This is a genomic window from Ruegeria sp. CJ3, assembly GCF_056536725.1.
The window spans coordinates 223629-278706 of the sequence record NZ_JBQFQE010000006.1 but is presented as its reverse complement, the minus strand read 5'-3'; the positions used below and the strand labels follow the sequence as shown (position 1 = coordinate 278706).

58 protein-coding genes (2 of these 58 only partly in view) are annotated in these 55078 nt (G+C 60.8%); 34 read left to right on the top strand and 24 right to left on the bottom strand.

What is annotated here, in order from left to right:
* The 4 genes in view from ACR0J1_RS13380 to nagA are tightly spaced (at most 13 nt apart) and all read left to right on the top strand, a layout consistent with a single transcriptional unit that may run on beyond the window.
* Window positions 1–834: the 3' portion of a glucosamine kinase nucleotide-binding domain-containing protein gene (locus ACR0J1_RS13380; protein ID WP_480733304.1), read on the top strand. Its footprint begins 54 nt before the window's first position; the window shows 834 of its 888 coding nt (coding positions 55–888); the start codon falls outside the window, past its left edge; its stop codon occupies window positions 832–834.
* Window positions 821–1576, top strand: a complete 756-nt coding sequence (locus tag ACR0J1_RS13375; RefSeq protein WP_480733303.1) for a GntR family transcriptional regulator — start codon at window positions 821–823, stop codon at window positions 1574–1576. Before ACR0J1_RS13380 ends, ACR0J1_RS13375 begins: the two co-directional genes overlap by 14 nt.
* A gap of 13 nt (window positions 1577–1589) precedes the next feature.
* Window positions 1590–2618 carry an SIS domain-containing protein gene (locus ACR0J1_RS13370; RefSeq protein WP_480733302.1) on the top strand — a complete coding sequence of 343 codons (1029 nt, stop codon included), beginning with the start codon at window positions 1590–1592 and terminating at the stop codon, window positions 2616–2618.
* Window positions 2615–3754 (top strand): N-acetylglucosamine-6-phosphate deacetylase, encoded by a 1140-nt coding sequence (gene nagA, locus ACR0J1_RS13365; RefSeq protein WP_480733301.1) that lies wholly within the window; start codon window positions 2615–2617, stop codon window positions 3752–3754. The genes ACR0J1_RS13370 and nagA overlap by 4 nt, the downstream gene beginning before the upstream one ends.
* Here the strand turns inward: nagA and ACR0J1_RS13360 are convergent.
* Window positions 3733–4035 carry a DUF6476 family protein gene (locus tag ACR0J1_RS13360; protein WP_480733300.1) on the bottom strand — a complete coding sequence of 101 codons (303 nt, stop codon included), beginning with the start codon at window positions 4033–4035 and terminating at the stop codon, window positions 3733–3735. The genes nagA and ACR0J1_RS13360 overlap by 22 nt on opposite strands.
* On the opposite strand from ACR0J1_RS13360, the gene ACR0J1_RS13355 reads away from it, so the two are divergent.
* The 7 genes from ACR0J1_RS13355 to ACR0J1_RS13325 all read left to right on the top strand — a co-directional run bounded on the left by ACR0J1_RS13355 (window position 4034) and on the right by ACR0J1_RS13325 (window position 9411).
* On the top strand, window positions 4034–5068 hold the full coding sequence (locus ACR0J1_RS13355; protein ID WP_480733299.1) for an RluA family pseudouridine synthase: 1035 nt from the start codon (window positions 4034–4036) through the stop codon (window positions 5066–5068). The genes ACR0J1_RS13360 and ACR0J1_RS13355 overlap by 2 nt on opposite strands.
* Before the next feature lie 147 nt (window positions 5069–5215).
* On the top strand, window positions 5216–6112 hold the full coding sequence (gene rpoH / locus ACR0J1_RS13350) for an RNA polymerase sigma factor RpoH (protein ID WP_480733298.1): 897 nt from the start codon (window positions 5216–5218) through the stop codon (window positions 6110–6112).
* A gap of 124 nt (window positions 6113–6236) precedes the next feature.
* Entirely contained in the window at window positions 6237–7211 is a 975-nt protein-coding gene (locus tag ACR0J1_RS13345; RefSeq protein ID WP_480733297.1) for a Gfo/Idh/MocA family protein, read from the top strand.
* Window positions 7212–7267: 56 nt separating this feature from the next.
* Window positions 7268–7537: a DksA/TraR family C4-type zinc finger protein gene (locus ACR0J1_RS13340; RefSeq protein ID WP_480733296.1), complete on the top strand. Its 270-nt coding sequence runs from the start codon at window positions 7268–7270 to the stop codon at window positions 7535–7537.
* Window positions 7538–7549: 12 nt separating this feature from the next.
* On the top strand, window positions 7550–8047 hold the full coding sequence (locus tag ACR0J1_RS13335) for a DMT family transporter (protein ID WP_480733295.1): 498 nt from the start codon (window positions 7550–7552) through the stop codon (window positions 8045–8047).
* 35 nt (window positions 8048–8082) lie between these two features.
* Complete coding sequence (locus ACR0J1_RS13330) at window positions 8083–8439, top strand: EamA family transporter (protein ID WP_480733294.1); 357 nt, start codon at window positions 8083–8085, stop codon at window positions 8437–8439.
* Between the two features lie 300 nt (window positions 8440–8739).
* Complete coding sequence (locus ACR0J1_RS13325; protein ID WP_480733293.1) at window positions 8740–9411, top strand: Crp/Fnr family transcriptional regulator; 672 nt, start codon at window positions 8740–8742, stop codon at window positions 9409–9411.
* Window positions 9412–9428: 17 nt separating this feature from the next.
* On the opposite strand, the gene ACR0J1_RS13320 is transcribed toward ACR0J1_RS13325, so the two are convergent.
* The 4 genes from ACR0J1_RS13320 to ACR0J1_RS13305 all read right to left on the bottom strand — a co-directional run bounded on the left by ACR0J1_RS13320 (window position 9429) and on the right by ACR0J1_RS13305 (window position 14071).
* Window positions 9429–10679, bottom strand: a complete 1251-nt coding sequence (locus ACR0J1_RS13320; RefSeq protein WP_480733292.1) for a methyltransferase family protein — start codon at window positions 10677–10679, stop codon at window positions 9429–9431.
* Window positions 10680–10908: 229 nt separating this feature from the next.
* Window positions 10909–12729, bottom strand: a complete 1821-nt coding sequence (locus ACR0J1_RS13315; RefSeq protein ID WP_480733291.1) for a M3 family oligoendopeptidase — start codon at window positions 12727–12729, stop codon at window positions 10909–10911.
* Between the two features lie 80 nt (window positions 12730–12809).
* On the bottom strand, window positions 12810–13781 hold the full coding sequence (locus ACR0J1_RS13310) for an alpha/beta fold hydrolase (protein WP_480733290.1): 972 nt from the start codon (window positions 13779–13781) through the stop codon (window positions 12810–12812).
* Window positions 13781–14071 (bottom strand): SCP2 sterol-binding domain-containing protein, encoded by a 291-nt coding sequence (locus ACR0J1_RS13305; protein WP_480733289.1) that lies wholly within the window; start codon window positions 14069–14071, stop codon window positions 13781–13783. The genes ACR0J1_RS13310 and ACR0J1_RS13305 overlap by 1 nt, the downstream gene beginning before the upstream one ends.
* 30 nt (window positions 14072–14101) lie before the next feature.
* On the opposite strand from ACR0J1_RS13305, the gene ACR0J1_RS13300 reads away from it, so the two are divergent.
* The 6 genes from ACR0J1_RS13300 to ACR0J1_RS13275 all read left to right on the top strand — a co-directional run bounded on the left by ACR0J1_RS13300 (window position 14102) and on the right by ACR0J1_RS13275 (window position 19996).
* Window positions 14102–14710, top strand: a complete 609-nt coding sequence (locus ACR0J1_RS13300; RefSeq protein ID WP_480733288.1) for a tetratricopeptide repeat protein — start codon at window positions 14102–14104, stop codon at window positions 14708–14710.
* Between the two features lie 23 nt (window positions 14711–14733).
* Window positions 14734–17538 (top strand): helicase-related protein, encoded by a 2805-nt coding sequence (locus ACR0J1_RS13295; protein WP_480733287.1) that lies wholly within the window; start codon window positions 14734–14736, stop codon window positions 17536–17538.
* A gap of 6 nt (window positions 17539–17544) precedes the next feature.
* Complete coding sequence (locus ACR0J1_RS13290) at window positions 17545–17910, top strand: RNA-binding S4 domain-containing protein (RefSeq protein ID WP_480733286.1); 366 nt, start codon at window positions 17545–17547, stop codon at window positions 17908–17910.
* A 66-nt stretch (window positions 17911–17976) separates the two neighbouring features.
* Complete coding sequence (gene fdxA, locus ACR0J1_RS13285) at window positions 17977–18315, top strand: ferredoxin FdxA (protein WP_170682977.1); 339 nt, start codon at window positions 17977–17979, stop codon at window positions 18313–18315.
* Window positions 18316–18600: 285 nt separating this feature from the next.
* The gene (locus tag ACR0J1_RS13280; protein ID WP_170572040.1) at window positions 18601–19110 is read left to right on the top strand and encodes a CarD family transcriptional regulator; all 510 of its coding nucleotides are present in this window, start codon (window positions 18601–18603) and stop codon (window positions 19108–19110) included.
* A 124-nt stretch (window positions 19111–19234) separates the two neighbouring features.
* Window positions 19235–19996 (top strand): ion channel, encoded by a 762-nt coding sequence (locus tag ACR0J1_RS13275; RefSeq protein WP_480733285.1) that lies wholly within the window; start codon window positions 19235–19237, stop codon window positions 19994–19996.
* Here the strand turns inward: ACR0J1_RS13275 and cobS are convergent.
* The gene (gene cobS / locus ACR0J1_RS13270) at window positions 19993–20757 is read right to left on the bottom strand and encodes an adenosylcobinamide-GDP ribazoletransferase (RefSeq protein ID WP_480733284.1); all 765 of its coding nucleotides are present in this window, start codon (window positions 20755–20757) and stop codon (window positions 19993–19995) included. The genes ACR0J1_RS13275 and cobS overlap by 4 nt on opposite strands.
* Window positions 20758–20836: 79 nt before the next feature.
* Here cobS and cobT point away from each other — a divergent pair, with 79 nt between their 5' ends.
* Entirely contained in the window at window positions 20837–21847 is a 1011-nt protein-coding gene (cobT, locus tag ACR0J1_RS13265; RefSeq protein ID WP_480733283.1) for a nicotinate-nucleotide--dimethylbenzimidazole phosphoribosyltransferase, read from the top strand.
* Window positions 21848–21932: 85 nt separating this feature from the next.
* Here cobT and ACR0J1_RS13260 read toward each other — a convergent pair whose 3' ends face one another.
* Together ACR0J1_RS13260 and ACR0J1_RS13255 are read right to left on the bottom strand one after the other, a co-directional pair.
* Window positions 21933–23816 (bottom strand): monovalent cation:proton antiporter-2 (CPA2) family protein, encoded by a 1884-nt coding sequence (locus tag ACR0J1_RS13260; RefSeq protein WP_480733282.1) that lies wholly within the window; start codon window positions 23814–23816, stop codon window positions 21933–21935.
* Between the two features lie 20 nt (window positions 23817–23836).
* On the bottom strand, window positions 23837–24292 hold the full coding sequence (locus tag ACR0J1_RS13255; RefSeq protein ID WP_170669588.1) for an Lrp/AsnC family transcriptional regulator: 456 nt from the start codon (window positions 24290–24292) through the stop codon (window positions 23837–23839).
* A gap of 146 nt (window positions 24293–24438) precedes the next feature.
* Between ACR0J1_RS13255 and hppD the strand changes: the two genes are divergently transcribed.
* Window positions 24439–25536, top strand: a complete 1098-nt coding sequence (gene hppD, locus ACR0J1_RS13250; RefSeq protein WP_480733281.1) for a 4-hydroxyphenylpyruvate dioxygenase — start codon at window positions 24439–24441, stop codon at window positions 25534–25536.
* A gap of 56 nt (window positions 25537–25592) precedes the next feature.
* On the opposite strand, the gene ACR0J1_RS13245 is transcribed toward hppD, so the two are convergent.
* Window positions 25593–27473 carry a hypothetical protein gene (locus ACR0J1_RS13245; protein WP_480733280.1) on the bottom strand — a complete coding sequence of 627 codons (1881 nt, stop codon included), beginning with the start codon at window positions 27471–27473 and terminating at the stop codon, window positions 25593–25595.
* 164 nt (window positions 27474–27637) lie between these two features.
* Here ACR0J1_RS13245 and ACR0J1_RS13240 point away from each other — a divergent pair, with 164 nt between their 5' ends.
* Window positions 27638–28333 carry an SIMPL domain-containing protein gene (locus ACR0J1_RS13240; protein WP_480733279.1) on the top strand — a complete coding sequence of 232 codons (696 nt, stop codon included), beginning with the start codon at window positions 27638–27640 and terminating at the stop codon, window positions 28331–28333.
* Between the two features lie 2 nt (window positions 28334–28335).
* Here ACR0J1_RS13240 and ACR0J1_RS13235 read toward each other — a convergent pair whose 3' ends face one another.
* The 3 genes from ACR0J1_RS13235 to ACR0J1_RS13225 all read right to left on the bottom strand — a co-directional run bounded on the left by ACR0J1_RS13235 (window position 28336) and on the right by ACR0J1_RS13225 (window position 31405).
* The gene (locus ACR0J1_RS13235; protein WP_480733278.1) at window positions 28336–29040 is read right to left on the bottom strand and encodes a GNAT family N-acetyltransferase; all 705 of its coding nucleotides are present in this window, start codon (window positions 29038–29040) and stop codon (window positions 28336–28338) included.
* 4 nt (window positions 29041–29044) lie between these two features.
* A complete protein-coding gene (locus ACR0J1_RS13230) occupies window positions 29045–30337 on the bottom strand; it encodes an O-acetylhomoserine aminocarboxypropyltransferase/cysteine synthase family protein (protein ID WP_480733277.1) in 1293 nt (430 codons plus the stop codon).
* Window positions 30338–30409: 72 nt separating this feature from the next.
* On the bottom strand, window positions 30410–31405 hold the full coding sequence (locus ACR0J1_RS13225; RefSeq protein WP_480733276.1) for a hypothetical protein: 996 nt from the start codon (window positions 31403–31405) through the stop codon (window positions 30410–30412).
* A 152-nt stretch (window positions 31406–31557) separates the two neighbouring features.
* On the opposite strand from ACR0J1_RS13225, the gene ACR0J1_RS13220 reads away from it, so the two are divergent.
* The 3 genes from ACR0J1_RS13220 to preA all read left to right on the top strand — a co-directional run bounded on the left by ACR0J1_RS13220 (window position 31558) and on the right by preA (window position 35059).
* On the top strand, window positions 31558–32190 hold the full coding sequence (locus ACR0J1_RS13220; RefSeq protein ID WP_480733275.1) for a cupin domain-containing protein: 633 nt from the start codon (window positions 31558–31560) through the stop codon (window positions 32188–32190).
* A 159-nt stretch (window positions 32191–32349) separates the two neighbouring features.
* Complete coding sequence (locus ACR0J1_RS13215; RefSeq protein ID WP_480733274.1) at window positions 32350–33684, top strand: NAD(P)-dependent oxidoreductase; 1335 nt, start codon at window positions 32350–32352, stop codon at window positions 33682–33684.
* A gap of 70 nt (window positions 33685–33754) precedes the next feature.
* Window positions 33755–35059, top strand: coding sequence for an NAD-dependent dihydropyrimidine dehydrogenase subunit PreA (gene preA / locus ACR0J1_RS13210; RefSeq protein WP_480733273.1), 1305 nt, complete (start codon window positions 33755–33757; stop codon window positions 35057–35059).
* 51 nt (window positions 35060–35110) lie between these two features.
* Here preA and ACR0J1_RS13205 read toward each other — a convergent pair whose 3' ends face one another.
* Both ACR0J1_RS13205 and ACR0J1_RS13200 read right to left on the bottom strand, forming a co-directional pair.
* The gene (locus ACR0J1_RS13205; protein WP_480733272.1) at window positions 35111–35335 is read right to left on the bottom strand and encodes an N-(5'-phosphoribosyl)anthranilate isomerase; all 225 of its coding nucleotides are present in this window, start codon (window positions 35333–35335) and stop codon (window positions 35111–35113) included.
* 34 nt (window positions 35336–35369) lie between these two features.
* Window positions 35370–35978 (bottom strand): TetR family transcriptional regulator C-terminal domain-containing protein, encoded by a 609-nt coding sequence (locus tag ACR0J1_RS13200; RefSeq protein ID WP_480733323.1) that lies wholly within the window; start codon window positions 35976–35978, stop codon window positions 35370–35372.
* Window positions 35979–36149: 171 nt separating this feature from the next.
* Between ACR0J1_RS13200 and ACR0J1_RS13195 the strand changes: the two genes are divergently transcribed.
* From ACR0J1_RS13195 to ACR0J1_RS13145, 11 genes are all read left to right on the top strand, one after another.
* Window positions 36150–37400 carry a Zn-dependent hydrolase gene (locus ACR0J1_RS13195; RefSeq protein WP_480733271.1) on the top strand — a complete coding sequence of 417 codons (1251 nt, stop codon included), beginning with the start codon at window positions 36150–36152 and terminating at the stop codon, window positions 37398–37400.
* 92 nt (window positions 37401–37492) lie between these two features.
* Window positions 37493–38947, top strand: a complete 1455-nt coding sequence (gene hydA / locus ACR0J1_RS13190) for a dihydropyrimidinase (RefSeq protein ID WP_480733270.1) — start codon at window positions 37493–37495, stop codon at window positions 38945–38947.
* A complete protein-coding gene (locus tag ACR0J1_RS13185) occupies window positions 38948–39421 on the top strand; it encodes a hypothetical protein (RefSeq protein WP_480733269.1) in 474 nt (157 codons plus the stop codon).
* Window positions 39421–40215, top strand: coding sequence for an ABC transporter ATP-binding protein (locus ACR0J1_RS13180; protein WP_480733268.1), 795 nt, complete (start codon window positions 39421–39423; stop codon window positions 40213–40215). Before ACR0J1_RS13185 ends, ACR0J1_RS13180 begins: the two co-directional genes overlap by 1 nt.
* A complete protein-coding gene (locus tag ACR0J1_RS13175) occupies window positions 40215–40646 on the top strand; it encodes an N-acetyltransferase family protein (RefSeq protein ID WP_480733267.1) in 432 nt (143 codons plus the stop codon). Before ACR0J1_RS13180 ends, ACR0J1_RS13175 begins: the two co-directional genes overlap by 1 nt.
* A complete protein-coding gene (locus ACR0J1_RS13170) occupies window positions 40643–41560 on the top strand; it encodes an ABC transporter permease (RefSeq protein WP_480733266.1) in 918 nt (305 codons plus the stop codon). The genes ACR0J1_RS13175 and ACR0J1_RS13170 overlap by 4 nt, the downstream gene beginning before the upstream one ends.
* The gene (locus ACR0J1_RS13165; protein ID WP_480733265.1) at window positions 41557–42402 is read left to right on the top strand and encodes an ABC transporter permease; all 846 of its coding nucleotides are present in this window, start codon (window positions 41557–41559) and stop codon (window positions 42400–42402) included. The genes ACR0J1_RS13170 and ACR0J1_RS13165 overlap by 4 nt, the downstream gene beginning before the upstream one ends.
* Before the next feature lie 53 nt (window positions 42403–42455).
* The gene (locus tag ACR0J1_RS13160) at window positions 42456–43445 is read left to right on the top strand and encodes an ABC transporter substrate-binding protein (RefSeq protein ID WP_480733264.1); all 990 of its coding nucleotides are present in this window, start codon (window positions 42456–42458) and stop codon (window positions 43443–43445) included.
* A gap of 157 nt (window positions 43446–43602) precedes the next feature.
* A complete protein-coding gene (locus ACR0J1_RS13155; RefSeq protein ID WP_480733263.1) occupies window positions 43603–44316 on the top strand; it encodes an ABC transporter permease in 714 nt (237 codons plus the stop codon).
* Window positions 44309–45043, top strand: a complete 735-nt coding sequence (locus ACR0J1_RS13150) for an ATP-binding cassette domain-containing protein (RefSeq protein WP_480733262.1) — start codon at window positions 44309–44311, stop codon at window positions 45041–45043. Before ACR0J1_RS13155 ends, ACR0J1_RS13150 begins: the two co-directional genes overlap by 8 nt.
* 22 nt (window positions 45044–45065) lie before the next feature.
* Window positions 45066–45878 (top strand): ABC transporter substrate-binding protein, encoded by an 813-nt coding sequence (locus tag ACR0J1_RS13145; protein ID WP_480733261.1) that lies wholly within the window; start codon window positions 45066–45068, stop codon window positions 45876–45878.
* Window positions 45879–45932: 54 nt separating this feature from the next.
* Here ACR0J1_RS13145 and ACR0J1_RS13140 read toward each other — a convergent pair whose 3' ends face one another.
* The 10 genes from ACR0J1_RS13140 to ACR0J1_RS13095 form a co-directional block, all read right to left on the bottom strand.
* The gene (locus ACR0J1_RS13140) at window positions 45933–46805 is read right to left on the bottom strand and encodes a substrate-binding domain-containing protein (RefSeq protein WP_480733260.1); all 873 of its coding nucleotides are present in this window, start codon (window positions 46803–46805) and stop codon (window positions 45933–45935) included.
* Entirely contained in the window at window positions 46806–46931 is a 126-nt protein-coding gene (locus ACR0J1_RS13135; protein WP_480733259.1) for a hypothetical protein, read from the bottom strand. It lies immediately after the preceding gene.
* Window positions 46932–46944: 13 nt separating this feature from the next.
* A complete protein-coding gene (locus ACR0J1_RS13130) occupies window positions 46945–48207 on the bottom strand; it encodes a c-type cytochrome (RefSeq protein WP_480733258.1) in 1263 nt (420 codons plus the stop codon).
* Window positions 48208–49389, bottom strand: a complete 1182-nt coding sequence (locus ACR0J1_RS13125) for a formate dehydrogenase subunit gamma (RefSeq protein WP_480733257.1) — start codon at window positions 49387–49389, stop codon at window positions 48208–48210.
* Between the two features lie 96 nt (window positions 49390–49485).
* On the bottom strand, window positions 49486–50079 hold the full coding sequence (gene fdh3B, locus ACR0J1_RS13120) for a formate dehydrogenase FDH3 subunit beta (RefSeq protein ID WP_010439472.1): 594 nt from the start codon (window positions 50077–50079) through the stop codon (window positions 49486–49488).
* A gap of 11 nt (window positions 50080–50090) precedes the next feature.
* On the bottom strand, window positions 50091–52985 hold the full coding sequence (locus ACR0J1_RS13115; protein ID WP_480733256.1) for a formate dehydrogenase subunit alpha: 2895 nt from the start codon (window positions 52983–52985) through the stop codon (window positions 50091–50093).
* Between the two features lie 104 nt (window positions 52986–53089).
* Complete coding sequence (locus ACR0J1_RS13110) at window positions 53090–53278, bottom strand: ubiquinol-cytochrome c reductase iron-sulfur subunit N-terminal domain-containing protein (protein ID WP_170331193.1); 189 nt, start codon at window positions 53276–53278, stop codon at window positions 53090–53092.
* Between the two features lie 57 nt (window positions 53279–53335).
* Complete coding sequence (locus ACR0J1_RS13105) at window positions 53336–53944, bottom strand: TorD/DmsD family molecular chaperone (RefSeq protein ID WP_480733255.1); 609 nt, start codon at window positions 53942–53944, stop codon at window positions 53336–53338.
* Between the two features lie 4 nt (window positions 53945–53948).
* Window positions 53949–54539, bottom strand: coding sequence for a DUF3306 domain-containing protein (locus ACR0J1_RS13100; RefSeq protein ID WP_480733254.1), 591 nt, complete (start codon window positions 54537–54539; stop codon window positions 53949–53951).
* On the bottom strand, window positions 54536–55078 hold the 3' portion of the coding sequence (locus ACR0J1_RS13095) for a DUF3305 domain-containing protein (RefSeq protein WP_480733253.1). The gene runs 12 nt beyond the window's last position; only the last 543 of its 555 coding nucleotides appear in the window; its start codon lies off the right edge, out of view; it ends in the stop codon at window positions 54536–54538. The genes ACR0J1_RS13100 and ACR0J1_RS13095 overlap by 4 nt, the downstream gene beginning before the upstream one ends.

The window sequence follows — 55078 nt, the reverse complement described above, 5'->3', positions numbered from 1 at the left end:
TGCCGGCTCGCCATCTCGGATGGGGATCGGCGTTGGCAGGTCGAGGTCGGGGCGGCGAATGTCTCAACCGATTTTGATGCGGCCTGTGCGCAGTTGCAGCAGGGGCTGAATGCCGTGCAGCAGCGGGCTGGGGTCGATCCGGACCGGATTGCTGCCGCGCCTGCTTATCTGGGGCTGGCAGGCATCACCGGTCAGCCCTTGGCGGATCGTCTGGCCGCCGCGTTACCTTTGTCGCATGTGCGGATCGAAGATGACCGGGCCGCAGCCCTGCGCGGGGCGCTGGGGCCGCAAAATGGGTTTGTGGCCCATTGCGGAACCGGGTCGTTTCTGGCGGCGCAGCACGGCGGCAAACCGCGCTTTGCCGGTGGCTGGGGGCCAGTTCTCGGCGATCAGGCCTCGGCCCAATGGGTCGGGCGGCAAGTGCTGTCGTTGGTCCTGGATTGCGCCGACGGGGTGCGCGCGTCGTCTGAATTGTCGACGCATCTGCTGACCCGGTTCGAAGGGACGGCGGGCATTGTAAAGGCGGCGTCCGGGTTGTCACCAACGGAATTTGGCGCTTTGGCGCCGGTGGTGACGCAGCACGCCGGGCAGGGGGATGCGCTGGCGCTTTCTATCCTGCAGGCGGGGGCCGAATATCTATCGGATCGGATGGTCAGGATGGGCTGGGTCCCCGGCCTTCCGATCTGTCTGACCGGAGGCATTGGCCCCCATTACGCCACCTATCTGCCCGAGGATATGCAGCAGGCGCTGGCCGAGCCGCTTGGCGACCCGTTGTCGGGCGCCATCGCGCTGGCCCACGCGTTCAGAGAGGAGATCGAACATGAGCGTTGCTGATTTCCTGAGGCCCGAGGGCTGGCTGGGCCAGACCGCCGGTCCCCGCTATGTGCAACTGCGCCAACGGCTTGAACAGGGGATTGCCGAGGGCATTCTGGCCCCCAACAGCTCGCTCCCGCCCGAGCGCGAGATTGCCGAACTGACCGATCTGTCGCGCGTGACGGTGCGCAAGGCCATTCAGGAACTGGTGCGCAAGGGAACGATTGAACAGCGTCAGGGATCGGGGTCTTTTGTACGCGAACCGGTCGCGCGGGTCGAGCAATCGCTGTCACATCTGACCTCGTTTACCGAAGATATGGAGCGGCGGGGGTTCGAGACGACCTCGACCTGGCTGGAGCGAGGGATATTCCTGCCGTCGCCGGATGAGATGCTGGCGCTGGGTCTTTCTGCCGATGATCAGGTGGCCCGCATCCACCGCCTGCGCGCCGCCGGAGGGCGACCGATGGCGCTGGAACGAGCAGCGCTGCCGCTGGACATCCTGCCGAACCCGACCGAGGTCTCGGGGTCGCTTTATGCGTTTCTGGGCCGGTCTGGCCACCGCCCGGTGCGGGCGATCCAGAAGATCTCGGCCATCAACCTTGAAGCCACCGAGGCGCGGTTGCTGGAGGTTGCCGAAGGCACCGCCGGTCTGCGCATTCAGCGCACGTCGTATCTGGAAAGCGGACGTGTCGCGGAACTCACCCGATCCATCTATCACGGCGATGCCTACGATTTCGTGGCAGAGCTGCGTCTGTCAAACTGAAAGGCCGGGCACGATGTCCATCCCAACCACTCAAATGCGGCATGAGATCAATGAGATACCTCATGCTGTTGATCGACTTTTGACCGATGGCGCCGATGCTATCGAGGCCGCAGCGCAGGCGGTGCGGGATCATGATCCGGGCTTTCTGATGTCGGTCGCGCGGGGGTCATCCGATCACGCCTGCAGCTATTTGAAATACACGTCCGAGCTGTTGCTGGGGCTGCCCATGGCTTCGGTCGGCCCAAGCGTCAAGTCGATCTACGGGGTGGATATGCAGTGCCCCGGCGCGCTGTGCATCTCGGTCTCGCAATCGGGGCAAAGCCCCGACATCGTGCGTCTGACACAATCCCTGACGCAAGGCGGGGCCTATTCCGTTGCCATCACCAACGACACCGACTCGGCGCTGGCGGGCGCGGCCTCGGCAGCGCTACCGATCCATGCGGGGCCGGAACTGAGCGTTGCGGCGACCAAGACATTCGTGACCTCGCTGGTTGCGGGCTTGTGGTTACTGGCCGAGGTCAAGGGGGATCGTGAATTGCTGTCTGCCATTCGCGGCTTGCCCGATTATCTGGCGCAGGCCATCACCTGCGACTGGGCTGCGGTGGTCGAGGCCGTGGATGGGCAGTCGCTGTTCACGCTGGGGCGCGGGACGTCATGGGCGATCTCGAACGAGGCTGCGCTGAAGTTCAAAGAGACCTGCCAGATTCACGCTGAGAGCTACTCGTCTGCCGAGGTGCTGCACGGGCCGGTTTCCATCGTGGATCAGGGGTTCCCGGTTCTTGCCTTCTCGTCCGGGGATGCCGCCGAGGCCAACATTGCCGAGGTGGCCGATGCGTTGGCTGCCAAGGGCGCAAAGGTCTTTGCCACGACCGATCGGGTGAAGGATGCGGTCTCGTTGCCGCATGTTCGGACGGCGCATTGGATGACCGATCCTATCGCCTCGATCGCGTCCTTCTACGGCATGGTCGAAACCGTCGCCACCGGTCGCGGCATCAACCCCGACACCCCGCGCCACCTGCGCAAAGTGACGGAGACGGTATGAGCGCGTCGATCCTCACCTTTGCCGGTGGTCCGATCTTTGACGGAGAGACGGTGTTTACCGACCATGCCGCGCGGTTCGTCGAGGGAATGCTTGAAGTAATTGTGCCCGTGGCCGACTTGCCGCCCGAGACCGAGATTGAGGACCTGTCAGGAGATATCCTCAGCCCCGGCTATGTTGATCTGCAGGTGAACGGCGGCGGTGGGGTGATGTTCAACGATGATCCCTCGGTCGAGACCCTGCAGCGCATCGCCGAGGCGCATCGCGGGCTTGGGGCGTTATCGATCTTTCCGACGCTGATCACGGACACGCCCGAGAAGACCTCCGCCGCCATCGAGGCCGCGATCAAGGCCGTTCAGCGTAGCGTTCGGGGCATAGCGGGGCTACATCTTGAGGGGCCGCATCTGTCGGTCAAACGGAAGGGCGCGCATGATGGGGCGTTGATCCGACCGATGGAAGCTGGCGATCTTGACCAGCTTCTGGCTGCTGCCCGCGCGTTGCCAGCCTTGATGGTCACGCTGGCGCCGGAGAATGCCTCGGCCGATCAGGTGGCGGCTTTGTCGGGGGCGGGCGTCATCGTCTCGCTTGGTCATACCAACGCACCGTTCGACACTTGTATGGCTTATGCACAAGCTGGTGCGCGCTGCGCGACACATCTGTTCAACGCCATGAGCCAATTCGGCAGCCGCGACCCGGGTCTGGTCGGCGCGGTGCTGTCCAACGGCGATCTGTCCTCGGGGCTGATCGCGGACACGGTGCACGTTCATCCCGAGTCGATGCGTGCGGCGTTTGCCGCCAAGCGCCGTCCCGGGCAGATCTTTCTTGTCAGCGACGCGATGGCTGTGGCGGGGACCGATCTGCCGGAGTTTCGGTTGGAAGGGCGGCTGATCCGGCGAGAGCAGGGCAGGCTGACGCTGGAAGACGGCACTCTGGCCGGGGCTGATCTGGACCTGACCACGGCGATCAGGGTGCTAACGGGCGAGGTCGGTATTCCATTGGCCGACGCATTGGCGGCTGCCACGCGCATTCCCGCCCGCCTGATTGGAGCGGATACTGCCGCGATGACGCTGGGCAACGCCATACGGATCGCGCCGGACCTCAGTCAGGCGTGTCCGGTTCAATCCAGCGCGATTTCCTGACGCTGTTTCCCCGTTGTCTTGTCGAAGATCAGGATGCGATTGTCGTCGGTAACGACCGCATACCAGTTGTTCCCGATGGTCAGCGCCTGTGCGCGCGCGCCGTCTGGCAGTTCGATCTGATCCGGTAGCGTCGGGGTCCGATCCGATAGGCGGATGACAATCAGGGCGAATGTCACTAGAACCCCGCCAATCATCACCGCGGTCAACAGCATGACCATGCGCCGCAGCAACCTAAGCTGCGGGGTTTCCTGCGGTTCCTGAGGTTCGGAAGGGACAGTCATGGGCATCCGCCTGATAGAGTTTCACATCGCGGCCGCGCCGCCGCCCCGCCTTGATAAGGCGCTTGCGCGGGATGTGCCAGCGGAAGAGAACCTCTCGCGTACTCGCCTGACCCGTTTGATCGGCGACGGGGCGGTGACGGTCGACGGGGCGGTTATTGACGACCCAAAGGCGCGGATTGCAGAAGGCGCGCAGATCGGGATTACCGTGGCCGAGGCCGAAGACAGCCATATCGGGCCCGAGGATATCCCGTTGGATGTGGTCTTTGAGGATGACGATCTGATCGTGATCAACAAACCTGCGGGGATGGTGGTGCATCCGGCTCCGGGTTCTCCGAACGGGACGCTGGTCAATGCGCTGCTGCATCACTGCGGGGATGATCTGTCCGGCGTGGGCGGCGTCAAGCGTCCGGGAATCGTCCACCGGATCGACAAGGAAACCAGCGGCCTGCTGGTGGTGGCAAAATCGGATGCCGCGCATCACGGGCTGGCCGCCCAGTTCGAGGCGCACACGGTTGAACGCTATTACCGCGCGGTCTGCTATGGCGTGCCCGATGCCAACGATCCGCGGTTGCGCGGCATCAAGGGTGTCAGCTTTGAGCCCGGCAACATCATGCGCCTGACCACGCAACTGGCACGGCACAAGACCGACCGGCAACGGCAGGCCGTGCTGTTCCACGGGGGGCGCCATGCGGTGACGCGGGCGCGGATTGTCGAGGTTTTTGGGACGCCCGGCGGCCTGTCCCTGATCGAATGCTGGCTGGAGACCGGCCGGACGCACCAGATTCGTGTGCATATGGCCCATGCGGGTCACGGCTTGGTGGGCGACCCGGTTTATGGCGGCAAACGCAAACTCGCCGCGCGTGCGTTTGCGCCTGCGGCTGCCGAGGCCGTCCGCGATTTTCCCCGTCAGGCGCTGCATGCTGCCGTTCTGGGCTTTGAACATCCGGTCTCAGGCGAGATGCTGCGGTTCGAGGCTGCGCTGCCGCAGGACATCGAGGACCTGCTTGCGGCGGTCCGGCAACCGGTGAAATAAACCGCAAAGCCTTGTGAGACGGGCAATTTTAGCTTTTCTTTACATCCGGTTAATTCCAGACTGATAGATGATCCTCTTGAATGTACTGGGTTTGGTCCCCATATCCCATGTTAAGGGCTTAAACATTTGTCCAAGGGACGGAAATAAATGGCAAATTACTCAAATCTTCCGGCACCGACACCCGAGGGTGGTCTGAACCGCTATATGCAGGAGATTCGCAAGTTTCCTCTGCTGGAGCCGGAGGAAGAATATATGCTGGCCAAGCGCTGGGTCGAGGAACAGGATACCGAGGCCGCGCATAAGATGGTCACATCGCATCTGCGTCTGGCGGCCAAGATTGCCATGGGCTACCGCGGCTATGGACTGCCGCAGGCCGAGGTGATTTCCGAGGCCAATGTGGGCCTTATGCAGGCGGTCAAGAAATTCGACCCCGAGAAAGGCTTCCGTCTGGCGACCTATGCCATGTGGTGGATCCGCGCCTCGATCCAGGAATATGTCCTGCGGTCGTGGTCGATGGTGAAACTGGGCACAACCTCGGCGCAGAAGAAGCTGTTCTTCAACCTGCGCAAGGCCAAGGCGCGTATCGGTGCGCTGGAAGAGGGCGATCTGCGTCCTGAGAATGTCACCAGGATTGCCACTGATTTGGGCGTGACCGAAGACGAAGTGATCAGCATGAACCGCCGGATGTCCGGTGGGGATGCCTCGCTGAACGCGACCGTCGGGTCCGAAGGCGAGGGCACGATGCAATGGCAGGACTGGTTGGAAGATGAAGACGCCGACCAGGCTGGCGACTACGAGGCCCGGGACGAGCTTGAGGCCCGGCGCGAGTTGCTGGCCGCTGCGCTGGATGTGCTGAACGACCGAGAAAAAGACATCCTGACTCAGCGTCGGTTGATGGATCAGCCTGTGACGCTTGAGGAGCTCAGCACGCAGTACCATGTCAGCCGCGAACGCATCCGCCAGATCGAAGTGCGCGCGTTTGAGAAGCTGCAGAAAAAGATGCGCGAACTGGCCCGCGAAAAAGGCATGCTGGGCGCGGTCTGATCTGATCGCATTTTAGAAACCAAGACCGGTCTGACGTTGTCAGGCCGGTTTTTTATGCGGATGACAGGTCCGTCGCACGCTGCTACACAGCCGATAGCGCTAACGTCATGAGGGAGGGGCCGTGATGCACAAGCCAGTTCAATGGGGTATTCTGGGAGCATCGAAATTCGCGCGTCAGCAGATGGGGCCCGCGATCCATGCGGCGCATGATGCGCGGCTTGCGGGTTTGGCAACGTCCGATCCGGCCAAGGCCGAGCCGTTTCAGCAGTTCTGTCCCGATCTGAATGTCTATGACAGCTATGACGCGTTGCTGGCGGATCCGGAAATCGAGGCCGTCTATATCCCTCTGCCGAACCATCTGCATGTGGAATGGAGCCTGAAGGCGCTGGAGGCGGGCAAGCATGTTTTGTGTGAAAAACCGATGACCATGCGGGCCGCGGAATTTGACCAACTGATCGAGAAACGCGATCAGACCGGTTTGCTGGCGGCCGAGGCTTATATGATCGTCCATCACCCGCAATGGCAGCTGGCGCGCAAACTGATTGCCGATGGGGCGATCGGCAAACTGGTGCATGTGACCGGGGTGTTCAGCTATGACAATCGCAGCGACACAGGCAACATTCGCAATCGGCCCGAAACCGGGGGCGGGGGGCTGCGCGATATCGGCGTCTATGTGATCGGCAGCGCGCGCTATGCAACGGGGCAAGAGCCGAACGAGGTCAGTGGCCAGATCCGGTGGGAGAATGAGGTGGACGTGTTCACCGAAATCCGGGCTCGGTTTCCCGATTTCACCTATTCGGCCTACGTCTCGACCCGGATGCACCCGCATCAAGCGATGGAGTTTCATGGCGAGGGCGGTGTGATACGCCTCACCGCACCGTTTAACGCTCGGCTAGTCGGCGAGGCGCGGGTTGAACTGCATCGCCCGGGGCTGGAAGTGCAGGTGACGCGTTTTCCCGGCGATGACCATTATAAGCTGCAGGTCGAAGCCTTTGGCCGAACGGTACAAGAGGGCGCTGGATACCCTTGTCCGCTGGAATTCGCGCGCGGCACGCAAGCGGTGATCGATCAGGTCTTTGACAACGCCACGACGCTCTAACTTGTCAGCTGCGTGGCGTCTCGACTATTCTGTTTTGACCGAAGCTGGAGGATGCAATGGCGGGCGGATGGGCGCGCGATGGCGCGGTAAGTGAACAGATCGAAGCGTCGATTTCGGACGAGCTGGCGCGGATGCAGGCGCAAAAGCGTCCTGTAGGCAAAAGCCTGACCCACTGTGCTGAATGCGAAGAGCCTATTCCCGATAAGCGCCGTCTTGCGCTGCCGGGCGTCAAGCTGTGTCTGGACTGTCAGCAGGATCGTGACAGCAGCTTCAAGGCGCGCGGTGGTATCAATCGGCGCGGGTCAAAAGACAGTCAGCTCAAATAGCGCGAGGTACTGGTGCAGGATCCGCCGCGGAAACCGTCATGGTTGCAGAACGGTCTGGTTCTGGGCTTTCTCGCCGCGTTTCTGTGGGGCACGCACAGCGTCATCGTACGTTATTTGACCAGCGATTTGGGTGGGTTGCAGATCGCTGTGTCGCGGCTGTTCGTTGCGGCGCTTGCGATTTATGTGCTGCTGCGTCTGATGCGGGCGAAGGTCTCGGTCCGGTTTGGCGACTGGAATTTCCGGCTGGCGGTCTTATCGACCGTGGTGAACTACATCCTGTTTCACATCGGGTTAGAGCATACAGGCGCCGCCAATGCCATGGTGCTGGAAAACACTGCCCCCTTTTTCGTGTTGATATTTCTGTATTTCTTTGCCGACACGACTGTTCGACGCACGGATGTACTGGCCACGGCCTTGGCTATCCTCGGCGTGTTCCTGACCGTCTATCGCGATTTTCAGGGCGGAGGGGACCCCCTGCTGGGCGACCTGATGGAGATCGGGCGGGGCTGAGTTGGGCGGTCTTCCTGATCGCGAGCAGCCGGGCGATGCAATCCTCGGAAACCACCGCTGAGCGGCTGAATTTCCTGTTCGGAATATTCCTGTGCTCGGGTGTGCTTCTACTGCCGCTGGCGGCGTTCTCATTGCAGATGCCCACGGCCAAAGATCTCGTCTTCCTGTTCCTGCTGGGCGTCCTGCCGACTGCGCTGGCCTACTACCTGTGGTACGAAGCTGCGGCGCGCGTATCGACGCTGACCGCGACGCTGCTATTCGCAGCCTCGGTTGTATTCACCTTTGTCAATTCGGCGGTATTTCTGGGGGCGACCATTATGCCGCTTGCAATCGTGGGTGCGATCCTGATCGTCGCGGCGATTTTCATCACATCTGTGAAGCAGTCGGGCTGAGCGTCCCAATTGGGCGCACCCTCGGGCATTCTGCGGGCTGGTCCGAGCCGGGATCGCGTATAAATCGGGCATTTGGTCGAGGTCTGGTTCATTTTTAATGTTGGGAACCGCGCATTTGTTTCAGATTGAGAGTGGGGCGCTAAGCCGAAGGATTCGTTTCTGTTTTGCCTAATATTTGGGCAAACAAATTCGAAGAATTGAATAAATGTTTTCCAAACAAATACTTACGATTTGACATGAATCAAATTTATATAAATTAGCTTCCGCTAGCTGAGTATTAGACCTCAGCCGGATTAAGCCATGTTTGACTTCAGCCAGGACGCTTTACAGGACAGCTCACTTTTGGATCAGCTGTCGCCCGAAGTGCGCAAAAGCTTGCTTAACCGTGCTCAAAAGAGAGTTTTTGCCCGTGGGCAGACGATCTGCCTGCAGGACGAACCCTGCGGCAGCCTGAAGATTGTTCTGGATGGCTGGATCAAGCTCTACCGGGTTTCTGCTTCGGGGCACGAAGCGTTGCTGGCTATGCTTCATGGCGGGCAGAGCTTTGATGAAATCTCGGCGTTGCGCGGGGCGCCAATCACGGCGAACGCCGAGGCCGTGACGGATTGCGAGGTACTGTTCGTTGACATCTCGGTCGTCTGCGACTGTCTTGATGCGAGAAGCGAGATCGCGGTGGCCGTTCTGTCTGCTGCGTCCTCCCATCTGCAGGACATGATGCATGAGGTGGAGTCGCTGAAGGTCCTGACCGGTTATGAGAGGTTGTGCAATTTCCTGGTGCGGCTGTCGGAAAAGCAGGGTGACCGCAACAGGCTTGAGTTGCCGTTCGAGAAGGTTGTTCTTGCGTCCATGCTGGGAATGAAGCCCGAAAGTCTTTCGCGCGCGTTTGGAAAGCTGCGCAAGATTGGTGTTGAAAGCGAACTGAAGTCTGTTGTTATCCGCGACTTCGGGCAGTTGGAAAGCGTGGTTCAATAAGCAACGCGCCTGATTCGTTAGATGCGCGCGGATGTCCGCTCAGGCGGGCTGTATCGTAGAAAGGGCAAAAGACGGCCCAAACACCGAAACTTGCCATGCTGTTCGACCCACAAAGCATATGCAACATAGGTCGGGTCCTGAGACAGATGCTTTTCTTCTGCCTTGGCGCGCAGAAAGTAAATTGCGTTGATCGCGAGCAGAAGCAACGACAATCGTACCGCCTCGACGGGGCCTTCAAGGGAATAGAAGGGAACGGCCAGCAACCACCATCCGATGTTTTTGAAAACGTAGGAAGGGTGGCGCATCCACCGATAGGGGCCATTGGTCAGAATGCCGCGGTGCGTCAGATTTGAGAAGCGCACACCGAAAGAGACATTGGTCCAGGCCCAGCACAACTTGGCGGCCATTATTGCCATTCCCCAAACGAAGACACCTACGCCCCATTCGGCCTGAAACATCTCGAGCCATCCGATCCCGTCCTTGTAATCCAGGTACCTTTTCCCGATGATCGAAAAGAAGGGAACATACATCACCAGCGTGACGACCCACGCCCCCAAAAATGGATTGGGAGACCGGATATGCGCGTCAATGATCCGTATTGTCAGCACATAACCGATACTGACGAAAGCCAAATCCAGCCCGAGGCTGAGCCGCCCCACATAGCTTACGAGAGCGGGAAATGAGTCGAGCGCGTTTGAAGGAGGATACTGGATTATGAACGCGACATTGCCGCTGAGATAGACAAACATAAGCGGCAGGAAAAACCCTTTGATTGTCCATCCCAAGAAATGCGATTTGATCGCGGTGCTATCCAACCTGCCAAACTGCCCCGTGAACAAATATCCAGCCTGTAGATAGCCGTCTGCGGGGTTCTTCATGCAGGCGTCAACAAGCAAGAAATATGGCACAACCAGAAGTAAGAGAACTGGCGTGTAGACGCGACAGGCCTGCCAGAAGGGATCATACAAATCTCGGTCATACTCGGGCAGCAGCCAGTAGACAGTCGAAAGCGCAGCCAGAGTTCCGCAAAAGCCCCAGAGCTTGAGCATGGTGCGCGAGGGATTCAGCCGCATCTTCAAGTCCGACCCAAATCCGATCAATCCTGCCGAAGGGCGTCTGTATGTCTTCAAAGCGAAGAGTTCGTGCAGGATCATCGGTAGTGCCGTGGCAGCCATCGCAAAGGCAGTTGCGTGCACCCGCGGGGTTCCGGATCGATACAATAGCATGATCGCGGAAAAGTAACCCATCAAGCCCAAGATAACGGTCACTTGGCTGGTTGCGGATCTCGGAAGTGCTGAACTGCGTCGATTCTTCATTCTGCTCAAAACTATGGTGTCTTGCTTTGTCAGGGCACGTTAGTCATGCCGCGCAAATAGTCACCTTATTTCGATGAAATGGCCGAGAGAGGCAGACGATGTTGATTTTTTGTCGCGGCTAATCGTTCGGATTTGCGGATGTGGACGTCACCTTGCCTTGACCCCGACGGCGGTTGGGACATCAGTCCTCCATCGCTTCCAGTTCATCAATAAAGCCCGAGATCATCGACAGGCCCTTGTCCCAGAAGGCGGGGTCGCTGGCGTCCAGTCCGAACGGGGCCAGCAATTCCTTGTGGTGCTTGGACCCTCCGGCGCGCAGCATCTCGAAATACTTGTCCTCAAACCCGTCCGCGCCGCTTTCGTAGACCGAATAGAGCGCGTTCACGAGGCCGTCGCCGAAGGCATAAGCGTAGACGTAGAAGGGCGAGTGAACGAAATGCGGGATATAGGCCCAGAAGGTCTCATACCCCTCCATGTATTCGAACGCGGGGCCAAGGCTTTCGGCCTGAACGCTCATCCACAGGGCATTGATGTCGTCCGGGGTCAGTTCGCCCTCGCGACGGGCGGCGTGGAGTTTGCACTCGAAATCGTAGAAGGCGATCTGGCGGACGACCGTGTTGATCATATCCTCGACCTTGCCGGCCAGCAGGACCTTGCGCTGTTCCGGGGTTTCGGCCTGATCCAGCATCTTGCGGAAGGTAAGCATTTCACCGAAGACCGAGGCCGTCTCGGCCAGCGTCAGCGGGGTCGAAGACAGCATCTCACCCTGATCGGCGGCCAGTACCTGATGCACGCCGTGACCAAGCTCATGTGCCAGGGTCATCACGTCGCGCGGCTTGCCCAGATAGTTGAGCATCACATAAGGGTGCACCTCGGTGACGGTCGGATGCGCGAACGCGCCCGGAGCCTTGCCGGGCTTCACCGCCGCATCAATCCAGCCTTTCGAGAAGAACGGAGAGGCAATCTCGCCCATCCGCGGATCAAAGGCGTTGTAGGCGTCCATCACCATTGTCTCGGCCTCGTCCCAACCGACGATGCGGGTGTCTTCCATCGGCAGTGGCGCGTTGCGGTCCCAGACCTGCATGATGTCCAGACCCAGCCATTTGCGTTTCAGCTCGTAATAGCGATGGCTGAGTTTGGGGTAGGCGGCCACAACAGCCTCGCGCAGGGCCTCGACCACCTCGGGTTCGACATCGTTCGACAGGTGGCGACCGGTTTGCGCGGTCGGCATGTTGCGCCAGCGGTCGACGATCTCTTTCTCCTTGGCTTGCGTGTTATGAACGCGCGCGAAGGTTTTGATATTGTTTTGGAAAACGGTTGCCAGTTCGCGCGCGGCGGCCTCGCGTTTGCTGCGGTCCTGCTCGGTCAGCAGGTTCAGGGTGCCTTCGATGTTTAGTTCTTCGCCATCGACGCTGAAGGTCAGGCCCGCGATGGTCTCGTCGAACAGACGCTCCCACGCGTCGCCGACAACGCCGAGGTCGTGCAGGAACTTTTCCAGTTCGTCCGACAGCTGATAGGGTTTCATTGCGCGGATGCGGCGGAAGACGGGTTCGTAACGCGCCAGATCGGTATTGGCGTCGAAATGTGCCTTCAACGCATCATCGTCCAACCGGTTGATTTCCAGCGTGAAGAACACCAACGGGGTGGTGAAGACGGTGATCTTTTCCTGCATGTCCGACAGGAATTTGGCGCGGTCCGCGTCGGTGGTCAGCTGGTAGTAGCGCAACCCGGCAAAGGACATGATCCGACCGGCGATGGCGTTGATCTTCTCGTTGCGAAGCACGCAGGTCAGCAGGCCAGCGGCGTCCAGATCAGCCAGCTTGCCCTCATAATCCGCCGCGAAAGAGGCGCATTCGCCCTCCAGCCAGTCCAGATCGCGGGACAGTTCCGGTGCGTCTTCCGAGGCATAGAGATCCGTCAGATCCCATTCCGGCAGGTTGCCCAGATCATCGGCACCACCGCCTGCATTTGCGTCACGGACGGGAAAGGGAAGGTCGCGCATGGGTCACCTCGAATAAACTGCGTTGGCAAACATTTAGGCGCGCAGAGCGCGGATCACAAGCAACCAGTCGCGGGCGCAGCCTACAGGCAGGGCTCTGGTTTCGGCCTCGCGGTGGCGGCCGAGAAATGCGCCACCAGTTTCTCGAAGACGGGTCCGCGCACGTCGGGCCCTTCCATCAGGACCTCATGCTCGCCATCTGGAATTTCAACCAGCGTGCCGCTGGGCCAGTTTGCCATGCGGGCGCGGATGGCCTTCCGGTCCACGATCTGCTCGTGGCTACCAAGGAAGGTCAGGGCAGGGATTTCGGGTGCGGTCTGCTCCATCAGCCAGGCGCATTCGTCCAGTGCCTCGCGCAGCCAGATCGTCGAGGGCGCACCAAGGGCCAGTTCGGGATGTGCCGCCAACTGAGCCCGCATCATCTGGTACATCTCTGGGTCGCGGGTCAGGACATTCCCTTCAAAGGGTTGCGACGCCACATAGCTTTCCAAAGATGTGGTAGGCGGCGTTTTCTCTCCCAGTCCCAGACGCGGCCCCCAATAGGCGGTCAGCTGGCTGAGCGGTTTCATGATCGGAGTAAAGAAGATACCCCACATCGGCCCGGTAAAGGCGCAGGCGGCAAAGTCTGCCCCTTCCAGCACGGCGCGCAGTCCGATGGCCCCGCCCATCGAATGGCCAATCACGTACCATGGTTTGGGCAATTCCAACTGCCGGGCCAGTGCCAGCGTGGCACGCACATCATGCTGAAAATCGGTAAATTTCTCGACGTGGCCAATGCGCGGGTCCGGCAGCAAACGGTCCGCAAGACCCTGTCCGCGCCAGTCGACCGACAAGCAGGCAAAGCCACGGCTGACGAACTCACCTGCTGCGTTGCCGTATTTCTCGACATATTCCGTGCGGCCAGGGAACATCATCACCGTGCCGCGCGCATCACCTGCCGGGCGCCAGTGCCCCACGCGGATGCGTTTGCCGTCTTCGGTGGTCAGCCAATGCGCCGCACCACCGGCAGGGCCGCCGGCCACGTCTTCGAACAAGGGGGCCGGCGAGAAGTCCATCAGGCCAGCACCGCGGCAAGTTTCATGGCGACACCCATATCTCCATCCACGCTCAGCTTACCGGACATGAAAGCCCCGGTGGGGTTCAGGTCACCGCTGAGGATTTGCTCGAACGTATCGGCATCGGCGCTAAGGGTCACTTCGGCGTCGTCGTCGCTGACCCGTGCACCGCTTGCATCCAGAACGATAGCGCCCAGATCGGCGATGGCAAATTTGGCTGACGCGTCGAAATCACCGCCCGACAGTTTTTCGTTCAATGCCGCTGCGGCTTTTTCCAATGTGTCGCTCATGGTCTTCCTCATTTTGTTAGTGCGCCGTGAATGGACATCCCCGGTCGCTACGCTACACTGACCATTGTTATGGGTATTGCAATCACCAATCTCAAACCTACCGTTGCGGCACTTGTCGTCATAGTCACGTTTTCCACCAGTTGCCTTGCGCAGCAGGCGGATCTGCGGGACGAGGCTGCGCTTTTGCAGCAGTTAACGCAGGCTACGCCCGAGCAGGCGGTCGGGTTGGACCGTCAGTTGCAGGCGCTGTGGTCGCAATCGGGCTCGGCCTCGGCGGATTTGCTACTGGAACGCGGGCGCGAGGCGCTGGATGATGGGGATGTCGAGGCTGCACTGGATCACCTGACGGCGCTGACCGATCACGCGCCCGAATTCGCCGAGGGCTGGCACGTGCGTGCCTCGGCCTTTTTTGGCATTGAACGGTTTGGCATGGCGGCGGCTGATCTTGAACACGCCCTGACCCTGAACCCCAATAACTACGAGGCGATCTATGGCCTCGGCCTGATCTTCGAGATCGTAGGCAAGCCCGAACAGGCCTTTGATGCCTATGGGCGCGCACTGGCTATACATCCCCACCATGAAGAAGTAACCAATGCCGTGAATCGGCTGAAGCCTCAGATTGAAGGCAAGGCTCTTTAGGTCTCAGGACGCAGGGGGCAAAGGTGAGCGGGTCATCCCGGGTAGTGGCCGTACTTGGCCCGACCAATACAGGCAAAACCCATTACGCAATCGAACGTATGCTGGGCTATCGGACCGGCGTCATTGGTCTGCCGCTGCGTCTGCTCGCGCGTGAGGTCTATGACAAGATCGTCGCCATTCGCGGCCCATCCGTTGTGGCGTTGGTCACTGGCGAGGAACGGATCGTGCCGCCGCGCACGCAATACTGGGTCTGCACGGTCGAGGCGATGCCCGAAGGCATGGGAGCCGATTTCGTCGCCATCGACGAAATCCAGTTATGTGCCGACCCCGAACGCGGCCACGTGTTTACCGACCGGCTACTACGCGCGCGCGGCACGCATGAGACGCTGTTTCTAGGATCGGACACCTTGCGCGGCGCGATCGCGGCGCTGGTGCCCGAGGCTCAGTTCGCCCGGCGGGAACGGATGTCGCAGCTGGTCTACTCGGGCTCCAAAAAGATCAGCCGGATGCCTGCGCGCAGTGCCATCGTCGGCTTCTCGGTCGATAACGTCTATGCCATCGCCGAACTGCTGCGTCGGCAAAAGGGCGGGGCGGCGGTGGTCATGGGTGCGCTCAGTCCGCGCACACGGAATGCTCAGGTGGATCTCTATCAGAACGGCGAGGTCGATTATCTGGTCGCCACCGATGCCATCGGGATGGGTCTCAATCTGGATGTAAACCATGTGGCGTTCTCGTCCCTGACCAAATTCGACGGTCGCCGGATGCGGCTTCTGGCGCCCAACGAACTGGCGCAAATCGCCGGGCGCGCAGGGCGCGGCATGTCGGACGGTACCTTCGGCGTGACCGGAGAGGCGCCTCCGCTGGACGAAGGCGTCGCTCAGGCGATCATGGACAGCCGCTTTACGCCGATGAAAAAGCTGAACTGGCGGAATGCCGCTTTGCGGTTTGGTTCCATCGAGGCGTTGATCGACTCGTTGGAAGTCAGTCCGAATGACGAACATCTGATCAAAGCGCGGCCCGCCGATGACCTGAACGTGTTGAAATCGCTGTCGCAAGTGACCGAAGTGATGGCTCGCGCGAGCGACCCGCAATCGGTCCGATTGCTGTGGGATGTCTGCCGAATCCCTGATTTTCGCGGCATCAGCCACGCTGAACACGCCAACCTGCTTGAGGTGATCTATGGCCACCTGCATGAACGCGGGTCGATCCCTGACGACTTCATGGCGCGGCAAATCCGCCGGATTGATCGGACGGACGGAGATATTGATGCGCTGTCCAAACGTCTGGCATATATTCGCACCTGGACATATGTTGCGCAACGAAACGGCTGGGTGCGTGACGAATCCCATTGGCGCGAGGAAACGCGCACTGTAGAAGACAGGCTGTCGGACGCTCTGCATGACCGTTTGACCCAACGATTTGTGGACCGGCGCACATCCGTGTTGCTGCGCCGGCTCAAACAGAAGGAGGCCCTTTTGGCCGAAGTAAATGACAAGGGTGAAGTGACCGTCGAAGGCGAATTCGTCGGTCGTCTGGAAGGGTTCCGGTTTATCCCGGACAAAGCCGCGCAGGGGACCGAGGCGAAGGCCTTGAAATCCGCGTCTTTGCAAGCACTCGCGCCGCAATTCCATCTGCGTGCCGACCGCTTCTACAACGCGCCCGATACCGAAATTGATTTCACCGATCAGGGCGGCCTGATGTGGGGCGAATATGCCGTTGGTAAACTGGTTGCAGGCTCTGAGCCCTTGAAACCGGTTGTCGAGGTGTTCGTGGACGAGGCCGCAGGCCCGGACGTAGAACAGAAGGTCCAGCGCCGATTGCAGCATTTCATCGACCGCAAGGTTGCTGCTCTGTTCGAGCCGCTGCTGAATCTGTCGCGCGACGAGGAACTGTCCGGTCTTGCCAAAGGCTTTGCCTTCCGCATGGTTGAGGCGCTGGGCGTGCTGCCCCGCGCGCAGGTCGCGCAAGAGGTCAAGGATCTGGATCAGGATGCCCGCGGCGCGCTGCGCAAGCACGGCATCCGCTTTGGCCAGTTCACCATCTTCATGCCGCTTCTGCTGAAGCCCGCGCCGACGCGCCTGCGTCTGGTGCTGTGGGCACTGTCGGGTGGTCTGCAGGAATTCCCCGAAGCACCACCTCCGGGTCTGGTCACGGTGCCCGTCGCCAAGGATGCGCCGGAGGGATATGACACCATGTGCGGCTACCGTGACGCGGGTGAGCGTTCGATCCGCATCGACATGCTGGAACGTTTGGCCGACATGCTGCGTGCCGAAGACAGCCGGGGCGGGTTCGAGGCCAAGGCCGACATGCTCTCGATCACCGGCATGACGCTGGAACAGTTCGCCGACCTGATGCAGGGGCTGGGCTATAAGGCCGAGCGTGGCGAGCGTGAAAAGGTCAAGGCCGCACCCGCTGAACAGCCTGCCGCAGAAGCTCCAGGGCAACCTGTCGCCGAAGAAACCCCGGCAGAAGCCGTCGCGACGGAGGAGCCGAGCGCACCCGCCGAAGCCACCGAAAGCACCGAGGCGGCAGCCGAGGCTCCGGCAGTGGAACAACCAGCGGAACCTGCATCGGACGAACCCGAGGTCGAGGTATTCTATACCTTCACATGGGGTCGCCAGCGCCAGCCGAACCGTGGCCCGCGCCGCGAGCAGGGGCAGGGCAAAGGCAAACAGCGTGGGAAACCTCAGGGCAAACCGCAGGGCAAGAAAGGCGGCAAGTCTCAGGGCGCCAAGTCGTTCTCGTCTCGGCCTCCGAAAAAGGAAAAAGCCATCGATCCCGACAACCCGTTTGCCGCCGCGCTGATGGGTCTGAAGGACGGCAACTAAAAGCCGATGGCCGAGGCCAAGCTGCGGATCGACAAATGGTTGTGGCAGGCGCGGTTCTTCAAGACCCGCAGCTTGGCCGCCAAACAGGTCAGCGGCGGCCATGTCCGGCTGAACGGAAACCGGGTGCTGAAACCGGCGCAGGCCGTGGCCCCCGGTGACGTTCTGACCTTTCCGCAGGGCCGGATCGTCCGGGTTGTTCGTATCGAAGCACTGGGCGAACGGCGCGGTCCAGCCCCTGAGGCTCAGGCTTTGTACTTCGATATGACCGAAAAACAGGACGCGTCGCACAGGAATCCGGGATTTGAGGGAAAAGGTCGTCCAACTAAGAAAGAACGGCGTGCGCTTGACCTTTCTCGCACCCCAAAGGGGTGATCTTCTCTTGAAGAGGCGGGCAGACTGAATTAGCTAATCGCCCAAAGCGCAAACGGGAATTCCGACATGACCTACGTTGTCACCGAAAACTGCATTGGCTGCAAATACACCGACTGTGTCGAGGTATGCCCGGTGGATTGTTTCTACGAAGGCGAGAACACGCTGGTCATTCATCCCGACGAGTGCATCGACTGCGGTGTCTGCGAACCCGAGTGCCCCGCCGACGCGATCCGCCCTGACACTGAGCCGGGGATGGAGCAGTGGGTCGAGTTCAACCGGAAATTCTCGGAAATGTGGCCGGTGATCGTGACCAAGAAAGATCCCTTGCCCGAGGCCGAAGAACGCGACGGCGAAGAGGGCAAGATGGAGAAATACTTCTCGGAAGCGCCGGGCGAGGGCGGATAAGCGATTCGGCGGTCAATGCCGTCGAAACGCTGGGCGATCCACGCGGTAAGTATCTGAAATAATAATACTTTTCCGGCTTGAGTGTAGGTCGGTCTTTTGAGTGTCGCAAATTTGTGATATACTGAATCCCGAATGATGACTGTGATTGGGATGTGCTCCGTAAGTATGCTCGCTTTGGAGTTCTGATTTTATGACAAAAAAGCCGCCTGACGGGGCCGTATATGGCCTCGGCTGGGGTGTTTTTGTCGTTTCATGTCCCGGTCTCGTAACGAAGGAAGTATCTTGATGTCGAAGTCCAAAAAGCTTGAGTTCCGCCCGAACGATTATGTCGTCTACCCCGCCCATGGCGTGGGGCAGATCATTTCGATCGAGGAACAGGACGTCGCGGGGTTCTCGCTCGAGCTGTTCGTGATCTCCTTCGAGAAGGACAAGATGACCCTGCGTGTGCCGACCAACAAGGTGACCGAATCCGGTCTGCGGTCGCTCAGCTCGCCGGACGTAATCAGCCAGGCGATGAAGACGCTGAAGGGTAAGGCCAAAGTCAAACGCGCCATGTGGTCGCGCCGGGCGCAGGAATATGAACAGAAAATCAACTCGGGCGATCTGATCTCGATTGCCGAAGTGGTCCGCGACCTGCACCGCACCGACGACCAGCGCGAGCAAAGCTATTCCGAGCGTCAGCTTTATGAGGCCGCGCTTGAGCGTCTGACCCGCGAAGTGGCCGCCGTGTCCGGCGCGGATGAGATTTCGGCAGCCAAACAGGTGGACGAAGTTCTAACCTCGCGCGCTGCCTGATTGCGATTACGCAATGGTAAGGGTCGTCCCGATATCCGGGGCGGCCCTTTTTCATGGCTGACCGCTTGGTCCGTTGGTCTTTGTCGGGTATTTTCCTGTCACCGCAGGAGGATACGGGGCCACGATGAAGCAAACTGTAAAGTTCCTTTACATCAGTCACGAGCCGGTATCGGTCTGGTTCCGCTATGGCCTGATCCTGTTCGACATCGCTTCGATCATCTTCTTTGTCGCCACGGCGAACATCCCGCATGGGCCGGGGCTGACGGTGGCGAGTATCGGGGTGGGGCTGATCATCCTGCTGGATTTCTCGGCCCGGATGTGGATTTCAAAGGATCGCTGGAAGCTGCTGCGGCAGATTTACACACTGGCTGACATCGTGGTGATTGTCTCGTTGATGCTCGATCCGTTTCTGACCGGGAATCTGGCCTTTTTGCGGATCTTGCGGGCGCTGCGGCTGATCCATTCCTATCACCTGCTGCGCGATCTGCGCCGGGACAGCCCGTTCTTTCGCACCCATGAGGATGCGGTGATTGCTGCGATCAATCTGATGGTCTTTGTCTTTGCGACCTCAACCGCCGTGCTGGTGTTCTTTGTCCCCGATGATGCACAGACCCCCTATATTGATGCGTTGTATTTCACCATGGCAACGCTGACGACGACGGGGTTCGGGGACATCACGCTGACCACGCCTGCGGGCAAGTTGTTTTCCGTCTTTATCATGGTGGTCGGTGTGGCGCTGTTCGTGCGGCTGGCGCAGGCGATCTTCATGCCGCAGAAAGTGCGTTACAAATGCCCAAGCTGTGGGCTGTTTCGGCACGATCCGGACGCGGTGCATTGTAAGCATTGCGGTGAAACGCTGCGGATCGAGACCGGCGGCGTGGCCTAGAGCGATGCGGTCAGCGCCAGAAGGAAGACGATTTCCGAGACCTGTTGTGTGGCCCCCAGGATGTCCCCGGTCTGGCCACCGATTTTGACCGTAGCAATTCGGGCGACGATCGCAGCCCCCAGCAGGGCGCACAGCATTGGGGCGATGGCCGATCCGCCCAAAAGCAGCAGAGACAGCAGGGTGGCCAACCCAAACCCCGCCAGCGCCGAGGGCAGCGGCGGAGCGCCGACCGAATGGCTCAGCCCCGCACGGCGCGCATTCGGCAGGGCGCGCATCAGCACGGGCATCAGGGCGCGGGAAAACAGGCAGGCGGCCAGAACTCCGGTCAGCAGGCCTGCGCCGATCAGGGTCGTGATGGCAGTCACGCGCAGCATTTGGGACAGCAGCAGGGCCAGAACCCCATAGGTGCCGATATGGCTGTCTTTCATGATCTCCAGGCGGCGTTTGGTGCTGAACCCGCCCCAGAGCCCGTCGGCTGTGTCAGCCATCCCGTCTTCATGCATTGCTCCGGTCGCGAGGATCAGGATGGTGACCAGCAAGGTGGCGGCGGCAAGGGTCGGCAACTGCGCCCAGATTGCAATCCACGCGACCCCGCAGGCCAGCGCTCCGACAACCAGCCCGGCCAGCGGATAGGCCCACGCCGCACGCGACTGGCGGTCAAAGGTGGGCTCGGGCAGGCGCGGCAAGGGCAGGCGGGTCAACAGGACCAGAGCCAGCGGGATATCCCACAGGGAAAACGGGGTGGTGTCGTTTTTGGTCACTCCCAGGCCTTTCAGGGTCTTGTTGCTTTGCCAGCATTGGTTAAACACACAGGACCACTCTGATGCAACGAGGCTTTACATGCTGCCCGAACTCACTGACCTCGATAGTTTTCGCGATGCGCTGACCGGCGCGCCCGGCCCGGATACATCCGCCATGCAGGGTGCCGAAGAGCGGAATGGACAATTGACCAAACCACCGGGCGCGTTGGGGCGGCTTGAGGATCTGGCGATCTGGTATGCGGGCTGGCGCGGGGATGCACGGCCTCAGATCAATGCGCCTCAGGTCATTGTGTTTGCGGGCAACCATGGGGTGACGGCGCAGGGCGTGTCGGCCTTTCCGCCCGAGGTGACGGTGCAGATGGTGATGAATTTTGAACATGGCGGGGCGGCGATCAATCAGCTGGCCAAGGCTGTGGGTGCGAAGATGGATGTGTACGCGCTGGAGCTGGACCGCCCGACTGCAGATTTCACCCAGGGCCCCGCGATGAGCGAAGAGGAGTTGTTGAGCGCCCTGCGCACCGGCTGGCAGGCGGTTGACCGCCAAGCTGATCTGCTGGTGGTCGGCGAGATGGGGATCGGCAACACTACCCCCGCCGCCGCCATCGCCTGCGCGTTGTTTGGCGGGGATGCCGCCGATTGGACCGGGCGCGGCACCGGGGTGGACGAGGCAGGATTGGTCAATAAGACCCTTGTCGTGGCCGAAGGTGTTGCCCTGCACGGGCATGACGATGGTCTGGAGGTCCTGCGCTGTCTGGGTGGGCGCGAGATTGCGGCTATGGCGGGGGCGATTGCTGCCGCGCGTCTATTGCGCATTCCGGTCATTCTGGACGGGTTTATCTGTACTGCTGCAGCGGCCTGTCTGGCGCAGCTTTCTGACACGGCGCTGGATCATGCGGTTGCCGGCCATCAGAGCGCCGAAGGGGCCCATGCGGCCATGCTGAGCCGGTTGGGCAAGGCACCGTTGCTGAGCCTTGGCCTGCGTTTGGGCGAGGGGTCCGGAGGCGCGTTGGCGATTGGCATTCTGAAAAGCGCGGTGGCGTGTCATTCCGGCATGGCCACCTTTGCCGAGGCCGGGGTTTCGGACGGCTGATGTCGGGGTGGGGGCTCTGCCCCCGTCGCAGCAGGCTGCGACTCCCCCGAAGTATTTTTGAACAGAAGAAGCGGGCGGTGGGGGGTCAGGCCGATTTCTTGGCGTGTTCCTCGGCAAGTTCCAGAAGGGCGGTTTCCAGATCCTTTTCCAGCTGTTGCGCGCGCTCGATGTATTTTCTGTTTTCAGCGGTTGGCATTCCGGGGATCCAGAGCTCGGCCAGTTCCCGGACCGATGTCCGGTCGTGGTGATAGAAGGTTTGTTCGGCCTGCGCGGCCTCGTATTCGCTGAGCCCGATATTCTCCAAAACATAGCGCCCGGCGCGTAGCGAGCCGTCGAACATCTCGCGGACGATGTCATTCGCGCCGGCCTGATACAGCTCGTAGACATGGTTGCGGTCCTTGGCCCGGGCGATGATGTGCAGATCGGGCCGTTGGCGGCGCGCATAGCTGACCAAGCGGGTGACTTGTCTGCGGTCGTCCATGACTGCGACCAGAACAGCTGCTTTTTCGATCCCGGCGGCGCGCAGCAATTCTGGGCGCGTCGGGTCGCCCAAAAAGCCTTTGACGCCAAACCGGCGCATCAGTTGGATGGTTTCGATATCATGGTCCAGAACCACGGTCTTGAATCCGCTGGCCTGTACCAGCCGGTTGACGATCTGGCCGAACCGCCCGATCCCGGCGATGATGACGGGGCCTTTTTCGTCGATGGTGTCGGGCTCGACCTGTGGTTTGTGCTCGCTGATATAGCGCGAGAGCATCTCGTAGACGATGAACAGCAGCGGCGTGATCAACATGGTCAGCGCGATGATCATCAGCAGCTTTTGCGACAGGCCGGGCGGGATCACGTTCTGCTGGGTCGAGAAGGCCAGCAGGACAAAGCCGAACTCGCCCGCCTGTGCCAGCCCCAAGGTGAACAGCCAGTGATCGCGCCCGCGCAGTTTGAAGGCGCGCCCGACGATGAATAAGATGATCCCCTTGGCCAGAATGACCAGCAGCGCCAGACCGATCAGGTCGAACGGATCGGCGAAGAAATAGCCGACGTCGATCCCGGCCCCGACGGTAATGAAGAAGAGGCCCAGCAGCAGGCCCTTGAAGGGTTCAAGGTCGCTCTCCATCTCGTGTCGGAACTCAGAGCTTGCCAGCACGACGCCCGCCAGAAACGCGCCGAGAGCGGGGGAGAGGCCGACCAGCGTCATCAGGAAGGAAATCCCGACCACGATCATCAGCGCCAGCGCCGTGTACATCTCGCGCAGGCGGGTGGCATGGATGAAACGGAACAGCGGGCGGGTCAGGTAGATACCGGCCAGCACGACAAATACAACCGCTCCGATGGTGACCAGCGTGACAGCCCATCCCGGCAAGCCTTCGACCAGCGACAGGGTGGCGTGATGGTCGGCGCCATGAGCCGCGTCGATGCCGCGGTCGATCGAGCCGTCATCCTCGATGTGAATACTGGCAGGCAGCGCCAGCAGCGGCAGGAAGGCGAGAATCGGGATCACCGCGATGTCCTGCGTCAGCAAAACCGAAAAGGTGGCGCGTCCGCCGTTGGTTTGCATCAGGCCCTTTTCGGACAGGGTCTGCAACACAATCGCCGTTGAGGATAGTGACAAGGTCAACCCGACCGCCAGCGCGACGGACCATGGATGGTTGGCGTAAAATGCCACCGCCGCGATCACGATCGTCGATAACGCGACCTGCAGGCCGCCCAGACCCAGCAGTTTGTCGCGCATGTCCCACAGGGCGCGGGGCTCCAGCTCCAGCCCGATCAGGAACAGCATCATCACGACGCCGAATTCTGCCACATGCTGCAGGCTTTCGGTTTCGGCCCCCACCAACCCCAGAACGGGGCCGATGGCGATACCGGCGGCCAGATAGCCCAGGACCGACCCCAGCCCCAGCCGCGCCGACAGCGGAACCGCGATCACCGCCGCTGCCAGATAGATGGATGCCTGATACAGGAACTCGTTCATGATCGTCCTCGTTAATGCGCTCAGGTCGGGAGCGGCGCGTCGCGTTTGAGTTGGTCCATCACGATCTGGCTTTGGACCCGTGCAACCGCAGGATGCGGCAGGATGACCTCATGAAGCAAGCTGTTGAGCGCTGACAGGTCGTCACAGTAGACATGCAGCAGATAGTCGGCCTCGCCAGTCATGGTCCATGCGCTGCTGATCTCGGGGCGGGTGTTAACCATGCGGGCAAAGCTGGCGGATTGGTCCGGACCATGGGTGCCCAGATGTACCTGGATGAACCCTTGCACCTGCAGCCCGAGTTTCAGCGGGTCAAGCCGGGCGGTATATCCGGTGATGTAGCCCTCGGCCTCCAGCCGCTGGCGGCGGCGGCCCGCCTGGCTGGCCGACAGGTTCAGCATCTCGCCCAATTGATGCGCCGTCAGATGCGCATCTTTCTGCAGAGCCGAGAGAAGCCGTGTGTCCGTCGCATCCAGCATATGCGGATATTCCTCAGATTATGCCCGTTCTGTGCGGTATTTACGCGCTTGGAGGGAGTTTACCCGAAAACAACGCGCAGAAACAGCGCCGATTAAAGCGTATTTTTGAATCAGCAAAGAAATTCCTCTTTTTCAGGAGATGCGCCATGGGTCCTTTCCCGCACAACGCCCCGAAATCCGTCATCAGTGACGAAAACCCCGCCGGCACCGACGGATTCGAGTTCGTCGAATTCGCCCACCCTGAGCCGCAGGAACTGCGCGATCTGTTCGCCCGGATGGGGTTTGAATATGTCGGCTATCACCGCGACACGCCCAAGGTCGAACTGTGGCAGCAGGGCGATGTTACCTATATCCTGAACGCCGACCCCGACAGCTTTGCCGCCAAATTCGTGGCCGAGCATGGCCCCTGTGCCCCGTCGATGGGTTGGCGCGTCGTGGATGCGCAAAAGGCCTATGAACACGCGATTGCCAAAGGGGCCGAGCCCTACGACGCCGCCGACAAGACCATGAATGTTCCGGCCATCAAGGGCATCGGTGGTTCGCTGATCTATTTCATCGACCAGTATTACGACACCTCGCCCTATAACGAAGAGTTTGAGTGGCTCAAGCAATCCAAGCCGGGTGGCGACGGGTTCTATTACCTCGACCACCTGACCCATAACGTGTTCAAGGGCAACATGGACAAGTGGTTCAAGTTCTACGGCGACCTGTTCAATTTCCGTGAAATCCGCTTCTTTGACATTCAGGGCAAATTCACCGGGCTTTTCAGTCGCGCGCTGACCTCGCCCTGCGGCCGCATTCGCATCCCGATCAACGAAGACCGAGGCGAGACCGGGCAGATCGTGTCTTACCTGAAGAAATACAACGGTGAGGGCATCCAACACATCGCCGTGGGCAGCGACGATATCTACACCTCGACCGATGCGATTGCCGAAAAGGGGCTGAAATTCATGCCCGGCCCGAACGAGGTCTATTATGATATGTCCTATGACCGCGTCTCGGGCCATGACGAGCCCAAAGACCGGATGATGAAACACGGCATCCTGATCGACGGCGAAGGCGTCGTGGACGGCGGAGAGACCAAGATTCTGCTGCAGATCTTCTCGAAAACCGTGATCGGGCCGATCTTCTTCGAGTTCATTCAGCGCAAGGGCGATGATGGATTTGGTGAGGGCAACTTCAAGGCCCTGTTCGAATCCATCGAACGCGAGCAGATCGAAACTGGCGAGATTTCCGCCGCCTGATCGCAGATCCATGAAAACACCAAAGCGCTGCGTCTGCCCGACGCGGCGCTTTTCTTTTATCCGCGCGGCATTTTCAGCGTCACGTTCTGTCCGCGCTTCTGATAGCGCAACTCGCTGTCACCGATGGCAACCACATTGCCGCCGTCGATCCGGTCTCCGACTTTCAGCTTTTTGTAACGCCCGCTGGGCAGACGCACCAACGCACGGCGGTTGGCAGGGGTGCCATAGACGCCGATCAGGTTGAGCTTGCGCAGGTTGAGCGCACTGTCGATGGTCGCCTGACGCGCGACCGACGCAGTGGTGGGGATTTTGGGCTGCACCGCTTTGGGCTGGAATGATCCGGCTTCGTCGGTGCTGGCTGTCACGTTAGCGGTCGAGCCAAGCGGCGCGCTGCCTGTCTTTGGCTTTTGGGTCGCCCGGGCGGTGACGCTTGCGGGGCGCGTCTTGGGGCGCGGTACGCGGACCACTGCCAGCGCAGTCGGCGTGTGATCGACCTGCGGTTTGACCTGCAGCGTCTCGGGGCGCAGGCGGGGCCGGACCGAGGCCAGCTCCTCGCGCGAGCGCCCGCCAAGCTGCTGGCGTTCGAACTGGTCCACAAGGTTTTCGGGGCGCGGTCGGGGGCGCAGGCCAGCCAACCGCTCGTCAACGGCATCAACAACCGGTTCGGCCTCGAACCGCGTGGGCGGCTCGGGCGGCACCGAGGAGGGGCGTCCGAGATAGACCATGACGCCATCGGGGTTCAGCGTGCCATCGGTGCTGGGGGTCACCAGCCCCTGTTCATCGACGACAACCAGCGGCTCTTCGGCCCCCGGCAATCTGATCGGCGGAAAAGGCTGGTCGGTGTTCAGACTGGCCACAGGGGGCAGGGCGACCGTATCCGTGGACAGATCGGCGCGATCGACCGATGTCAGATAGATATCGGCGGTTTGCGCCTGGGGCGGTCCCGGCAGTTCGGCGGGCTCGACCGGGGCGCTGCCGGTGAAGTCCTGAAACAGCGTTCGCGTTTCCGGCAGTTCGGCGATGTCCTCGACCGGCTCGGGCGCGACGTTCAGCGCCTCGAGGATGGCCTCATCGGTTGCCGACAGCGCGGTTTCATCCTCGGCTTCGGGCGGGGTGGCCGCATCCGGGGGGCTCTCGTCCTCGGCAAATTGTGTCTCGGCCGGGGTGGTGGCGGGGTCCTCTTCGGCCTCGGGGATAGGACGTTCTGCAACCTGCGGGTCGTCGGCGGGTTCGGATCGGTTCAGGGACCATACCCCAAGCACCATCCCCAGCAGGACCGAGGCTGCCACCACGGGAATAGCAAACCGTCTGACATCGGGTATCGGCAATCCGACCTGTGCGCCCGTGGCCGACTGAAATGTGGTAGGTGTCGCGTCGCCTGCGATGGCATGAACCGGAACCTCGGGCTCTGGGTCGGTTTCGGGGGCGGACGGTGCTGCGACCTCGGCTTTGTCGCTTTGCTGCGTCACCGGCAACTCAAAGACCGCACCGGTCAAGGCGTCCCCGCCCGCCGCGCTGGCCCAGAAGGCCAGAGGTCTGAACCCGTGATCCACGGCGAAGGCCCTGGCTTCGTCCAATGTTTGCCGGGCAACGGCGGCGACGTGGGTTTCGGCACCTTCGGCGGCCGTGACATAGACCAACTCGGACAGATCGTAAGGGGTGGCCGAGGCCAGCGTGGCTTCGATCTGCTGCTCGGATACGTCTGTGTCCGGACCTTCGGTCTCGACAGTGATCAGTCGCACCTGATCAGGCGGAAGGATCAGCGCGCAGCCCAGATCGTTTTCCAGCGCGAACCCCTGGTCGCGCAGCGCCTGCATCTGGTCGGGCAGATTCGGTGCATCCAGCGGCACGGTTCCGATGCAGTACCAGTCATCGTCTGACTGGTGATGCAGCGAAATGCCGTTATCAGAAAATGACAGCGCAAAGGCGGGTTTCATAATCCGGATGAACCATAATTGTCAGCTTCAACGCAAACGCTTGGATGTCTGCCGTCCGAGATTAGGGCAGGAACCCGCCGAGGGAAAGAAAAAGGCGCGTTACCCTCTTGCCGTGTGCGGTGCGAGGTACCCATCTTAGGGCCAAGTCAATAGGAGGGATCACCTTGAAGACACTTGCTTTTCTGGCTGCGATGACCGCAGCCGTGGCCGCCATGCCGGCCCATGCGGAAGAACGTCGCATCTCGGTCAGCGGCACCGGAACCACGCTGGTCGCGCCCGATATGGCGACGATCACGCTGGGGGTGACGAACCAGGACAAACAGGCATCCGTGGCGATGCAGGCGACCTCGGACGCGGTGGCGCAAATTCTCAAGCGGCTGGATGAGATGGGGCTTGAGACACGCGACGTGCAAACCCGCGACCTGTCGCTGTCGCCGGTCTGGTCGGGGCGCAACAGCTCCGACAACCAGCCGCCCGAGATCACAGGCTTTGCTGCCTCTAACCGGGTGTCGGTCAGGGTGCGCGATCTGGACAAGCTCGGGCAGATCATGGACGCGGTCATCAAGGACGGGGCCAACGATTTCGGCGGTCTGAGTTTTGGCGTACAAGAGCCAAAACCGCTTGAGGCCGAGGCGCGGGCCAAGGCGGTCGCAGACGCCACCGCAAAGGCGCAACAACTGGCGCAGGCGGCGGGGATCACGCTGGGCCCGGTGATTTCGATCAACGATCACGGCGGCGGCGCGGCCCCGATTGCCCGTATGCGAGAGGCTGCCTTTTCCGATGCCGGAGGGGTTCCGGTTGCTGGTGGAGAGGTCTCGGTATCGGTCAATATCTCGATGGAATTCGAGATTTCCGAGTAACTTCAGGCGCGGGTTCGCAGTGGCTGACGCTGCTGGCCCGCCTCATCGAAATTCTCGGGCGACAGCCATTTCAGAAACGCATCCCGGATACGCGGCCATTCGCTGTCGAGGATCGAATACCAGGCCGTATCGCGATTGCGCCCCTTGTAGTGGGTCGCTTGGCGGAAGACGCCTTCGAAAGTGAAGCCTAGCCGCTCGGCAGCCCGACGGGACGGTGCGTTCAAAGCGTCGCATTTCCATTCGTAGCGGCGATAACCTAGCTCGTCGAAGACGCGCTGCATCATCAGGAACATCACCTCGGTCGATTGCGGCTTGCGCTGCAAAAGCGGTGAGAAATGGATGTGTCCAACTTCAATGGCCCCCGCAGCCGGTTCGACGCGCAGATAAGATGCCATGCCGATCGGCGTTTCGTCCGCATCCAGCACGGTGTGAAACATGGGATCGGCATCCATGCAATTGGCCTGTGCCCAAGCGATGAATTCAGCCTCGGTCTCGAACGGACCATAGGGTAGGTAGGTCCAGTTGCGGCCGTCGGTGTCATTGGCAAACGCCCGGTGCAGCCCGGGCGCATGTCTGTTCACATCCAAAGGCACAACCGAACAGAACCGGCCCTGCATCGGCGTATAAGTCGGTGTGGGGCGAGGGAACTCGCCCGTGACCGGCAAACCGATGGGTTGACCCAGATCGTTGGTGTCATGCCCGGCCATCGGATCAAGCGCTGGCTTTGGCGAGGGCCTGATCGAGATCGGCGATCAGATCGTCCGCATCTTCGATCCCGATGGACACGCGCACAACACCGGGGCCTGCACCTGCGGCCTCTTGCTGCTCAGGTGTCAGCTGCCGGTGTGTGGTGGAGGCCGAGTGAATGATCAGCGAGCGCGCATCGCCAAGATTGGCAACATGGCTGAAAATCTCCAGCGCGTTGACCAGCTTGACGCAGGCGTCATAGCCACCCTTGACCGCAAAGGTGAACAGCGCACCAGCCCCGCGGGGATAGTTCTTTTTCACCCTGTCGCTATAGGGCGAAGAAGGTAGCCCCGCATAGGTCACGTAGTCGACGCGATCATCGGCCTCAAGCCAGGCGGCAATCTTCTGGGCGTTCTCGACATGGCGTTCCATCCGCAGCGACAGGGTCTCGATCCCCATCAGCGTGTAATGCGCGGCCTGTGGGTTCATCGTCATGCCCAGATCGCGAAGACCGATTGCGATGCCGTGGAAAGTGAAGGCCAACGGGCCGAATGTCTCGTGGAACTTCAACCCGTGATAGGCAGGCTCGGGTTGGCTGAGCGAGGGGAACTTGTCATTCGCCGACCAGTCGAACTTGCCCGAATCCACGATGCAGCCGCCGGTGACGGTGCCGTTGCCGGTCAGATATTTGGTGGTCGAATGCACCACCAGCGTCGCACCGTGCTCAATCGGGCGGCACAGGTAGGGCGTGGCCGAGGTGTTGTCGACGATCAGCGGAATACCAGCCGCGTCAGCTGCATCTGCCAGTGCGCGGATATCTGTGACATAGCCGCCCGGGTTGGCGATGGACTCGCAGAACACCGCGCGGGTGTTTTCGTCGATGGCGTCCTTGACGGCGTCCAGATCATCGGTGTCGACAAACTTGGCCGACCAGCCAAAGCGCTTGATGGTCTGGCTGAACTGCGTGACCGTGCCGCCGTACAGACGGGTCGAGGCCACCACGTTGCAGCCCGGCCCCATCAACGGGAACAGCGCCATGATCTGCGCTGCGTGACCCGACGAGCAGCAGACCGCGCCAACGCCGCCCTCAAGCGTCGCCACGCGTTCCTGTAGCACGGCAACCGTTGGGTTGGTCAGGCGGGAATAGATGAAACCCACTTCCTGCAGGTTGAACAACGCGGCGGCGTGTTCGGCATCGCGGAAGACATAAGCGGTGGTTTGATAGATCGGCGTCTGGCGTGCGCCCGTAGCAGGGTCGGGGCGGGCCCCGGCGTGAATTTGCAGCGTGTCGAAACCGTAGGTTGGGCCGTCAGACATCTTTGAAATCTCCTGTTGGAATGTTTGTTGCAGAATCTCTAGGACATTGCCCCGCCGCGCACAACGCCCGCGTCACCGCAGCCAAAGCCCCTTGGATTTGATCGTCTTGCGAATGACCTGTTCCCGCGCGGGCAGGTTGTCCCGGTCAAACAGCGCCCGGATCTTTGCGCCCTTGCGTTGGATCACCAGCTTTTTCAGCGGGTCATAGCCTTTGAGCACCTTCTTGATCTTGTTCGGGGCCACAACGGTTTCCAGCACTTCGACCACATGATCGCTTTCGCGGGCATAGAGCAGGGGAAACAGGCGATAATGGCAACTGATCTGGCCATCCAGCAGGCCCTCGGGCAAGGCATTGCGTCCGCCGCCGAATGAGTGGATGACCAGCGGCAGGGCGACCTGATCCAGCCATGGGTCGAGACTCTGCCCTGTCAGTTCGGGGATTTCTTCGTCCCGGATGGTGCGGGCATAGTCCAGAAATCGCTCGCCGAACTGACGGGGGCACTTGTAGAAGAAATACCCCGCGTTGAAATACAGATAACGCCGCCAATGGCCCGCAGGTTGGCCGTGGTCGAGGGAACTTTCGAAATCCAGCCCGAACCGGTTATAGAGCGCGCGCCAGATGCCATCATGACCGGGACCATAGAGCGTGGGTTTCGGCCAAGTACCCTCGGCCCGCAGCGACGCACCGGGCCGGTCGAAATCAAATGGCACATCGGTCAGTTCGCCTGTGATCAGCGTGTCGCTGTCGAAGAAGACGAACGGCTCACCCTCGGGCATCGCCAGCAGGGCTTCGATTTTGTTGCCGTTGGGGTAGCTTGCACCGAAGGTGCGGGATTCGAAGGGCAAGATTTCCGCGCCCAGATGCTGCAGCGCCTGCAAGACCTCGGGATCTTGAATGGCGGGGTTTTGTTGCCAGAGCGGGCCGGGCTGTGGGACGCCCACAAACAGCCGACCCTGAAAGCCGGGGGCGCTGTGACGCAGGGAGGCCGCGAACAAAAGCGCCTCATATTGCAGACGGTTGTTTTGCCCGATGAGGAGGATGTTGAATGTCGCCGGGCTTGCCTGCATCTTATCGCGCTTTCTGATCGGGCCGGAATTCGGCATCTGCCACAACCGGAAGTACAACAAGCTGTGAGGGGCGTCAAAACCCCAAAACGGCCCCGTTTGAAAATTAGAGCCTGGGGCCCATCTATTGTGTCAGCAACGCAGGAGGATTGCAGATGCGGGTCAATGCGGATTTCAGTCAGCGGGTCGCTGTTCACTTCGATCAGACCGAATGGGTCGCCTCACCCGCCGCGGGCGTCGAGCGCAAGATGTTGGACCGGATCGGAGCCGAGGTGGCGCGCGCCACGACGATCGTGCGCTTTGCCCCCGGCAGCGCATTCTCGGCCCATACCCATGACGGGGGCGAGGAGTATCTGGTGTTGGACGGTGTCTTTCAGGACGAGACCGGAGATTTTCCGGTGGGCAGCTATGTGCGCAATCCTCCGACCTCGTCCCACACGCCCTCGGCCAGCGAAGGGGCGACCATTCTGGTCAAGCTGCATCAGTTCGACCCAGACGACCGGACCGAGCTGCGCCGGTCGATCAACGGCGTCGGGAGTATCCGGCTTTACAACGATGCGCATGAGGAGGTTCAGGTCCAAAGCTGGGCCGCCGGAGAGCGCGTTGAACTGGATGCCAGCAAGGGGCTCGAGGCCTTTGTGATCGAAGGCGGCTTTGTTGAGGCCGGCGAGGAATTCGGCGTCTGGGATTGGCTGCGCTTGCCGCCCGGATCACGCTCGATCGCCGTCGCAGGCGAGGGTGGGGCGCGGGTGTGGATGAAATCCGGGCACCTCAGCGGGATGGTTTGAGGCGGCGTTTGCCGCGAAATTGCGCAATTTACCTTGAAATCCGGGCTGATCTGCCCGGATTTCACGTTTTTTGACCCTTTGATAAATTTTACCAATTGATAAAAAATCAGATTGTGGCAAGCTGGGCCAATAACAAACATATCTACAGGGAGTAGAGTGATGGCACAGGGCCAGATGGCACCCCGGATCGTCTCCGGGCGGCTTTCCAGCGATGAGCTGACCTCGAATTTCACCGATCTGCATCCGCCACTGGCCCCGCATGAGGCCGCCGTGGCCGCGGATCGTTGCTATTTCTGCTATGACGCGCCATGCGTGACGGCCTGTCCGACGGATATCGATATTCCGCTGTTCATCCGTCAGATACAGGCGGGCCAGCCCAAGGCGGCCGGGCAGACCATTCTGGAACAGAATATCCTTGGCGGCATGTGTGCCCGGGTTTGTCCGACCGAGACGCTGTGCGAAGAGGCCTGCGTGCGCGAGACCGCCGAAGGTAAACCGGTTGAGATCGGGCGGCTGCAACGGTTTGCAACCGACGATGTGATGGCCTCGGGTACGCATCCGTTTGAACGCGCCGCGCGAACGGGCAAGACAGTCGCCGTTATCGGGGCAGGGCCAGCCGGTCTGGCCTGCGCGCACCGTCTGGCGATGCTTGGACATGACGTGGTGATCCATGAAAGCAAACCCAAGGCGGGGGGGCTGAACGAATATGGGATCGCAGCCTATAAATCGACTAACAATTTTGCGCAGGCCGAGGTCGACTGGCTGTTGAAGATCGGAGGGATTGCCATCGAGACCGGTTCGGTTCTGGGTGAGGCAATCTCGCTGGATGGGCTGCTGCAGAACTATGATGCGGTGTTTCTGTCGATTGGCTTGGCCGGTGTGAACGCGTTGCGCGCGGACGGGGTTGATAAGGATGGGGTCCGGGCTGCGGTCGATTTCATCTCAGACGTGCGTCAGGCCAGCGATCTGGCGGATCTGCCCGTGGGCCGGAACGTGGTCGTGATCGGCGGCGGAATGACAGCTGTGGACGCGGCGGTGAAGTCAAAGCTGCTGGGGGCCGAGCATGTGACTATCGCCTATCGCCGGGGCCGCGACGCGATGGGGGCCAGCAGGTATGAGCAGGATCTGGCGGCGTCGCACGGCGTGCGCATCCTGTGCAACGTGCAACCCGTGGCCGTGCATGGAAATGGGGCGGCGGCTGAGATCGAACTGGAGTATACTGCCAGTGAGGACGGTCGACTGACCGGTACGGGCGAGACTGTGCGGGTGACGGCGGATCAGGTTCTTAAGGCCATTGGTCAGACCCTGGACGGCGCGCCCGAAGGGCTGACGCTGGATGGCAACAAAATCGCTGTGACCGGTGCCGGACGCACGTCGATGGCCGGTGTATGGGCCGGAGGTGATTGCGCAGCCGGGGGCGAAGACCTGACGGTGACCGCCGTAGCCGAGGGGCGCGATGCGGCGATGGACATCCATGCCAGCCTGAGCGCGTGATGGCCGGGGCGGCGCAATGAGTATTTATGAAAAGATGAAGATGCGCATCTGCATCAGGGAGGCCGGATAAATGGCTGATTTAACGACAAACTTTCTGGGAATCTCAAGCCCGAACCCGTACTGGCTGGCCTCAGCGCCGCCGACGGATAAGGAATATAACGTCCGCCGCGCTTTTGAGGCCGGTTGGGGCGGTGTTGTGTGGAAGACGCTGGGAGCCGAGGGGCCTCCGGTCGTGAATGTGAACGGGCCGCGCTATGGGGCGATCTATGGGGCGGATCGGCGGTTGCTGGGGCTCAACAACATCGAATTGATCACCGACCGTCCGCTTGAGGTCAACCTTGAAGAGATGGCGCGAGTGAAGGCGGATTATCCGGACCGTGCGCTGATTGCGTCCCTCATGGTGCCCTGCGAGGAAGAGGCGTGGAAAGCCATCCTGCCGCGCGTGGCCGAGACCGGCGCCGATGGGATTGAGCTGAATTTCGGCTGTCCGCATGGGATGAGCGAGCGGGGCATGGGCTCGGCTGTCGGGCAGGTGCCGGAATATATCGAGATGGTGACCCGGTGGTGCAAGCAGTATTACGACCGCCCCGTGATCGTAAAGCTGACGCCAAATATTACCGATATTCGCAAACCTGCGGCGGCGGCGCGGAACGGTGGCGCGGATGCGGTTTCGCTGATCAACACGATCAACTCGATCACCAGCGTCAACCTGGACACGTTCAGCCCCGAGCCGTCGATTGATGGCAAAGGCAGTCATGGCGGATATTGCGGCCCGGCGGTGAAGCCGATCGCTCTGTCGATGGTGTCCGAGATTGCGCGGGCCGAGGCGACGCACGGCATGCCGATCTCTGGCATCGGCGGGGTGACGACGTGGCGTGATGCCGCTGAATTTATCTCGCTTGGTTGCGGAACGGTTCAGGTCTGTACCGCGGCGATGACCTATGGTTTCAAGATCATTGATGAGCTGACCGCTGGCCTGTCGGAATGGATGGATGAGAAGGGCTATGCCAGCGTTGAAGACGTAATCGGTCGTGCGGTACCCAACGTGACGGACTGGCAGTATCTGAACCTGAACTATATCGCCAAGGCTAAGATCGATCAGGATCAGTGCATCAAATGTGGCCGCTGCTATGCCGCTTGTGAAGATACCAGCCATCAGGCGATTTCGATGTCGGCGGATCGGGTGTTTGAGGTCATCGACGAGGAATGCGTGGCCTGTAACCTCTGTGTGGATGTGTGCCCGGTCGAGAGTTGTATCTCGATGGAGCCGATGGCTGCCGGCGCGGTCGATCCACGCACTGGCAAGGTGGTCGATCCTGAATATGCCAACTGGACCACGCATCCGAATAATCCGATGTCAAAGGCGGCTGAGTAGGCGGAGATTTTTCTGCGAAAAATCTTGATTGAGAAAATTCGACGAATTTTCTCAGAACAGTATGTCGATGGGGCCGTTGTGGCAGATGACTATGTATTGATTGGCGGTGCGGATCAGATGGTATCCGCGCCGTTTCACTTCGCCCTGAAAGGCCGAATGACCCACTTCGCGCTCGACCCACGCCACCGAACGTCGCACGACCGCACCGGTGCGGGCCGAGCGGGACGAGAACAATTGTGTGATCCACGGTTCGGGATTGGGCCTGCGTGTCATCATGGCCCGAGCTTTTCCCAATAGGGTTAAGCATGCCTTAAGGCGTCAGCAGTTTTCTGTAGAGCGTTTCGACAAAGGGGACGGCCCCTTCGAAAGGGTCTTCGTCGCCGAGTATTGCGCGTACCTGCACGTCGAAATCCGCGTAGTGCTGGGTCAGGGCCCAGATCGAGAAGATCAGATGATAGGGGTGAACGCGCGCGATTTTTCCCTGATCCATCCAGCGGGTGAGAATCGCGGTTTTTTCATCGACGAGTTCCTTCAGGTCGCTGGACAGTGCGTCGCGGATACGAGGCGCGCCCTGAACCAGTTCGTTGGCGAACAGGCGGCTTTCGCGAGGCAGATCGCGGCTCATCTCAAGCTTGCGCTGGATGTAGGACAGTATCTCTTGCAGCGGGTCGCCATCCTCGTCCAGCGTATGCAGGGGGGCCAGCCAGACATCCAGCAACCCGGAAAGGAGTGCGGTGTGAATCGCCTCTTTCGACGGGAAATAATACAGCAGGTTGGGTTTACTGAGGCCCGCCTCGGCGGCGATTTGGTCGACGGTCGCACCGCGAAATCCATGGGCGGAAAACACGTTCAGCGCGGCCTCGAGAATCGCGGCGCGGTTTTTCTGCTGAATCCGGGTTGGGGCGCGGTCTTTGGGCATGTTCACCTGATGTCTCTTTTTCGGCCAGTCGGGCGCTGAATATGTCGAAAATTCTGGCAGGACACTTCAATTTCTTGACTGAGGTCGAACCCGTGATAGCGTGAGTTTGACCAGATGGTCAAATCAAGACACCAAAAGCGAGCCAAATCGCAAGCAACAGGGAAGAACAAGATGGCAGCTCCAGCGCAGAATCTCAGGATCAATGGCGACAGGCTGTGGGACAGCCTGATGGAGATGGCCAAAATTGGCCCGGGCGTTGCGGGCGGCAATAATCGTCAAACATTGACGGACGAGGATGCCGAAGGACGCGCGTTGTTTCAGAGATGGTGTGAGGAGGCGGGCTGTACCATGGGTCTGGATCAGATGGGGAATATGTTTGCCCATCGCGAGGGGGCGGACCCCGAGGCCCTGCCGGTTTATGTGGGCTCGCATCTGGATACGCAGCCGACTGGTGGCAAATATGACGGCGTTCTGGGTGTGCTTGGCGGGTTGGAGATTATTCGCACGCTGAATGATCTGGGTATCAAAACCAAGCACCCTATCGTGGCTACCAACTGGACCAACGAAGAAGGAACGCGGTACGCGCCGGCAATGTTGTCTTCGGGCGTTTTTGCCGGGATGCACGCTCAGGACTGGGCTTACGCACGCGAAGACGCGGACGGGAAAAAATTTGGCGATGAACTGAACCGTATTGGATGGCGCGGTGACGAAGAGGTTGGCGCGCGCAAGATGCATGCGTTTTTCGAGCTGCATATCGAGCAAGGCCCAATTCTAGAGGCTGAAGGCAAGGATATTGGTGTCGTCACCCATGGTCAGGGATTGAGCTGGACCCAAATCACCGTGACTGGCAAGGATGCGCATACCGGGTCTACTCCGATGCCGATGCGTAAGAATGCCGGGCTGGCGATGGCGCGTATTCTTGAGAAAGTGGATGAGATTGCGTGGTCGCATGCACCCCATGCGGTGGGTGCTGCGGGGCATATTGATGTCTATCCGAACTCGCGCAACGTGATCCCGGGGAAGGTGGTGTTTACGGTCGATTTCCGCTCGCCCGAGTTGGAGGTGATCACCGATATGGAGAACCGGTTGCGGGTCGCGGCCGAGGGTATTGTCGATGAGATGGGTCTGCAGATCGAATTTGAGAAGGTCGGCGGCTTTGACCCGGTGAAATTCGATGAGGGCTGCGTGGCCGCCGTGCGCGATGCGGCCGAGCGGTTGGGGTATTCGCATACGGATATCATCTCGGGCGCAGGGCATGATGCCTGCTGGATCAACCGGGTGGCGCCGACGGCGATGGTCATGTGTCCCTGTGTGGATGGGTTGAGCCATAACGAGGCCGAAGAGATCAGCAAGGAATGGGCCGCGGCTGGGGCGGATGTTCTGTTCCATGCGGTTGTCGATACTGCGGAGATCGTGGAGTAGGGGGGCTCTGCCCCCGTCGCCCGAGGGCGACTCCCCCGGGATATTTTTGGCCAGATGAAGCAAGTGGCGCAGGCCGCATCAGGGAGTTTGAAATGAGTACAGTTATCAAGAACGGCACCGTTGTTACCGCTGATCTGACATATAAGGCGGATGTGAGGGTCGAGGGTGGGGTGATTACCGAGATCGGGCCCGATCTGCGTGGGGATAAGGAACTGGATGCGACGGGCTGTTATGTCATGCCGGGCGGGATTGATCCGCATACGCATCTGGAGATGCCATTCATGGGCACCTATTCGAGCGATGATTTCGAAAGCGGGACGCGCGCGGCGCTGGCGGGGGGGACGACGATGGTGGTCGATTTTGCTCTGCCCAATCCGGGCGAGGGGCTGCTGGATGCGTTGAAGCGTTGGGATAACAAGTCGACCCGGGCGAATTGCGATTATTCCTTCCACATGGCGGTGACCTGGTGGGGCGAGCAGGTGTTCGATGACATCAAGACCGTCATCGAGACGCGCGGGATCAACACGTTCAAGCATTTCATGGCCTATAAGGGCGCGCTGATGGTGAATGACGATGAGTTGTTTGCCTCGTTCAAGCGGCTGGCCGAGCTGGGCGGAATCGCGATGGTTCATGCCGAGAATGGCGATGTGGTGGCCGAGCTGAGCGCCAAGCTGCTGGCCGAGGGCAATACCGGCCCCGAGGCGCATGCCTATTCCCGCCCGCCACAGGTGGAGGGGGAGGCGACCAACCGGGCGATCATGATTGCGGATATGGCGGGCGTTCCGCTGTATGTGGTGCATACGTCCTGCGAAGAGGCGCATGAGGCCATTCGGCGGGCCAAGATGCAGGGTAAGCGGGTGTGGGGGGAACCTCTGATCCAGCACCTGACGCTGGATGAGAGCGAGTATTTCCATCAGGATTGGGACCATGCTGCGCGGCGGGTGATGAGCCCTCCGTTCCGGAACAAGCAGCATCAGGACAGTCTGTGGAATGGGCTGCATTCGGGGACGTTGAGCGTGGTTGCGACGGATCATTGTGCCTTTACCACCGACCAGAAGCGGTTCGGGGTGGGCGATTTTACCAAGATCCCCAATGGGACCGGAGGGTTGGAAGACCGGATGCCGATGTTGTGGACGCATGGGGTGAATACCGGGCGCCTGACGCCGAACGAGTTCGTGGCGGTGACGTCAACGAACATCGCCAAGATATTGAATTGCTATCCGAAAAAGGGTGCGGTTCTGGTTGGGGCCGATGCGGATCTGGTGGTTTGGGACCCCGAAAAGACCAAGGTCATCAGTGCGGATACGCAGCAGTCGTCAATCGACTACAACGTGTTCGAGGGCAAAGAGGTCAAAGGGCTGCCGCGCTTTACGCTCACGCGGGGACAGGTTGCCGTACATGATGGAGAAATCCGCACGCAGGAAGGCCATGGTGAGTTCGTAGCGCGCGAGGCCAATACCCATGTGAACAGGGCGCTGAGCACGTGGAAGGAACTGACGGCCCCGAGACCGGTTGAGCGGACGGGGATACCGGCGACGGGGGTTTAGGTGAGCGGAAAGACCTGGGAAATTGAACACCCACCCATCGCGCGTTATGCGGGATTTTCGGCGACGGCCATACTGCTAAGCATGCTGTTGATGTGCCTTGCTCCTTTCGCCCTTGGCAGCGGCGACTTTGATTCCGTTGTGGGTATCCCTTGGCTGGTTGCTTTCCTGTTGTTTTGGGGGAGCCCCTTATGGGTGCCCGTCATACTGATTTCCCTGTTTCCGGGATTTTTCCTTTATCGTTGGTTGGTTGGAAATCTACTTCCTACGCGAACTCTACCGTTGTTGACAGTTTCGATCGCCGCAATTGCTGTCAGCCTGCTGAGTTCATTGGGAATACCGGCAGGGCTATATATTGTTGGAATAGTGTCCAAAGGTTCGGAAGTGTTTAACTTAAGCAATTATTGGCCAGTCCTCTTTGGTATCCCTGCCTCTATTTTGTCGGCTTATCTGATCCTCTACAAGAGAGAGTCCTAATGGAGCAGGAACACCAAAATGCGGTCGTCGAAGCACGAAATCTCGATCTCACCTTCCAAACCAACGATGGCCCCATTCACGCCCTGAAGGATGTGAACCTGACCATCAACAAGGGTGATTTCGTCAGTTTCATTGGCCCCTCGGGCTGCGGCAAGACCACGTTTCTGCGCTGTATCGCGGCGCTTGAGCATCCGACCGGAGGGAGCCTGACCGTCAACGGCATGACCCCGGACGAGGCGCGACGCAAGCGGGCTTATGGGTATGTGTTTCAGGCGGCAGGGCTGTACCCGTGGCGGACCATTGCGAAGAACATCAAGCTGCCGCTTGAGATCATGGGCTATTCCGCCATGGAACAGGATGCGCGGGTGAAGAGCGTTCTGGAACTTGTTGATCTGGAAGGGTTTGGTGGCAAATTCCCATGGCAGCTTTCTGGCGGGATGCAGCAGCGGGCCAGCATTGCGCGGGCGCTGGCATTTGACGCCGACATCCTGCTTATGGACGAGCCGTTTGGCGCGCTGGACGAGATCGTGCGCGACCATCTGAACGAACAGCTTCTGGCGCTTTGGGCGCGCACGGAGAAGACCATTGGGTTCGTGACCCACTCGATCCCCGAAGCGGTGTATCTGAGTACCAAGATCGTCGTCATGAGCCCCCGGCCCGGGCGGATCACGGATGTGATCGACAGCCCTCTGCCGAAAGAGCGGCCTCTGGATATCAGGGACACGCCCGCGTTCATCGAGGTGGCGCATCGGGTGCGCGAAGGGCTGCGGGCCGGACATGGGGATGAGGTCTGATGGCGGAGGCGGAAATCAGACGCGCGGTTCCCGAGGATGTCGCGGCCTGCGCGCGGGTGGTCAGGACGTGGCTCGAAGAAACCGACTGGATGCCCGAAGACTTGCCGGAAGATAAGCTGGCCGATCTGATCCGCGAGGCGTTTCCACAGCGCGAAATGTGGGTCTCGGGCAATCCGGTGGATTGCTATATGTCCGTCGATCCCGCTGAGAATAAGGTCGGTGCGCTCTATTGCCTCCGCACGGGCGAGGGGATCGGCAAGCGGTTACTGGATCAGGCCAAGGAGGGGCGCGATTTTCTGTGGCTGACAACCCATGTGCCCAATCGGGATGCGCAGCGGTTTTACCGGCGTGAAGGGTTTGTCGAGAAGGGAACTGAACCTCCGACACCGCCGGATACGGTGCCGGTCATTCGGATGGAGTGGCGGGCATGAAGCAGTTTACCGCAGTCATGGTGGTGATCGCGGCGATTGTGGCCGTATGGTACATCGCCTGTATCCCGATGAATATCGACAGCGCGCTGAACGCGGCCGAGCGCGCGGGTGAGGAAGTGGACCCGCCAACCGCCAAGGAACGCGTTCTGGAATACGACATCGTTCTGGTCTGGGACAACAGCTTTGCCATCCCCGACACGTGGGAGCAGAACCGCCCGCGCCTGCCCACGCCGCATGATGTGGTGTTGGAGCTGTGGGATTCGACGGTCAACAAGAAGATCACGTCCAAACGGTCTCTGGTCTATCACGGCTGGGTCACGCTGAGCGCGACGATGCTGGGGTTTGCGATTGGCACCGGGCTGGGCATTCTGCTGGCGGTCGGGATTGTGCACAGCAAGGTTATGGACCTATCGGTGATGCCGTGGGCGATTGTCAGCCAGACCATTCCGATCATCGCTCTGGCGCCGATGATCATTGTGGTGCTGTATTCGATCGGGGTGCAGGGGCTTATTCCCAAGGCGATCATCTCGGCCTATCTGAGTTTCTTCCCTGTTGTCGTCGGCATGGTGAAGGGGCTGCGCAGCCCGGATGCCATGCAATTGGATCTGCTGCGCACCTATAGCGCCAGCCGGTCGCAGAGTTTCTGGAAGCTGCGGCTGCCGGCGTCGATGCCCTACCTGTTTACCTCACTCAAGATCGGGATCGCCGCGTCGCTGGTTGGGGCCATTGTAGGTGAACTGCCCACCGGCGCGGTTGCCGGTCTGGGCGCACGGTTGCTGGCGGGCAGTTACTATGGACAGACGGTGCAGATCTGGTCGGCGTTGTTCGGTGCGGCCATTCTGGCGGCTGCGTTGGTGGGGCTGCTGGGGCTGTTGGAGCGAACGGTCCTGAAACGGATGGGGATGACGCAATGATGCTGGTCCTGGGCGCGATCTTGCTGTGGGGGCTGGGCTGGTGGCTCAACAGTCGTCTTGCCAGCGGGCCGCAGGCCGACAGCCAGATGGTGCGGTTTCTGGCTCCGCTGATCTTTGGCCTGACCGTCGTCGCAATCTGGGAACTGCTGGTGCGCGGGCTCGACGTGCCTCTGGTCATTCTGCCAGCGCCCTCGGTCATCGCCGTGCGGTTTGGCGACAGCCTGCCGATCCTGTGGGCCGATTTCGTGCAGACCATCCTCAAGGGCGCGCTGAGCGGTTACATCATCGGCTGTACCGCCGCGTTCCTGACGGCCATAGCGGTCGACCGGTGGGAGTTCCTGCGCCTCGGGCTGCTGCCCGTGGGCAATTTCGTGGCGGCCTTGCCCATTGTCGGAACCGCCCCGGTTCTGGTGATGTGGTTCGGGTTCGACTGGCACTCAAAGGCGGCGGTCGTGGTGGTGATGGTGTTCTTTCCGATGCTGGTGAACACCGTGGCTGGGCTGCGCGAGGCGACTGCGATGCAGCGTGACCTGATGGAGACCTATGCCGCAACCTATTGGCAAAGCTTCCTGAAGCTGCGCCTTCCCGCCGCGATGCCCTTTGTGTTCAATGGCCTGAAGATTTCTACCACTCTGGCGCTGATCGGCGCTATCGTGGCCGAGTTCTTTGGCTCGCCCGTTGTCGGCATGGGCTTTCGGATTTCGACCAGCGTCGGGCAGCTTGCGCTGGATATGGTCTGGGCCGAGATCGTGGTGGCCGCGCTGGCCGGAACCCTGTTCTATGGGCTGGTCGCTATGATCGAGAAAACGGTGACTTTCTGGCACCCGTCGCAAAGAGGATAAGAATTCAACAGACCCCGAAAACGGGGCACCAACAGCAACTAGGAGACATGAAGATGAAGAAGCTACTCAGCGGGGCGGTCGCCGCCTTTAGCCTGGCCGCCACAGCGGCCTGGTCGGCGGATGAGGTGACATTGCAGCTGAAATGGGTCACGCAGGCCCAGTTCGCGGGCTATTACGTGGCCAAGGACAAGGGGTTCTACGAGGAAGAGGGGCTGGACGTCACCATCCTGCCCGGTGGTCCCGATATCGCGCCGACTCAGGTGATTGCGGGCGGCGGCGCGGACGTGACCGTGGAGTGGATGCCTGCGGCGCTGGCAGCGCGGGAAAAGGGCCTGCCGCTGGTCAACATCGCGCAGCCGTTCAAAAGCTCGGGCATGATGTTGACCTGCTGGACGGATGCGGGGATTGCCTCGCCCGATGATCTGAAAAACCGCACGCTGGGCGTCTGGTTCTTCGGCAACGAATTCCCCTTCATGAGCTGGATGAGCCAGCTTGGCATTAGCACGGATGGCAAAAGTGACAGCGGTGTAGAGGTTCTAAAGCAGGGCTTTAACGTTGATCCTTTGCTGCAGCGTCAGGCCGATTGCATCAGTACCATGACCTACAATGAATACTGGCAGGTCATCGATGCAGGTGTCACGCCCGAAGAACTGGTGACCTTTAAATACGAGGATCAGGGCGTCGCGACGCTTGAGGATGGTCTGTATGTGCTGGAAGAAAACCTGAGCGATACCGCCTTTGTCGACAAGATGGAGCGTTTCGTGCGCGCCTCGATGAAGGGCTGGAAATACGCCGAGGAGCACCCGGACGAAGCTGCTGACATCGTGCTGGAAAACGACGAGACCGGCGCGCAGACGGAAGAGCATCAAAAGCGGATGATGGGTGAGATCGCCAAGCTGACAGCCGGATCGAATGGCGCGCTGGACCCGGCGGATTTTGACCGCACAGTGGCGACGCTGCTGGCGGGCGGCTCTGATCCCGTGATCACCGCCCAGCCCGAGGGCGCGTGGACACATCAGATCACGGATGCGGCGCTGAACTAGGCGCGACGCTTCTAGATGGCTGAAGCGCGGTCCCCCTGGGGGGCCGCGTTTTTCGTTATGGATGTCGGATTTGTGTCTGTACTTGCGCGGTCGATGGGCTAGTATTTCATTGTAATATAACGCATTTCGCGACGAAATACTGACTAATCGGAATAAAATGCAGGGATTTGCATCAGAATTCAGTCACGCGTTGACTCTGATCCTGAACGGCGATGCCGAGCTTTGGGCGATCGTGCTGCTGTCGCTGCGGGTATCGGTCTTTGCGGTCCTGATTTCTGCGGTGATCGGGATGCCGGTCGGGGCTGCGCTGGCGGTTGCGCGGTTTCCGGGGCGGCGGGTTTTGATCATTCTGATGAATGCGCTGATGGGCTTCCCGCCGGTCGTCGTTGGCCTGCTTGTCTATCTGATGCTGTCACGCTCGGGGCCTCTGGGCGTATTGGAACTGCTTTACACCCCCACGGCGATGATAATTGCGCAAGTCGTTCTGGTGACGCCCATCGTGGCGGCCCTGACCCGGCAGGTGGTCGAGATGCTGGCCGAAGAATACTCGGAACAGCTGCGATCCTTGGGCGTCTCCCGTCTGGCCTCGGTTCCGGTGCTGCTGTGGGATGCGCGGCTGGCGCTGGTGACGGCGCTGCTGGCCGGGTTTGGACGCGCCATCGCCGAGGTCGGTGCGGTGATCATTGTCGGGGGCAACATCAATCATGTGACACGGGTGATGACCACGACCATTGCGCTTGAAACCTCGAAGGGCAATCTGGCGTTGGCGTTGGCACTGGGCGCGATCCTGATCGGGATTGCTGTTGCGGTGAACGCAATGGTCAGCGCCCTGACCCTGCGGGCCGAGCAGGAGGGACTGCGCCATGCGTGATGTGGTGGCCGGGATGCCGGGCGTGATCGAGGTGCGTGATCTGCATATCAACCGCAACGGCAAAGCGCTGCTCGAGGTGCCGCGCCTGATCCTCGACGGCCCGGGGCCGACGCTGATATTGGGGCCGAACGGTGCGGGCAAAAGCCTGTTGCTGCGGTGTCTGCACGGGTTGATCTCGCCGGATCGCGGACGGGTGTGTCAGGACGGGCAACCGCTGAACGCCGGTCACAAGGCGCGGCAGGCCATGGTATTCCAAAGCCCGGTGCTGCTGCGGCGCTCGGTGTCGGCCAATCTGGATTTTGTGCTGAAACGGCAGGCTGTCCCCCGCGGGCTTCGCAAGCATCGTATCGCAGAGTTGCTGGCCGAAGGTGGGCTGGAAGGCAAGGCGCGCCAGTCGGCCCGCTCGCTATCTGGCGGCGAGGCGCAGCGCCTGGCCATCCTTCGCGCGCTGGCACTTGAGCCCGAGACGCTGTTCCTGGACGAACCTACCAGTGCGCTGGATCCCGGTGCGACGCAGGTGATTGAACGGATGGTGCTGCGCGCCTCGGCCCGCGGGGTGCGTATTGTCATGGTGACGCATGACATCGGGCAGGCGCGGCGGCTGGCCGAGGATATCGTCATGATGCAGGCCGGTCACGTGGTGGAACATGGCGCGGCGCGGCAGGTGCTGGACGCGCCGCAAAGCGATGCCGCGCGCCGGTATCTGGCGGGCGGTTTGGTGACGTAATTTCGAATGACGGAGAAATTCAATGATCGGGTATTTCGCTCGGGCCCTGACGGTCGTGGTCGGGTTGGCCGCGGGGGCCTCGGCCGAAGAGGCCTTTATCGTCGTGCAATCCACCACGTCGACGCAAAATTCGGGCCTGCTGGATTACATCCTGCCCGGGTTTGAGGCGGAAACTGGCATTGACGTGCGCGTAGTGGCGGTCGGCACCGGGCAGGCCATCCGCAACGCAACCAACGGCGACGGAGACGTTCTGCTGGTTCATTCCAAACCCGCCGAGGAGGCCTTTGTGGCCGACGGTTGGGGCGTCGAGCGGCTGGATGTTATGTATAACGACTTTGTGCTGATCGGGCCGACATCTGATCCGGCGGGGGTGGCGGGGGGCGAGGATATCGTTGCCGCCCTAGCCGCCGTGGCGGGGTCCGGAGCTCCGTTTACCTCGCGCGGGGACGATAGCGGTACCCACAAGGCCGAGATGCGCCATTGGGCTGATGCGGGCATTGATCCGACCGGAGCATCGGGAACATGGTATCGCGAGACAGGCTCGGGCATGGGCGCGACGCTGAACGTGGCCAGCGGCATGGGCGCCTATGTGCTGACCGACCGGGCGACGTGGCTGTCCTTTGGTAACCGGGGTGATCTGACGGTGCTGGTCGAGGGTGACCCGCGTCTGTTCAACCAATACGGGGTGATCCTCGTGAACCCCGAAAAACACCCGGGCGTACGGGCGGCGGCGGGACAGCGGTTCATTGATTGGCTGACCGGGCCACACGGGCAGGCAGCGATCGGGTCCTATATGGTGGACGGGCAGCAGTTGTTTTTTCCCAATGCGCGGTGAATTGGCCTGCGGCCAATGCCTTCGGCGAGAGTATTTGGGAAAAGATGAAGTGCGTCAGCCGCTTGCGCCGTTGTGGTGGATACGGCCCAGATGTGTCAGATCGTAGCTGCCGAATTCGGCAGCGCGGGTTGTGAAGCGATCGCTGTGCAGGAAGTTTAGGAGTTTTTGTAGCGGAGCGTCGAAATAGGCACGTCGCCAGATGGCGAGGTCCAGACGTTCGGAGTGGGTTGGGGCGAAGCCCAGATCATAGAGACCGGCCAGCGCGCCCAGTCCGAAACCGGCCTCGGCCTTCGAGTCGTGCAGGGCGATGGCCAGTTCTTCCTCGGTGCGGGCACAAGTGGGCAGGGTGTCGAGATCGGCGCGTGTCAGCCCGCAGGCTTTGAGTTGGGCGTCGAACAGATGCTGGCTGGCGGCGCTATCTTGGCGCAGGATGACACGGCGGCCTTTCAGGTCCTTAAAGCCGGAGATGTTCGAGACGCCCGGAGCCAGCAGTAGCCCGCGCTGCCGGTGGGCGATTTCCAGCAGGATCACCGGGGCTTCGCCGACGCTGTCGCGTAGGCTCTGGGCGTTAAAGCCGTCTTCTTCGTGGATATGCAAGGCGGCAGCTTGAGCACTTCGGTCGTGCAGGCGCTGCAGCCCGTCAAAGGAGCCGTCGTAATAGGTGGCGAGGCCCGAACCACTTTCTCGTAACGCCCAGTCCAGCAGCGGGTCATGGCTGCCCGCGACAATCGGGGGCAGAGGCGGCTCGGCCACCTGCGGGCCCGAACGGGAGGCGTTTAGCCAGGCGATGATCTCGGCCCGGGGGAACAGCAGTTTGCCCATAGCGCGGACGCAGGGGATTTCGCCCGAGGACGCCAGGTCATAGGCCTTGCGCTCGCCGATGCGCAGCAAATCGGCCAGTTCGCGCGTCGTCAGATAATCCTGCATTCAGTCGAGTCGCACAGCCGGGCTTGTGCCCGCATCCGCCGCGCTGAACCCGATCTGGTCCAGCGTGTAGGGCGCTGCGGCGGTGATGACGGCCATCGCGGCGACGGCGGCTAGAAAGGCTTTCATAGTCTCCTCCGGCTCAGTTTTCCGGCACCGTGGCGCGGCGCAGAAAGGCGATCAGGTCGGCCCGGTCCTGCGGGCCCGTGATGCGTTGCATCGGCATCTTTGACCCCGGAATGTAGTGGTCCGGCCCCAGATCGAAAAGAGCGTTTATCGTCTTATCATCCCAAATAATATCAGAGTCTTGCAGGATGTCCGAGTACAAATATCCCGGTAGCGTTCCCGCCTGCCGCCCGAATATGCCGTGCAGCGTGGGGCCAGCCCGTCTTTGGCTGTCGGGTGTCAGACTGTGGCAGATCGAACATTTACGATTGAATTGGCGCTCGCCATTGCTCATCTCGTCGGGATCACGCAGGAAGGTGGGTTCTTCGCTGCCCAATTGTTCGTGATCCCCAAGCGCGGCAACGGGCCAGCTATACATCGCCTCGTCGATGCCGCCCGCATGGATGTTTGCACCATCCGCCGAGAAGGCCAGTGCCCAGACCGGCCCCCGCAGCGTGGCGCGGAAGTCGTGCGCGATGCGCCAGTCGACCGTGTCGATGAGCATGATGTAGCCTTCGCCATCCCCCACCGCCAGCAACCGCCGGTCGGGGCTGAGCGCAAGGGCAAGGATCGGGCGGCGGTCAAGGGTGAAATCTCGTTCCTCGCCCGTGGTCAGGTCATGAATGCGGGTGACGCCATCGACGGCACCATAGGCAATCCAGTTGTCGGCGGCATTCAGAGCGAGCTCGTTAATGCCGAAGCCATGCTCAATCAGACGCTGCGTTTCCTGACCTGTTGGCACGTCCCAGCGGCGCAAGGTACCGTTCATCCCGGCGGAATAGAGCGTCTGGCCGTCAGGAGAGAACACCACCGCGTTAACGCCAGCACCCGTGGGTCCCAGCATGCGTGGGGCCGAGCCATCGACGGGCCACAGGCCGATCGTCCCGTCCCAACTGGCGGTCGCGACATGGGTTTTCGAGGCCGCAATGCCGACGATCTTGCCCTTGTGCTGACCGACGATCTGACCGCCCGGCCAGCGCCGGAGGGTAAAGTCATCGCCTGCCGAATAGATCGCCGTGCCGTTGAAAGCAACGCTGTTGACCGCGGCGTCATGCCCTTCAAGCCATGTGGGCGCGCGCCCTGACCAGAGGCCCACCGAATTGTCGAAACTGGCCGTCGCAATCCGCCCGTCGGGCGCAGTTGCGATGCCCATGATGGGGCCTCCGTGGCCTTTGAGGGTAAAGAACTCGGCTGCGGCGGGCAGGGGCAGCAGCGCCAGAACCAGGGCTAGTGTGCGCATCTATTCCGCCGGAGAGGCCACGGCTTTGTCGGCCTCTTTTTCCTGCACCTCCTGCAGCCACAGCGAGTGATGTTCGCGTGCCCATTGTTCCTCGACCTCGCCGGAACCCATCGCCTCGAACGCGCCCTCCATTCCGACGGACCCGAGGTAGATATGGGCGATGATGATGGCAAGGAAGACATAGGCGATCATCACGTGCCAGACCTGAGCATATTGCATCTCCTCCTGCGGCGACATCTGGACGGGCAGGTTCAGGCCCATCATCTGCGGCAGGCCGGTTGCATTCGCGACCGAGAAGGTTTTGGCAAACAGCGGCAGTTCGAAGGGGAACAGCAGCGACAGGCCGGACAGGCTGATCGAGACGCCGAGGACGATGCAGGACCAGAAGATGATCTTTTGCCCCGCGTTGAACTTTTTGGCGGGCGGGTGGCTGTTTTTGGTGAACAGGCCGCCGCCAGCGGCCAGCCAGCGCAGGTCGGTCCGGTTGGGGATGTTGTGGGAGATCCACTTCACGGTGATGATGACCAGCCCAAGCATGAACGCCCAGGCCATGTTGTTGTGCAGCCACTTACAGCCCTGCGCGATGGTGGCAAAGCCGTCTTTCCCGACGACCGGGATCAGAAAATCGCGTCCGTAAAGCGTCAGCAGGCCTGTGAAGCCCAGCACAAGGAACGAGCCGCCGAATAGCCAGTGGCCAAAGCGTTCGACGCCCGAGAAACGGGTGACCGTGCGGCCCGTTTTTTCTCCGTCAATTCTGATCTTGCCGCGCAGCAGGCCGAACAGGATCAGGATCACGAACATGCCGCCCAGAATATAGGTGCCATATTCGCGCAGCGGACCGGTGCGGAAATTCAGCCACCACATGCCGCCGTCCTGGATCAGAACGCCGTCTGCGGGTCCCCGCGACGATACCGTGACATCGGCAGACCCGTAGCGCAGCGCGCGGTATACTTCGCTGTCCGAGGCCACGCCGCGCGTACCCAATTGCCCCAGCAGGCCCTCGACATTGCCCGCGCCGGTGTTTTCCGAACGAAAACTGTTGTCGACCTTTTCGCCGCGTTGGCGGGCGAGGATATCCTCGAGCGTCGTGGCACCGCCGGTTGATGCGCGGTCCGGAGCGTCCTGCGCCAATGCAGGGACGGTCAGAACGAACAAACAAAAGAGAAGTCGCAGAAACGCCATGTCACCCTCGTCGACGGTTGCGGCCGAGATTTTTCGTCGAAAAATCTTTTGCTGCACCGGCGCACATTGCGCGCGCCGGTGCGTTTTGCGGACGGATCAGCCGTCTTTCTGGTCGTAGGCTGTGCCCCAACCCCAGGCGCCCGAGCCAAATCCGCGCGCCACGACGCGTTCGCGGTAGACGGCCGACACTACGTCGCCGTCACCGGCAAGCAGGGCCTTGGTGGAACACATCTCGGCGCAGATGGGCAGTTTGCCCTCGGCGATCCGGTTGCGACCGTATTTGGCGAACTCTGCGGTCGAGTGCGTTTCTTCGGGGCCGCCAGCACAGAAGGTACATTTGTCCATCTTGCCGCGCGATCCGAAGTTGCCCGCCTGAGGATATTGCGGCGCGCCGAAGGGGCACGCGTAGAAGCAATAGCCGCAACCAATGCACAGGTCCTTGGAGTGCAGGACAACCCCTTCTTCGTTCTGATAGAAGCAGTCGACCGGGCACACCGCCATGCAAGGCGCATCCGAGCAATGCATGCAGGCCACCGAGATCGAACGTTCGCCCGGGTTGCCGTCATTGATCGTTACCACCCTGCGGCGGTTGATGCCCCATGGCACCTCGTGCTCGTTCTTACACGCGGTGACACAGGCGTTGCACTCGATGCAGCGTTCAGCGTCGCAGAGAAACTTTGCTCTAGCCATTGTCGTCCTCCTTACGCTGACCAGATTTTGCAGAGCGTCACCTTGGACTCCTGCATCTGTGTCACTGAATCGTAGCCATAGGTCTGGGCGGTGTTGGAACTTTCACCCAGCACATAGGGATCTGCACCAGCTGGATATTTCGACCTGAGGTCGTCGCCCTGGAAATGGCCACCGAAGTGGAAGGGCATGAAGGCCACGCCGGCACCGACCCTGTTGGTCAGCATCGCCATCACCTTGACCTTTCCACCTTCCGGACCTTCGACCCAGACCTGTTGCCCGTCACGGATACCAAGGTTGTTGGCATCGCGCGGGTTGATCTCGACGAACATATCCTGCTGCAGCTCGGCCAACCACGGGTTCGACCGGGTTTCCTCGCCGCCGCCTTCATATTCGACCAGACGACCTGACGTGAGGATTATCGGGTAATCCTTTGAAAAGTCGTTCTTTTGGATCGAAGCATAAAGGGTAGGCAGGCGATAGGCCTGACGGTCCTCGTAGGTCGGATAGTCTGCCACCAGATCGCGACGCGGCGTATAAAGCGGCTCGCGATGTAGCGGGATCGGATCCGGGAAGGTCCAGACGACGGCGCGGGCTTTGGCGTTCCCGAAGGGCGCACAGCCATGAGCGATCGCGACCCTCTGGATGCCGCCCGACAGGTCGGTCTTCCAGTTGGTTTCGGGACCCGCAACAGCGTCGATCGCTGCGCGTTCCTCAGCCGTCAGGTCACTATCCCAGCCGAGATCCATCAGCATCTGCATCGTAAATTCGGGATACCCGTCCTGAATCTCCGATCCAACGCTATAGACCCCTTCAGCCAGCAGGTTGTCACCATCCCGTTCCACGCCGAAACGGGCGCGGAAGGTCAGGCCGCCTTCGGCCACCGGTTTGGACATATCATACAGGTTCGGTGTCCCCGTATGACCCATCTCTGCCGTACCCCAGCAGGGCCAAGGCAGACCGTAATATTCGCCGTCGTTGGGTCCACCAATGGCTTGCAGCGTTGTTCTGTCGAACGTGTGCTGGTTGGCCATGTGGCTTTTCAAACGCTCTGGCGACTGGCCGGTATAGCCGATGGTCCAGAGGCCCGAGTTGAACTCACGCGTGATGCTTTCAACATTCGGGGTTTCCGGGTCGTCCATCTCGATATTGCGGAAGAACCGATCTGCCCAGCCAAACTTGTTGGCGAACTTGGCCATGATGACCTCGTCCGGCAGACTTTCGAACAGCGGATCAACCACCTTGTCGCGCCACTGTAGCGACCGGTTCGAGGCCGTGACCGAGCCACGGGTTTCGAACTGCGTACAGGCGGGCAGCAGGTAGACACCATCGGTGCGGTCATGCAGAACGGCGGAAACGGTGGGATACGGGTCTATCACGACCAGCATGTCCAGCTTTTCCATCGCCGTCTTCATTTCCGTCATCCGGGTCTGCGAGTTGGGCGCGTGGCCCCACAGAACCATGGCACGGACGTTGTTGTCCTGATCCATGTTGGCCGGATCTTCCAGAACACCGTCGATCCAGCGGGAAACCGGGATGCCGCGCTCATTCTGCAGCGGTTTATCCTTGCCTTCCTTGTCTTTGATCGTGGCGAACTGACCAGCCAGCCATTCAGGTTCTTCACCCCAGACACGGGCCCAGTGACCCCACGCACCCTTCGACAGGCCATAATAGCCGGGCAGGGTGTGAGACAGAACACCAAGGTCCGTCGCGCCCTGCACGTTGTCGTGGCCGCGGAAGATGTTGGTGCCGCCACCCGAGGTGCCCATGTTGCCCAGCGCAAGCTGAAGCACGCAGTAGGCGCGGGTGTTGTTGTTGCCGTTGGTGTGCTGCGTACCACCCATGCACCATACGACGGTGCCGGGACGGTTGTTCACCATGGTCCGGGCGACGCGACGCAGCTGCGAGCCGGGCGTGCCGGTGACTCGCTCAACCTCTTCGGGGTTCCACTTGCGCACTTCTTCCTGAATCTGGTCCATGCCCCAGACACGGGTGCGGATGAACTCTTTGTCCTCCCAGCCGTTGTCGAAGATGTGCCACAGGATACCCCAGACCAGTGCAACGTCGGTGCCGGGGCGGAAACGGACATATTCATCCGCATGTGCCGCGGTGCGCGTAAAGCGTGGGTCGCAGACGATCAGGGGGGCGTTATTCTGCTCTTTCGCACGCAGGATATGCAGCAACGAGACGGGGTGCGCCTCGGCCGGGTTACCACCGATGATAAAGATGGCCCGGCTGTTGTGCATGTCGTTATACGAGTTGGTCATGGCGCCGTAGCCCCATGTGTTCGCAACGCCCGCAACAGTGGTAGAGTGGCAGATACGGGCCTGATGGTCCACGTTGTTCGTACCCCAGTAGGCGGCGAACTTGCGGAACAGATAGGCCTGTTCGTTGTTATGTTTCGCAGACCCCAGCCAGTACACACTGTCCGGCCCGGATTCTTCGCGGATGTTCATCATGCCGTCGCCGATCTCGTCGATCGCCTGTTCCCAGCTGATGCGCTTCCACTCTCCGCCTTCCTTTTTCATCGGGTATTTCAGGCGGCGCTCGCCATGGGCGTGTTCGCGGACCGAGGCCCCCTTGGCGCAGTGCGCACCCAGGTTGAACGGGCTGTCCCAGCCGGGTTCCTGCCCGACCCAGACACCGTTCTGCACTTCGGCAACGACGGTACAGCCGACCGAGCAGTGGGTGCATACGGATTTGATGTTTTCGACGGCCTGATTGGCCGCTGTCTGGGCGCTGGCTGGCGTCACGGTTCCACCCGTGGCGCTGATCGCGGCAAGGCCGCCGATCGTCAGGCCCGAGCCACGCAGGAATGCGCGGCGATCGACGGTTTTCTCGCCGATCTGGGACAGGATACTTGTCCGCTGGGGGCGTCTCGCAACCCCGTTGGTCTTTTTCCTAAGCATTACTTTCCTCCCTTGCGCGCCGTGTCAGCCACGGCTGGCTTGGTACTTCGCAAACCGACGTCAGGGCCAATCGCAACCGTCAGTCGGGTGGTGAAGGCGTCCGGTTAGAACCGGGTGCTTTCGATGTATGCGCGCGTGTGCGCGGTGTCCTGCATCCGGGTTTCATCCGTCGGCAGCTCGGCTGCTTCGGCTTTCCCGGACAGGCTGGCGGCGGCTACGGCAGCGGGTGCTGCGGTTCCGGCCAGTTTCAGGAAGTCACGGCGGGTTGCGCCTTCTTCCTTGGTCTTGCTCATGGGCTCCTCCTGTCCCAATTGCGGTTTGATGCCCAAGGGGCATCGGCGAGTGGCGGGTTACGCCGTCATTCGGAACGCCTCGCGCTCGATCTCCATGAATACCCGACCGGCCGTGCCGACCGACGCATAGAGAACCGAGTTCTCGGCGGCTTCCAAATCTGAATAGAAATGTGCAGCCCAAGGGCCGATATGCTTGTTCCAGAACGCTTTCTGGTCTTCCAATGGGGCAGGCGGGCCGAACCGACCGACGATCATACCTGCCATTATCTCCATCAGTGAAGCGATGTTGTCTTCGGGCTCATAGACGTTTTGCGCACGAGTGATCCCGCGCACGGCCATGTCATTGCGCAATTGCGCCAGAGGTTTTTCGTTCAGGAACCCTGTCAGGTAGAAACTGGCATAGGGCAGCAGTTCGCCACGGCCCAAGCCGATGAACAACGCGTTGAACTCGCGTTCGGCAGCGGCGGGTTTGGTGACCTTTGCCACCCGCGACATCGCCTGAATGGCTTGACCCAAATCGCTGTCATCACCGCTCAGGCCGGCCATTTGGTCCAGTAGCAGCTGATCAGGTGGACCGGCCAGCAGCAACCCCAGAAAATTGTAGAAATCTGCGCGCAACCGATCCTCGGCCGAGATATCCATGTTTTGCGCTTCGCTTGCGGTCATAAGGTTATCCTTCGAATTCAAATTTCATGCGGCGCGGGGCAGGGGGAAGCTCTGTAAGCTCTTCCGCCTCGTCCAATTCGGCGATCGGCTCAGGTGCGGCGGCCAATTCTTCAATTGGTTCTACTGTAATCGGTTGAGCCTCTGGCACGTCCTCGGTTTGCTGAGCCTCGGTCTCGACCTCGTCCTGCTCTGCTTCCGCGGCCAGTGCTTCGACATGGGCCAGCATGCCTTTGCCCACCTGATACGCGGTTTGCAGGTTTTCGATCACGCAGGCGGCGTCGGTGTAATCCTCGCCATAGTCGACTAGACCATCGACATTCGCCAGCACGGGGTTCAATCGCCACAAGCGGCGCAAGGCTCGGCGGCGCAAGCGGTCGGGTACCGCCTTGGCCATGAAGCCCGAGACGTCATCTCCGGCCTGCAACTGATCAGGGTCCGGCAGGTTGAATTCGGCCAGTATTTCGGCGTCGCTCTTTTCTTCCAGTTCTGCCTGTTGTGTCGCAACGATCTGTTCCTCGGCGGCCAGCGCCTCGGCCTCAGCTTCGGCCTGCACGGCAGCCTTGCGGCGTGACCAGAAATCGCGCGTCTGGCTCATTGCAGCACCCTGCGTGGCGCGCGATAGACGTCTGAATCCTGACGGATGCGCGCATCGCCTTTGCCATCTTCCACCAGATCGACGCGTTTCTTGTCGCGGCGGCGTTTCACGAACGCCTCATCTCGGTGATGCTGCAACGTGAAATCCCGCAACCAGGCAACCAGCCCTTCGGTCATCGGAATTTTCTCGACAATCTCTTCACCGGTATCCGCATAATCCTGCCCCTCGAACGGAGAGGCCGTGATCAGCACGGCGTTCAGCGGCGTATCGCCCTGCAACTCATTTCGAAGCACCAGATAGACCGAGGGCTGCCCGTCCGAGAGGTTGACCATGTAGGCCTCGGTTTCATCGGCCCATAAGGTTAGGGGCAGGGTCGCGGCGTGGTACTCCACAGCTTCGCCTTCGCGGCGCAGTTCCTGCCAATCGGCGGGGCCTGCGCCGGGCAACAAGCCGACTGCGCGCCAACTCCATCGGGCCCAGCGTGTGACCCCGGGTGTTTTGCGCACAACGACGCCAACCGGCATTTCGATCTGGTTTGC

Bases quoted from the DNA above. Each gene is read 5' to 3' on its own strand.
- ACR0J1_RS13375 (WP_480733303.1), top strand. From the start codon at position 821: ATGAGCGTTGCTGATTTCCTGAGGCCCGAGGGCTGGCTGGGCCAGACC.
- ACR0J1_RS13370 (WP_480733302.1), top strand. From the start codon at position 1,590: ATGTCCATCCCAACCACTCAAATGCGGCATGAGATCAATGAGATACCT.
- nagA (WP_480733301.1), top strand. From the start codon at position 2,615: ATGAGCGCGTCGATCCTCACCTTTGCCGGTGGTCCGATCTTTGACGGA.
- ACR0J1_RS13355 (WP_480733299.1), top strand. From the start codon at position 4,034: ATGGGCATCCGCCTGATAGAGTTTCACATCGCGGCCGCGCCGCCGCCC.
- ACR0J1_RS13360 (WP_480733300.1), bottom strand. From the start codon at position 4,035: ATGACTGTCCCTTCCGAACCTCAGGAACCGCAGGAAACCCCGCAGCTT.
- rpoH (WP_480733298.1), top strand. From the start codon at position 5,216: ATGGCAAATTACTCAAATCTTCCGGCACCGACACCCGAGGGTGGTCTG.
- ACR0J1_RS13345 (WP_480733297.1), top strand. From the start codon at position 6,237: ATGCACAAGCCAGTTCAATGGGGTATTCTGGGAGCATCGAAATTCGCG.
- ACR0J1_RS13340 (WP_480733296.1), top strand. From the start codon at position 7,268: ATGGCGGGCGGATGGGCGCGCGATGGCGCGGTAAGTGAACAGATCGAA.
- ACR0J1_RS13330 (WP_480733294.1), top strand. From the start codon at position 8,083: ATGCAATCCTCGGAAACCACCGCTGAGCGGCTGAATTTCCTGTTCGGA.
- ACR0J1_RS13325 (WP_480733293.1), top strand. From the start codon at position 8,740: ATGTTTGACTTCAGCCAGGACGCTTTACAGGACAGCTCACTTTTGGAT.
- ACR0J1_RS13315 (WP_480733291.1), bottom strand. From the start codon at position 12,729: ATGCGCGACCTTCCCTTTCCCGTCCGTGACGCAAATGCAGGCGGTGGT.
- ACR0J1_RS13310 (WP_480733290.1), bottom strand. From the start codon at position 13,781: ATGGACTTCTCGCCGGCCCCCTTGTTCGAAGACGTGGCCGGCGGCCCT.
- ACR0J1_RS13305 (WP_480733289.1), bottom strand. From the start codon at position 14,071: ATGAGCGACACATTGGAAAAAGCCGCAGCGGCATTGAACGAAAAACTG.
- ACR0J1_RS13300 (WP_480733288.1), top strand. From the start codon at position 14,102: ATGGACATCCCCGGTCGCTACGCTACACTGACCATTGTTATGGGTATT.
- ACR0J1_RS13290 (WP_480733286.1), top strand. From the start codon at position 17,545: ATGGCCGAGGCCAAGCTGCGGATCGACAAATGGTTGTGGCAGGCGCGG.
- fdxA (WP_170682977.1), top strand. From the start codon at position 17,977: ATGACCTACGTTGTCACCGAAAACTGCATTGGCTGCAAATACACCGAC.
- ACR0J1_RS13280 (WP_170572040.1), top strand. From the start codon at position 18,601: ATGTCGAAGTCCAAAAAGCTTGAGTTCCGCCCGAACGATTATGTCGTC.
- ACR0J1_RS13275 (WP_480733285.1), top strand. From the start codon at position 19,235: ATGAAGCAAACTGTAAAGTTCCTTTACATCAGTCACGAGCCGGTATCG.
- cobT (WP_480733283.1), top strand. From the start codon at position 20,837: ATGCTGCCCGAACTCACTGACCTCGATAGTTTTCGCGATGCGCTGACC.
- ACR0J1_RS13260 (WP_480733282.1), bottom strand. From the start codon at position 23,816: ATGAACGAGTTCCTGTATCAGGCATCCATCTATCTGGCAGCGGCGGTG.
- ACR0J1_RS13255 (WP_170669588.1), bottom strand. From the start codon at position 24,292: ATGCTGGATGCGACGGACACACGGCTTCTCTCGGCTCTGCAGAAAGAT.
- hppD (WP_480733281.1), top strand. From the start codon at position 24,439: ATGGGTCCTTTCCCGCACAACGCCCCGAAATCCGTCATCAGTGACGAA.
- ACR0J1_RS13245 (WP_480733280.1), bottom strand. From the start codon at position 27,473: ATGAAACCCGCCTTTGCGCTGTCATTTTCTGATAACGGCATTTCGCTG.
- ACR0J1_RS13235 (WP_480733278.1), bottom strand. From the start codon at position 29,040: ATGGCCGGGCATGACACCAACGATCTGGGTCAACCCATCGGTTTGCCG.
- ACR0J1_RS13230 (WP_480733277.1), bottom strand. From the start codon at position 30,337: ATGTCTGACGGCCCAACCTACGGTTTCGACACGCTGCAAATTCACGCC.
- ACR0J1_RS13225 (WP_480733276.1), bottom strand. From the start codon at position 31,405: ATGCAGGCAAGCCCGGCGACATTCAACATCCTCCTCATCGGGCAAAAC.
- ACR0J1_RS13220 (WP_480733275.1), top strand. From the start codon at position 31,558: ATGCGGGTCAATGCGGATTTCAGTCAGCGGGTCGCTGTTCACTTCGAT.
- ACR0J1_RS13215 (WP_480733274.1), top strand. From the start codon at position 32,350: ATGGCACAGGGCCAGATGGCACCCCGGATCGTCTCCGGGCGGCTTTCC.
- preA (WP_480733273.1), top strand. From the start codon at position 33,755: ATGGCTGATTTAACGACAAACTTTCTGGGAATCTCAAGCCCGAACCCG.
- ACR0J1_RS13205 (WP_480733272.1), bottom strand. From the start codon at position 35,335: ATGATGACACGCAGGCCCAATCCCGAACCGTGGATCACACAATTGTTC.
- ACR0J1_RS13200 (WP_480733323.1), bottom strand. From the start codon at position 35,978: ATGCCCAAAGACCGCGCCCCAACCCGGATTCAGCAGAAAAACCGCGCC.
- ACR0J1_RS13195 (WP_480733271.1), top strand. From the start codon at position 36,150: ATGGCAGCTCCAGCGCAGAATCTCAGGATCAATGGCGACAGGCTGTGG.
- hydA (WP_480733270.1), top strand. From the start codon at position 37,493: ATGAGTACAGTTATCAAGAACGGCACCGTTGTTACCGCTGATCTGACA.
- ACR0J1_RS13180 (WP_480733268.1), top strand. From the start codon at position 39,421: ATGGAGCAGGAACACCAAAATGCGGTCGTCGAAGCACGAAATCTCGAT.
- ACR0J1_RS13175 (WP_480733267.1), top strand. From the start codon at position 40,215: ATGGCGGAGGCGGAAATCAGACGCGCGGTTCCCGAGGATGTCGCGGCC.
- ACR0J1_RS13170 (WP_480733266.1), top strand. From the start codon at position 40,643: ATGAAGCAGTTTACCGCAGTCATGGTGGTGATCGCGGCGATTGTGGCC.
- ACR0J1_RS13165 (WP_480733265.1), top strand. From the start codon at position 41,557: ATGATGCTGGTCCTGGGCGCGATCTTGCTGTGGGGGCTGGGCTGGTGG.
- ACR0J1_RS13160 (WP_480733264.1), top strand. From the start codon at position 42,456: ATGAAGAAGCTACTCAGCGGGGCGGTCGCCGCCTTTAGCCTGGCCGCC.
- ACR0J1_RS13155 (WP_480733263.1), top strand. From the start codon at position 43,603: ATGCAGGGATTTGCATCAGAATTCAGTCACGCGTTGACTCTGATCCTG.
- ACR0J1_RS13150 (WP_480733262.1), top strand. From the start codon at position 44,309: ATGCGTGATGTGGTGGCCGGGATGCCGGGCGTGATCGAGGTGCGTGAT.
- ACR0J1_RS13145 (WP_480733261.1), top strand. From the start codon at position 45,066: ATGATCGGGTATTTCGCTCGGGCCCTGACGGTCGTGGTCGGGTTGGCC.
- ACR0J1_RS13140 (WP_480733260.1), bottom strand. From the start codon at position 46,805: ATGCAGGATTATCTGACGACGCGCGAACTGGCCGATTTGCTGCGCATC.
- ACR0J1_RS13135 (WP_480733259.1), bottom strand. From the start codon at position 46,931: ATGAAAGCCTTTCTAGCCGCCGTCGCCGCGATGGCCGTCATCACCGCC.
- ACR0J1_RS13130 (WP_480733258.1), bottom strand. From the start codon at position 48,207: ATGCGCACACTAGCCCTGGTTCTGGCGCTGCTGCCCCTGCCCGCCGCA.
- ACR0J1_RS13125 (WP_480733257.1), bottom strand. From the start codon at position 49,389: ATGGCGTTTCTGCGACTTCTCTTTTGTTTGTTCGTTCTGACCGTCCCT.
- fdh3B (WP_010439472.1), bottom strand. From the start codon at position 50,079: ATGGCTAGAGCAAAGTTTCTCTGCGACGCTGAACGCTGCATCGAGTGC.
- ACR0J1_RS13115 (WP_480733256.1), bottom strand. From the start codon at position 52,985: ATGCTTAGGAAAAAGACCAACGGGGTTGCGAGACGCCCCCAGCGGACA.
- ACR0J1_RS13110 (WP_170331193.1), bottom strand. From the start codon at position 53,278: ATGAGCAAGACCAAGGAAGAAGGCGCAACCCGCCGTGACTTCCTGAAA.
- ACR0J1_RS13105 (WP_480733255.1), bottom strand. From the start codon at position 53,944: ATGACCGCAAGCGAAGCGCAAAACATGGATATCTCGGCCGAGGATCGG.
- ACR0J1_RS13100 (WP_480733254.1), bottom strand. From the start codon at position 54,539: ATGAGCCAGACGCGCGATTTCTGGTCACGCCGCAAGGCTGCCGTGCAG.